We start from the raw sequence: 57,671 nt of genomic DNA, 5'->3' as shown, positions 1-57,671 counted from the left end.
CGGTGGAGTTCGTAGTGGATGAACACGGGTTTCCCCCTTCGGGATTCGGCTTCGGGAGAAGCCTCGTCCCTAAGGAGGGGGGTGGGGGCATCGGGCAAGTGCCTGATCTGCGGGTGAGGGGGCCTTAGGCGCCCCGTCAGGAGCGCGGGGAACTGCGCGGCAAGCCACCGACGGCCCGCAGCCGACGCACCCGCCCAGGGCAGCAGGTCAACTGCGGGCTGCCAGTGGTTGCTCGCGCAGTTCCTCGCGCCCCTGACGGGGCGCAGCCGGTTCCGGCGCCTCGATGCTCACCCTCGGAAGCCAGCGCTCCAGCGAACGCGGCAACCACCAGTTGGCCCCGCCCAGCATGTGCATCAGCGCCGGCACCAGCAGCGTGCGCAGCACGAACGCGTCCAGGGCCACCGCCGCCGCCAGGCCGATGCCGAACATGGCGATCACCCGGTCGCCGCTCAGGACGAACGCCAGGAAGACCGAGATCATGATGACGGCCGCCGAGTTGATGACGCGGCTGGTCTCGGCCAGGCCGACCCGTACCGCGCGGCAGTTGTCGCGGGTCGCCAGCCACTCCTCGTACATGCGGCTGACGAGGAAGACCTGGTAGTCCATGGAGAGGCCGAACAGGACCGAGACCATGACCACCGGAAGGAACGGTTCCACCGGGCCCTGGTGGCCCAGGCCCAGGAATTCGCTGCCCCAGCCCCATTGGAAGATCGCCACGACGATGCCGAACGACGAGGCCACCGCGGCGATGTTCATCAGCGCCGCCTTCACCGGTATGCCGATGCTGCGGAAGGCCAGGAGCAGCAGCAGGCAGCCCAGACCCACCACCGTGCCCACGAACAGCGGGAGTTTGCCGCGGATGACGCCGGCGAAGTCGTCGTAGCTCGCGGTCACGCCGCCCACGCGGACCTTCAGGCCCGTGCCGTCCGCGGCCTTCGGGAGGACCTGGGTGCGGAGCCGGTCGACCAGGTCGCTGGTGGCGCGGGACTGGGGTGCGGTGGTGGGGACGACCGTGATCAGGCCCGTGCTGCCGCTGCCGCTCAGGGCCGCGGGGGTGACGGAGGCGATGCCCTCCGTGCGGCGGAGGGTGTCGGGGAGCTTGTCGAAGGCGAGGCGGTCCGCGGCGCTGTCGAGCGGGGCGACGAGGGTGAGCGGGCCGTTGACGCCGGGGCCGAAGCCGTCGGCGAGCAGGTCGTAGGCCTGGCGCGTGGTGCTGGAGGCCGGGTTGTTGCCCTGGTCGGAGGTGCCCAGGTGGAGGGAGAACGTGGGCAGCGCGAGGGTCAGCATGACCACGGCGGCCACCGCGCCGAGCAGTTTGGGGTGCCGTTCCACGAAGGCGGACCAGCGCGCGGCGAGCCCGGTGGGGGCCTCGGGGCAGCGGCCCTCGGCGGCGAGCAGGCGGCGTTCGCGGCGGCTCAGCGCCCGTGGGCCGATCATGCCGAGCAGGGCAGGGAGGAGGGTGACGGAGGCCGCGACGGTGAGGACGACCGTGAGCGAGGCGGCCACGGCCACGCCGTTGAGGAAGCCGAGCCGCAGGATCAGCATGCCGAGCAGGGCCACGCACACGGTGCCGCCCGCGAAGACCACGGCTCGCCCGGTGGTCGCGACGGCACGCTCCGCGGCGACGGCCACGGGCAGGCCCTGCCGCAGTCCCTTGCGGTGCCGGGTGACGATGAACAGGGCGTAGTCGATGCCCACGCCGAGGCCGATGAGCGTGCCCAGCATGGGCGCGAAGCCGGCGACCGTCATCACGTGGCCGAGCAGGACGGTGCCCATGGCGGCGGTGCCGACGCCGACGAGGGCGGTGGCGATGGGCAACAGGCTCGCCGCGAGCGATCCGAAGGCCAGGAACAGCACGACCGCGGCGACGACAACGCCGACGACCTCGCTCAGGTGGCCGCTCGCGCTCTCGGTGGTGGCGATGTCGCTGCCGCCGAGAGCGGTGCGCAGGTTTCCGGTGCCGGCCTTCCGCACGGTGTCGACGACCTTCTGCACCTGCGCCTTGGTGGCGCCGCCCGACGCGAAGGCGAGGGAGGCGTACGCGGTGTGCCCGTCGCGGCTGGTGTGCGGGGTGCCGACGTCGGCGACGCCGGGCAGGCGCCCGACCTCGTGCAGGACGGATCTCATGCGCCGCTCCACGTCCGTGGCCTTCACGGTGCCGTCGCCGGTGTGCCAGACGATGACGTCGTCACCGCCCGTGTCGGGGAAGGCCTGCTGCATGAGCTCCGTCGCCCGCGCGGACTCGGTGCCGGGCACGCGGTAGTCGTCGGAGTAGCCGGACCCGGCGGCCGTGGCGGCCGCCGCGGTGCCCAGGAGGGCCAGGAGCCACAGCACGACGACGGTGGTGCGGCGGCGCAGGCACCACCGGGCGAGTGAGGTCATGGACGGGCTTCCGGGCTGTTGCGGGAGATCCCCCACACTCTGACAGCCGAAAAAGATCCTTTGTCCCCTTTGTGGCCCACCCCACACGGAGGAGGGGGCGCCTTACGGGGCGCCGTGGTCCGCGCCCCAGCGGTGCGCCACATCCACCACGACATGGTTGCCCGACTGGAACACCCGGAACGGCAGTCGTGCCCGTACCCCCACGCCCACCTGGGTGTCGCCCTCGAAACTGCCGCCGTAGCGGATGTCCTTGAAGGTGCGGTATCCCTCGACGCCGACGCCCGGCAGCGGCTTGCCGACATGTGCCCGGTAGCTCGGCTGCATCGTCTCAGGGTCGTAACTCGGCGCACCGACACGCACTTCGAGGATCGCACCGCCTCCGACCGGGATCAGGTCACCGGAGCCGTCCTGGTGCAACTCGTCCACATAACGGACCTGATAGCGGACCGGGCCGTGCTCCGCGCTGCCCTCGGCGCCGCGGATGTCGAAGACCATGCGGTCGAAGCAGGCGTGCTGCCCGGTTCTGATGTTCACCAGCGGCGAGTAACCGGCCGTCTCGGTGGCGGTCTTGGGAAGACTGCCCCAGTCGCCCGCACAAGCCGCCTCGATGCCGGCCGCCGACGTGGCCGCATCCGCCGTCCCTGTCGTCGCCGCCAGCCCCGCGCCCGTCAACAGGAGCGCCGCCAGCGCTGTGCTCACCCGTCGCATTGCCACTCCCCAGCCCTCGTCCGGGCACGCGGACCGGCCCGTTCCAGGCGATCATGCCGGACCGTTCCGGCATGTGGGGTGCGTACCGGCAAAAATCAGCCGGCCCGGGGCATACGGCAATGGCCGCTCCTCCGGGGGGAGAAGCGGCCATTATCGGCAGGCGATTGCCGGACGTCAGCCCTCGACGCCCAGCTTCTCCAGGATCAGTTCGCGGACACGCGCCGCGTCCGCCTGGCCCCGGGTGGCCTTCATGACCGCGCCGACGAGCGCACCCGCCGCCGCGACCTTGCCGGCCCGGATCTTGTCCGCGATGGCCGCGTTGGCCGCGATCGCCTCGTCGACGGCCGCACCCAGGGCGCTGTCGTCGGAGACGAGCTTCAGACCGCGCTGCTCGACGACCGCGTCCGGCTCGCCCTCGCCGGCCAGCACGCCCTCGATGACCTGACGGGCCAGCTTGTCGTTGAGCGAGCCGTCGGCGACCAGCGCCGCGATCCGCGCGACCTGGGCCGGGCTGATCGGGAGCTCCGCGAGGGCGGTGCCCTCCTCGTTGGCCCGGCGGGCCAGCTCGCCCATCCACCACTTGCGGGCGGCGGCCGAGTCGGCGCCGGCCGCGATGGTGGCCTCGATCAGGTCCACCGCACCGGCGTTGAGGATCGACTGCATGTCGTGCTCGGAGATCCCCCACTCCTCGCGCAGCCGGTTGCGGCGCACGCGCGGCAGCTCGGGGAGGGTGCCCCGCAGTTCCTCGACCCACTCGCGGGCGGGGGCCACCGGCACCAGGTCCGGCTCGGGGAAGTAGCGGTAGTCCTCGGCCTCTTCCTTGATGCGGCCGGCGGTGGTGGAGCCGTCCTCCTCGTGGAAGTGCCGGGTCTCCTGGACGATCTTCCCGCCCGCGTTCAGCACGCCGGCGTGGCGGCTGATCTCGTAGCGGACGGCACGCTCCACGGAGCGCAGCGAGTTGACGTTCTTGGTCTCGCTGCGGGTGCCGAACTTCTCGGTGCCGTTGGGGCGCAGCGACAGGTTGACGTCGCAGCGCATCTGGCCCATCTCCATGCGGGCCTCGGAGACGCCGAGCGCCTTGATGAGCTCGCGCAGCTCGGCCACGTACGCCTTGGCGACCTCGGGGGCCCGCTCGCCCGCGCCCTCGATCGGCTTGGTGACGATCTCGATGAGCGGGATGCCGGCGCGGTTGTAGTCCAGCAGCGAGTGCCGGGCGCCGTGGATGCGGCCGGTGGCACCGCCCACGTGCGTGGACTTGCCGGTGTCCTCCTCCATGTGGGCGCGCTCGATCTCCACACGGAAGATCTCGCCGTCCTCCAGCTGCACGTCGAGGTAGCCGTTGAAGGCGATGGGCTCGTCGTACTGGGAGGTCTGGAAGTTCTTCGGCATGTCCGGATAGAAGTAGTTCTTCCGGGCGAAGCGGCACCACTCGGCGATCTCGCAGTGCAGCGCGAGGCCGATGCGGATCGCGGACTCGACGCCGGTCGCGTTGACGACCGGCAGCGCGCCGGGGAGGCCGAGGCAGGTGGGGCAGGTCTGCGAGTTGGCGTCGGCGCCCAGCTCGGTGGAGCACCCGCAGAACATCTTGGTCTTGGTGCCCAGCTCGACGTGGACCTCCAGGCCCATGACGGGGTCGTAGGACGCCAGCGCGTCCTCGTACGGCACCAGTTCAGTGACGGTCACGAAAACTAACCTCTCAAGTCCCTGCTCAGCCGGCGAGGACGTCGTCGCTGTTCATGCGGCGCAGCTCGCGCACGAGCAGGGCGACGCCGGTGACGATGGCGGCGGCGGAGACGACCGCGTCGACGAGCTGGAGCGTGTCCTGCTCGGTCCGCGCCTTCTTCGCCTGCTTGGCCACGCTCACCGCACCGAACAGGGTGGTGCCGATGGACAGGTACGTACCGGCCTTGGACTTCTTGAAGCCCTTGGCCTTCTTCAACGCGCTCGACTTCTCTGCACTCACAGCGACGGAGCCTCCTCCAGCAGCGGGTGGCCCCAACGCTCGGTGAACGCGGCCTCGACCGCGGCGCCGACCTTGTAGAGCCGGTCGTCCTTCATGGCGGGAGCGATGATCTGCAGACCCACCGGCAGCCCGTCCTCCGGGGCGAGGCCGCACGGCAGCGACATGGCCGCGTTGCCCGCCAGGTTGGTCGGGATGGTGCACAGGTCCGCGAGGTACATCGCCATCGGGTCGTCGGCACGCTCGCCGATCGCGAAGGCGGTGGTCGGGGTGGTCGGCGAGACGAGCACGTCGACCTGCTCGAAGGCCTTCTCGAAGTCGCGCGTGATGAGCGTGCGGACCTTCTGCGCGGAGCCGTAGTAGGCGTCGTAGTAGCCCGAGCTCAGCGCGTAGGTGCCGAGCATGACGCGGCGCTTCACCTCGGGGCCGAAGCCGGCCTCGCGGGTGAGGGCGGTGACGTCCTCGGCGGAACGGGTGCCGTCGTCGCCGGTCCGCAGGCCGTAGCGCAGGCCGTCGAAGCGGGCCAGGTTCGAGGAGCACTCGGACGGCGCGATCAGGTAGTACGCGGCGAGCGCCAGGTCGAAGGACGGGCAATCGACCTCGACGATCTCGGCGCCCAGCTCCCTGAGCAGCTCGACCGACTCGTCGAACCGCTGCAGCACACCGGCCTGGTAGCCCTCGCCGCGGAACTGCTTGACGACGCCGACGCGCATGCCGGCGACGCTGCCGTTCCGCGCCGCCTCGACGACCGGCGGGACCGGGGCGTCGATGGAGGTGGAGTCCAGCGGGTCGTGGCCGGCGATCACCTCGTGCAGCAGGGCCGCGTCCAGGACCGTGCGGGCGCAGGGGCCGCCCTGGTCGAGGGAGGACGAGAAGGCCACCATGCCGTAGCGGGAGACCGCGCCGTAGGTCGGCTTGACGCCGACGGTGCCGGTGACGGCGGCGGGCTGGCGGATGGAGCCGCCGGTGTCCGTGCCGATCGCCAGCGGGGCCTCGTAGGAGGCGAGCGCGGCGGACGAGCCGCCGCCGGAACCGCCGGGGATCTTGGTCAGGTCCCAGGGGTTGCCGGTCGGGCCGTAGGCGCTGTTCTCGGTGGAGGACCCCATGGCGAACTCGTCCATGTTGGTCTTGCCGAGGATGACGACGTCCGCGTCCTTCAGCCGCTTGGTCAGCGTCGCGTCGTACGGCGGGATCCAGCCCTCGAGGATCTTGGAGCCGACGGTGGTCGGGATCCCCTCGGTGGTGAAGATGTCCTTCAGCGCGAGCGGGACGCCGGCCAGCGGGCCGAGCTTCTCGCCGCGGGCGCGCTTCTCGTCGACGGCACGGGCCTGGGCGAGTGCGCCCTCGCGGTCCACGTGCAGGAAGGCGTGCACCTTCTCGTCGACGGCGTCGATCCGGGCCAGGTGGGCCTCGGTGACCTGGACGGCCGTGAGCTCGCCGGAGACGATCTTCTCCGCGATCCCGGCGGCGGTGAGCTTGATGATGTCCACGTTCTTAGTCCTCCCCCAGGATCTGCGGCACCTTGAAACGCTGCTGCTCCTGGGCGGGGGCGCCGGACAGCGCCGCCTGCGGGGTCAGCGACGGACGGACCACGTCCGGGCGCATGACGTTGGTCAGCGGCAGCGGGTGGGAGGTCGGCGGGACGTCCTGTTCGGCGACCTCGGAGACGCGGGCGACCGCGCCGATGATGTCGTCGAGCTGGGTGGCGAAGTGGTCGAGCTCTTCGTCCTGCAGCTCCAGACGTGCCAGCCGGGCGAGGTGGGCGACCTCCTCGCGCGTGATGCCAGGCATGCAGCGATCCTCAGGGTGAGTGTGTAGGTTTCGGGGCCAATCCTATGGCCTCCGGGCGACGGCCCGCCTGACCATTGTTTCCGGGCCCGTTTCCGGGTCCGCGAACCCGCCCTGCACCGCGCCCTCAGGTGACCGCGTCCTCCTCGGCCTGCGAGGTCGCCCCGGCATGCAGGGGTGCGGCCTCCCGGCGCCAGCCGCCCTCCTGGCGGAGCCGGAGCCAGGCCGTCGTCTCGTCCGGCGGCATCGCGGCGGCGACCAGCCAGCCCTGGACCGCGTCGCAGCCCAGATCCCGCAGCCGCTCCCAGGTCTCGTCGTCCTCCACGCCCTCCGCGACCACCAGCAGGCCCAGGGAGTGGGCCAGGTCCAGCGTGCAGCGGACGATCTCGGCGTCCTCGTTGTCGATGGCGAGGCGGGCCACGAAGGAACGGTCGATCTTCAGCTCGCTCACCGGCAGGCGGCGCAGATGGACGAGCGAGGAGTAGCCGGTGCCGAAGTCGTCCAGGGACATCTTGACGCCGTGGCCGGTGAGGCCGGCGAGGGTGTCGGCGGCGCGCTGCGGGTCCTCCAGCAGGACGTGCTCGGTTATCTCCAGCTGCAGCGCCCCGGGGGGCACCCCGTGGCGGGCGAGGCGGGCCGCCACCGAGCCGGCGAAGCCCGGCGTGTGGACGTCGCGCGGCGAGACGTTGACGGCGACCGGCACCTCCAGGCCCATCGCCCGCCATTTCGCGACCTGGCCGAGCGCGGTCTCCAGCACGTACTCGGTGAGCCGCGGCATCAGCCCGGACGACTCGGCTATCGCGATGAACTCGTCCGGGGAGACCCGGCCCCGCTCCGGGTGCACCCAGCGCACCAGGGCCTCCAGGCCCTCGACATGGCCGTCGAAGCCGACCTTCGGCTGGTAGTGCAGCTCGACCTCGCCGGCGTCCAGCGCACGCCGCAGGTCGCCCAACAGCCCCAGCCGGTCCGGGGTGTTGCCGTCGCGGCGGGCCTCGTAGACCTCGACGCCGCTGCGGTCGCGCTTCGCCTGGTACATCGCCACGTCGGCCCGGCGCAGCAGGCCTTCGGCGTCGAGTGCGTGGTCGGGGTAGACGGCGACGCCGGCGCTCGCCTCCAGGACGAGGGTGAGCCCGTCGAGGTCGAGCGGTGAGCCGAGGGTGCCGACCAGCGAACGGGCCACCCGCTGGGCGCTGGTGAGGGAGTCGGCGGTGGGCAGCAGCACCGCGAACTCGTCGCCGCCGAGCCGGGCGGCCTCCGCTTCGCGCGGCAGGGCCAGCCGCAGCCGGTCCGCTATCTGCAGCAGCAGCCGGTCGCCCGCGAGATGGCCGAGGGTGTCGTTGACGGACCGGAACCGGTCCAGGTCGATCAGGACCAACGCGGCCCGGGTGCCCGCCTGTTCGGCCTCGTCCAGGGCCGTCCAGGTGCGCTCCAGCAGCCACTGGCGGTTCGGCAGCCCGGTGAGCGGGTCGCGCAGCTGCTCCTCGGCGCGGGCGCGGGCTATCCACAGCGTGGAGTCCAGGGCGATGAGCGGCACCGCGAACAGCGGGAGCAGCACCGGCGCGTGGTCGGCGACGACGGCGATGAGCGGGGCGATGCCGAGCAGCGCGCCGCCGACGAGGGCCTGCCGCACCAGGGCGGCCCGGGCGATGCTGGTGAGCGCCACCCGCGGGGCCATGGAGTACCACAGCAGGGAGCGGGTGACGGCGAGGTAGACGAAGGCCGCGAGGGCGATCCGGGGGGCGGCGGACAGCTGCCAGCTGTCCGGCGGCCAGGGGGACTCGACGCCGGCCCTGACGCCGCATCCGGCGAGCGCCAGCCCGGCCGCGGCGATGCCGAGGATGTCGACCGCGCCGTGGAGTAAGGCCTGCCGCCAGCGGTGGCGGCGGGCGGCCGCGACGAGGGTGACGACCGCGATGCTCACCAGCGCGGACGGGAGCCAGCCGTAGAGCAGCAGCACGGCCAGCGTGAGGGCGGCACCGGAGCCGGTGCCGCCCCACCAGCGGTCCCGGCCGAGGGCGACGAGATGGGCGACGATGAGCGCGGTGAGGGTGGCCAGCGACCAGCCGGTCGTGCCGCCGGGGAACAGGGCCCGGCCCGTGGCGGCCGCACGGGCCGTTCCGGCCGCGAACGCGAGTGCGGCCGCGGCCGTGCAGACCGTCGGCAGCGCGGGTGGGCGGAGCCTGCGCAGCCGGGATGCCGGTTCGGCGCTGTCGGTGGGTTTCATGCCCGTCCCTCTCACAGCCGGCGGTGCCCGCGCCACGGCAGGCGCACATCTCAACAGTAGGCCGCAGAAGGCTACGGCGGGCAGCGATCGGCAGCGGTTGCCCGAATGCGATCCGGCCTTCTGCAGCCGTCCAGCAGGCGCTGTAGGGGTAATGCCCACTGCCTATGCGGGCATTACTCCGCCGGGGTGGCCTCCTGGGGCACGGCAGCCGCGCGCGCCGCCTCGGGTCCTTCCTCGAGCAGGACGGCGAAACCGTCCTCCTCCAGCACGGGAACCTTCAGCTGCATCGCCTTGTCGTACTTCGAGCCCGGGTTGTCCCCGACGACCACGAAGTCCGTCTTCTTCGACACCGAACCCGTCACCTTCGCCCCCCTGCTCTGGAGTGCTTCCTTGGCCGCGTCCCGGGTGTGCGTGGAGAGCGTACCGGTGACGACGACGGTCAGTCCGGCGAGCGGGCGGGGGCCCTCGTCGGCTCCGGCCTCCTCCTCCATGCGGACCCCGGCGGCCTTCCACTTCTCCACGATCTCGCGGTGCCAGTCCTCGGCGAACCACTCGCGCACCGAGGCGGCGATGGTGCCGCCGACGCCCTCGACCGCCGCCAGCTCCTCCTCGCCCGCCTCCGCGATCCGGTCCAGCGACCTGAACTCCCGGGCCAGCGCGACCGCGGCGACCGGGCCCACGTGCCGGATGGACAGGCCGGTGAGCACGCGGGACAGGGGGCTCTGCTTGGCCTTCTCCAGCTCGCTCATCAGCCGCTTGGTGTTCTCCTTGGGCTCGGCGGGCAGCGTGCGCTTGTCCTCGCCGCGGCCCACGGTCTTCTCCTGGCCGTAGAAGTAGGAGGCGAGGATGCGGTCGTCCTCCTTCGCACCCTTACGGGTGTCGCGGCGCCACATCTTGACGTCGCGGAGGTCCTCGACCTCGATGTCGAACAGGTCGGCCTCGCTGGAGAGCACCCGGGGGCCCTCGTCGGGGCTCGTGAGCGCGCGGACCGTCTCCTCGCCCAGCGCCTCGATGTCCAGCGCCTTGCGGCCGGCGAGGTAGAAGATGCGCTCGCGCAACTGGGCGGGGCAGGAGCGGGCGTTGGGGCAGCGGAGGTCGATGTCGCCCTCCTTCATGGGGCGCAGGCCCGCCCCGCACTCCGGGCACTCGGCGGGCATCACGAACTCCCGCTCCGTGCCGTCCCGCAGGTCCACCACGGGGCCCAGGATCTCGGGGATCACATCGCCCGCCTTGCGCAGCACGACGGTGTCGCCGATGAGGACGCCCTTGGCTTTGACGACCTCCTGGTTGTGCAGGGTGGCGAACTCGACCTCGGAGCCGGCCACCGTGACGGGCTCGACGACCGCGTACGGCGTGACCCGGCCCGTGCGGCCGACGCCCACACGGATGTCCACCAGCTTGGTGTTGACCTCCTCCGGGGGGTACTTCCAGGCGATGGCCCAACGCGGGGCGCGCGAGGTGGAGCCGAGGCGCCCCTGCAGGGGGATCTCGTCGAGCTTGACGACGACGCCGTCGATCTCGTGCTCCATGGAGTGCCGGACGTCCGGGTTGCCGTAGTGCGCGATGAACTTCCGCACGCCGTCCAGCGAGTCGATGACCTTGGCGTGCGCGGCGGTCGGCAGGCCCCACTCGCGCAGCAGCTCGTAGGCGTGCGACTGGCAGTCGATGTCGAAGCCCCGGCGGGCGCCGACGCCGTGCACCACCATGTGCAGCGGGCGGGTGGCCGTGATGCGCGGGTCCTTCTGGCGCAGCGAACCGGCCGCCGCGTTGCGCGGGTTGGCGAAGGGGGGCTTGCCGGCCTCCACCAGGCGGGCGTTGAGCTCCTCGAACTTCTCCATCGGGAAGTAGACCTCGCCGCGCACCTCGACGAGCGCCGGGATGCGGTCGCCCTTCAGGCGGTCGGGGATCTCGGAGATCGTGCGGACGTTGGGCGTGATGTCCTCGCCGGTGCGGCCGTCGCCGCGGGTGGCGGCGCGGGTGAGGCGGCCGTGCTCGTAGGTGAGGTTGACGGCGAGGCCGTCGACCTTGAGCTCGCACAGGAAGTGATACTTGGTGCCCTCGCCGATCTCCTTGGCGAGGCGCTCGGCCCAGGCGGTGAGTTCCTCGTCGTCGAAGGCGTTGTCGAGGGAGAGCATGCGCTCACGGTGCTCGACGGCCGTGAACTCCGTTTCGTACGCGCCCGCGACCTTCTGGGTCGGGGAGTCCGGGGTGCGCAGCTCCGGGTGCTCCTCCTCCAGGGCCTCCAGCGAGCGCAGCAGCTTGTCGAAGGCGGCGTCGCTGATGACCGGGGCGTCCTTCACGTAATACCGGAAGCGGTGCTCCTCGATCTGCTCGGCCAGCCGAGCGTGCTTCTCCCGCGCCTCCGCGGGCACCGTGGCCTGCGCCGCGAGCCCGTCGAGCTCCTCGCCCCGCTGTTCGACAGCCACCGTTCCGTCCTCCCGTTGCTCCATGCGTGCCGTCACTCCGGGTTGTCCGCGAGCGATCGGGCCGCCCGGACGCAGTGCTCCAGGGCCCGGCGGGCATATGCGGGCGAAGCGCCCGCCAGCCCGCACGACGGGGTGACCACCACGGACTCCGCGAGGGTCCCCGGTGCCAGCCCCAGCCTGCGCCACAGCGTCCTGACACCCATGACGCTACCGGCAGGGTCCGACAATGGACCGTCCGTGCCGGGCACCACGCCCGCGAAGAGCGTCGTCCCCGCCTCGACCGCCTCACCGATCGCATCGTCCTCACGCTCGGTGAGGAGGGAGAAATCGAACGAGACTCCTGCGACCCCCGCGCGGCGCAGCAGCGCGAAGGGCACGCCGGGGGCGCACGAATGCACGACGACGGGGCCGTCCGCGACCGCGACGACATCCCGCAGCGCCCCCTCGACCACGGCGCGGTCGACGGCCCGGTAGGTGCGGTAGCCGCTGGCGGTACGGATCTGCCCGCGCAGCACCGCGGTGAGCGAGGGCTCGTCGAGCTGGAGCGCCACCCGGGCGCCGGGCACCCGGCGGCGGACCTCGGCGAGGTGGTTGCGCAGGCCCTCGGCCAGCGAGGCGGCCAGGTCACGGCAGGCGCCCGCGTCGTTCAGCGCGGCCTCGCCGCCGCGCAGTTCCAGCGCGGCGGCGAGGGTCCACGGGCCGACGGCCGAGACCTTGAGCGTGCCCTCGTACCCCTGGGTGAACTCCTCCAGGGCGTCGAGGTCCTCGCCCAGCCAGGAGCGGGCCCGGCGGGTGTCCCGGCCGGGCCGGTCGCCGATCCGCCAGCCGCTGGGCTCGACGTGGGCGAAGACCTCCACCAGCATCCCGGCGGTCCGGCCGATCATGTCGGCCCCGGGCCCGCGGCCGGGGAGTTCGGGCAGGTACGGCAGGGTCTCCAGGGACCCGGTGACGGTCTTGGCGGCCTCGCGGGCATCGCCGCCGGGCATCGACCCGACCCCGGTGGCGGTTCCCGGGGCGACGGAAAAACTGTTGCTCTCGCTCACCCCGGAAGCGTACTTACCCGCCCGGCGGCTCAGCCTCCCGTGTACCCGGGCCGCACCGAAAGGTCGTTGATCTCGGCGTCGCGCGGCAGGTCGAGCGCGAGCAGCACGGTCGCGGCGACCGAGTTCGGGTCGATCCAGCGCTGCGCGTCGTACTCCTGGCCCTCCTGCTGCCGCACCTTCTGCTGCATGGGCGTGGCCGTGCGGCCCGGGTAGACGCTGGTGACCCGCACGCCGTTGGTGTGCTCCTCCTCGCGCAGCGCGTCGGCGAGCGCCTTGAGGCCGTGCTTGCTGGCCGCGTACGCGCCCCACTCGGCGTTGGCCCGGAGTCCGGCGCCGGAGTTGATGAACACCACGTGCCCCTTGGAGACCCGCAGTTGGGGCAGGAGCAGCCGGGTCAGCTCGGCCGGGGTGACGAGGTTGACGGCGAGGGTGTTGTTCCAGGTCTTCGTGGTGAGCTCGCCGACGCCGCCGAGGTCGGCGACCCCGGCGATGTGCAGCAGCGAGTCGATGCGGTCCGGCAGGTTCTGGTGGCCGAGGGCCCAGGAGAGCCGGTCGGGGTTGCCCAGATCGGCGACGAGCGTGTGCGCCCCGGGGAAGCGGGCGGCCAGCTCCTTGGCCCGTCCCGCGTCCCGCGCGAACAGCCACAGCTCGTCCCCGCGCTCCAACAGCCGCGTCGCGACGGCCTCGCCGATGCCGGAGCCCGCTCCGGTGATCACATGTGTAGCCATGGGTGACAGCTTGCCCTACCGGCTCGCTGCGGCGCTCTCCAGATAGGCGAGGGCGCTCGCCCCGTCCTCGGCGAAGAACACCAGCTCGGCGAGGGGAAGCGGCAGGAACCCCTCGGCCTCCATCCGCCGGAACTGCTGCTGCAGCCCGTCGTAGAACCCGGCCGTGTTCAGCAGCACGACGGGCTTGGTGTGCAGCCCGTGCTTCTTGAGCTCCAGGATCTCGGTGGCCTCGTCGAGCGTGCCGGTGCCGCCGACCATGACGACGACGGCGTCACCGCGGGCGAGCAGCCCCGCCTTGCGCTCGGCGAGGTCCTTGGCGACGATCATCTCGTCCGCGTTCCGGCGGGCCTTGGCGGCCAGGAACTCCACGGAGACGCCGACGAGCCGGCCCCCGTTCTCCTGCACGCCGTCCGCCATCACCTTCATCAGCCCGGATTCCGAGCCGCCCCACACCATGGTGTGGCCGCCCTTGCCGAGGAGTTCGGCGAACTCGCGGGCGGGAGCGGTGTAACGGTCGTCGAGGTCGGCGGCGGAGCAGAAGACGGTGATGTTCATGGGAGTCACGGTACGCGCGAGGCTGATGAAGCGGTGACGGGGTTCCCCGATACGCTCACACCACTCACCGCCTGATCAAGGAGCAATACGCATGCCCACCCGCACAGTTGACATCACGACCCACGACGGCACGGCCGACGCCTTCCTCGCCTTCCCCGACGACGGCGAGCGGCACCCCGGCGTCCTGCTGTACATGGACGCCCTCGGCCTGCGCCCGGTCATCCACGCACTGGCCGAGCAGCTGGCCGCCGAGGGCTATTACGTCCTGGCCCCGAACGCCTTCTACCGCCGGGGCCGTGCGCCGCTGTTCGAGGTGCCCGACCTGAGCAGCCCCGAGCTCCGCGGGGCGTTCTTCGAGCACCTCGGCCCGATGATGCAGGAGCTCACCCCCGAGCGGGTGCAGAGCGACGCCAACGCCTACCTGGACTTCCTCACCGCCCAGCCCGAGGTCCGCCCCGGCCCGGTCGGCGTCGTCGGCTACTGCATGGGCGCGGTCCTGGCGGTGCGCACGGCGGCGAGCCGCCCCGACGACGTGGCCGCCGTGGCCGGTTTCCACCCCGGCCGCCTGGCCACCGAGAAGCCCGACAGCGCGCACCTGCTCGCCCCGCTGCTGCGTGCCGAACTCCTCTTCGGCCTGGCCGAGGGGGACGAGCCGATGCCCGAGTTCGACAAGGCGGTCGACGCGGCCGGGGTCCGCTGCACCTCCGAGGTCTACCCGGGCACCGTCCACGGCTTCACGATGTCCGACACGGCGGCCTTCAGCCCGTCCGGGCTCCAGCTGCACTGGGACCGGCTGCTGCCGTTCTTCGCGCGGACGCTCCGCGCGGAGTGAGCCCTCGTCGGGGCCTTCACCCGGGGCGAGTTCGGTGCCCCGGCACCGGCCGGGGCACCGCGTCCTACTGAGCCGCCCGCAGGGCAGCCCGCTCCGTCGCCGCAATGGTCGCCGACCCCACCACGCGTGTGCCGTCGTACAGCACGATCGCCTGCCCCGGGGCCACGCCCCGGACCGGCTCGGTGAAGGTGACCCGCAGCTCCGAGTCGCCCACCGGCTCCGCCGTCACCGGCGTCTCGCCGCCGTGGGCGCGCAGCTGGGCCGTGTACGTGCCCGGCTCCGTGGGGGCGACGCCGCACCAGCGCGGCTTGATGGCCGTCAGGGCGATCACGTCCAGCGCCTCCGCCGGGCCCACCGTCACCGTGTTGTTCACCGGCGAGATGTCCAGGACGTAGCGCGGCTTGCCGTCCGGGGCCGGGTGGCCGATGCGGAGGCCCTTGCGCTGGCCGATGGTGAAGCCGTAGGCGCCCTCGTGGGTGCCGACCTTGGTGCCGGACTCGTCGACGATGTCGCCCTCGGCCCTGCCGAGGCGCTTCGCCAGGAAGCCCTGGGTGTCGCCGTCCGCGATGAAGCAGATGTCGTGGCTGTCGGGCTTCTTCGCCACCGCCAGGCCACGGCGCTCCGCCTCCGCGCGGATCTCCTCCTTGGTGGTGATCGTGTCGCCCAGCGGGAACATCGCGTGGGCGAGCTGCCGCTCGTCCAGCACGCCGAGGACGTACGACTGGTCCTTCGCCATGTCGCTCGCGCGGTGCAGCTCGCGCGTGCCGTCCTCGTTCACCACGACCGTCGCGTAGTGGCCGGTGCACACCGCGTCGAAGCCGAGCGCGAGGGCCTTGTCCAGCAGGGCCGCGAACTTGATCTTCTCGTTGCAGCGCAGGCAGGGGTTCGGGGTCCGCCCCGCCTGGTACTCCGCGACGAAGTCCTCGACGACGTCCTCGCGGAAGCGCTCGGCGAGGTCCCAGCAGTAGAAGGGGATGCCGATGACGTCCGCGGCGCGGCGGGCGTCGCGGGAGTCCTCGATGGTGCAGCAGCCGCGGGCGCCGGTGCGGAAGGACTGCGGGTTCGCCGACAGGGCGAGGTGCACGCCGGTCACATCGTGTCCGGCCTCGGCGGCGCGCGCCGCGGCGACGGCGGAGTCCACACCGCCGGACATGGCGGCCAGTACGCGGAGGCGGCGCCCCTTGCGGGGGGCCTGGGAGTCGGGGGCACCGGGGAAGTCAGTCATAGCCTCTCCAGAGTACGGTCCTGCGGCTGCGGGTGGTTCCGGGCTGGTCGCGCCCACGTGGCGGAGCCACACATCGGACACGGCCCCGCGCCCCTGACGGGGCCCTAGCTCAGCCCCGCGCTCCGGGCCCGTTCCACCACGGGCCCGATGGCCTCGATCACCGCCGCCACGTCCTCCCGCGTCGACGTGTGGCCCAGCGAGAACCGCAGCGTCCCCCGCGCCAGTTCCGGATCCGTCCCCGTCGCCAGCACGACATGGCTCGGCTGCGCCACCCCGGCCGTGCAGGCCGAGCCCGTCGAGCACTCGATGCCCTGCGCGTCCAGCAGCAGGAGCAGGGAGTCCCCCTCACAGCCCGGGAAGGAGAAGTGGGCGTTGGCCGGGAGCCGGCCCGCCGGGTCCGGGTCGCCGCCCAGGACCGCGTCCGGGACGGACGCCCGCACGCCCGCGATCAGCTCGTCCCGCAGGGCACCCACCTCGCGCGCGAACTCCTCGCGCCGCTCGGCGGCCAGCGCGCCCGCGACGGCGAACGCGGCGACGGCCGGCACGTCGAGCGTCCCGGAGCGCACGTGCCGCTCCTGGCCGCCGCCGTGCAGCAGCGGCACGGGCGCGTACCGGCGTCCCAGCAGCAGTGCGCCGATCCCGTACGGGCCGCCGATCTTGTGCCCGCTGACCGTCATCGCGGCGAGCCCCGAGTCGGCGAACCGCACGTCGAGCTGGCCGAAGGCCTGCACCGCGTCGGCGTGCACCGGAATGCCGAACTCGCCTGCGACCTCGGCCAGTTCGCGCACCGGCAGCACGGTGCCGATCTCGTTGTTGGCCCACATCACGGTGACCAGGGCCACATCGTCCGGGTTGCGGGCGATCGCCTCGCGCAGCGCGTCCGGGTGCACGCGCCCGTAGGAGTCGACCGGCAGGTACTCGACGGTCGCGCCCTCGTGCGCGGCGAGCCAGTCGACGGCGTCGAGCACGGCGTGGTGCTCCACCGGGCTGGCCAGGACGCGCGTACGGGCCGGGTCGGCGGCGCGGCGGGCCCAGTACAGGCCCTTCACGGCGAGGTTGTCCGCTTCGGTGCCGCCCGCGGTGAACACCACTTCGCTGGGGCGCGCGCCGAGCGACGCGGCGAGCGACTCGCGCGCCTCCTCGACGGTGCGGCGCGCCCGCCGCCCGGCGGCGTGCAGCGAGGAGGCGTTGCCCGTGAGGGCGAGCTGGGCGGTCATCGCCTGCACCGCCTCCGGGAGCATCGGGGTGGTGGCGGCGTGGTCGAGGTAGGCCATGGTGGGCACGATTCTACGAGGCGGCCCGCCGGGCGGTACCGGGCGTCCCGGCCGTGCGCGGGCGGGGTTTGCGTTGGAGTTCGCTCCAACTCTTATCGTCATGTCCATGAGCAACGGGAACAGCCTGAACAACCGGCAGGACACGACCCTCGGCGAGCGCTACGAGCGCGGCCTGGCCATGCTGGACACGGTCGACGGCGAGGCCGGCCACCGCGTCGTCGAATCCCTCGCCGACATCTCCCCGGAACTGGGCAACCAGGTCATCTCCTGGGCCTTCGGCGAGATCTACGCCCGCCCCGAACTGGCCCCGCGCGAGCGCCAGCTGGTCACGCTCGGCATGCTGACCGCCCTCGGCGGCTGCGAGGCCCAGCTGGAGGTGCACGTCAACGGCGCGCTCAACGTGGGCCTGACGCCGACGGAGGTCGTCGAGGCGCTGCTGCACTCCGCGGTCTACTGCGGCATCCCGAAGGCCCTCAACGCGACGTTCGTGGCCAAGAAGGTCTTCGCCGAGCGCGGGCTGCTGCCGGTGAGCAATCAGGGCGCGCCCGGCGGCTCTTCGCGCCCCGGCAGGGGCGCCCGGTCAGGGGCGCACTAGGACACGCTCCGACCTACATGATCGTTAACCTGTTCGCATGAACACAACAACCGACCCCCGCCCCCTCCTCGCCCGCGCCACCGCCCAGTTGGCGGAGCTCGTCGCCACCGTGCCCGCCGAGCGGCTCGGGGACCCCACGCCGTGCGAGGAGTTCGACATACGCGGACTCCTCGCGCACCTCGTCGGCGGTCTGGAGGCCGGTGCGCTGCTCGGCGAGACCGGTGAGCCCCGGCGGCTCGCGCCGGTCACGGACGTGCCGGACGACGGCTGGGCGGCGGCCTACGAGGCGGGGCGGGCGCGGCTGGCGGCCGCCTGGGCGGACGACGCGAAGCTCGACATGGCCGTCGCCGTGCCGTGGGGCGAGATGCCGGGCCGGGCGTACCTCGCCTCGGGGTGCGTGCTGGAGACCGTCGCCCACACCTGGGACCTCTCGCAGGCCCTCGGCCACCCGCTGCCGCTGGACCAGGAGCTCGGGGAGTACGCGCTGGAGTGGGCCCGGCAGAAGCTGACGGCCGACCGGCGCGGCGAGGGCGTGCCGTTCGGCCCGGTGCGGCCGGCCCCCGAAGACGCGGACGCGTACGGGCGGCTGGCGGCCTGGCTGGGCCGGACGGTCTGAGACTCAGAGCTCCTCGGCGGCCGCGCTCCTGCGGTGCCAGGCGCGCGGCGCCCTCCAGTGGTAGTGCATGGCCAGCAGCCGCAGGACGAAGGCCGTGACGACCGGCACGGCGGTGGTGGGGCCGTCGAGCACGTGGTAGCGGATCATCAGGGCGGCGATGGCCGCCCCGACCATGGCGGGCACGGCGTACAGGTCGCGGTCCCAGCGCAGCAGCGACGGCACCTCGTGGGCGAGTATGTCGCGCAGCACACCACCGCCCACGGCCGTGGCCAGGCCGAGGGTGGCGGCGAAGGTGAGGCCGAGCCCGCGGTCGTAGGCCTTGACCGTGCCGGACACGCAGAACAGCCCCAGTCCGGCCGCGTCGAAGACGCCCACCGCCCTGGTGATCCGCTCCACCTCCGGGTGCAGGAAGAAGACGATCAGCGTGGCGACCAGCGGCATGAGGAAGTAGCCCAGGTCGGTGAAGGCGGCGGGCGGCACGGCCCCGATGATCAGATCCCGGAACAGCCCGCCGCCCAGCGCCGTGACCTCCGCCAGCACGGCCATGCCGAAGACGTCGAAGTTCTTGCGGACGGCGAGCAGCGCGCCGGAGATCGCGAAGACGAAGATCCCGGCGAGGTCGAGCGAGTGCTGGACGGAGGGACTGAACAGATCGGTGAGCACGCGACATTCTTACTCGTCGCGTACACGATTACCGCAGCGCAGGCTTTCCGGGGCTCGACAGCCAGGTGGCGAAGAGATCACCGAGGTCCTTGCCGGAGATCTTCTCGGCGAGGGCGACGAACTGGGCGGTGTTCGCGTTTCCGTACCGGTGCTGAGCGGTCCAGGTGGGCAGCAGCTTGAAGAACGCCTTGTCGCCGATCCGCTCGCGGAGCATCTGCAGGGTCATCGCCCCGCGCTCGTAGACCGAGTCCGAGAACATGGTGTCGCGCTGCGGGTCCGCCACATCGATCTTCCAGAAGGCGTCGTCCGGCTTGTAGCCGTTGTACGCCTTGAGGAAGGAGTCATGGGCGCTGCGGGTGCCCTTGTGCTCGTCCCACAGCCACTGGGCGTAGGTGGCGAAGCCCTCGTTGAGCCAGATGTCCTTCCAGCGCTCGACGGAGACCGAGTCGCCGAACCACTGGTGGGCGAGCTCGTGGACGATCGTGGTCTCGCTGCGCACCGCCGAGTAGACCGGCTTCGACTGCACCTCCAGGGAGAAGTGGGCGTCCGGCATGTCGTCGACGATCGCGCCGGTCTCCTCGAAGGGGTACGGGCCGAAGATCGTGGACCAGTAGTCGGTGGCCGCGGCCGTGATGCCCCAGAAGTCCGTCTTGCCCGTCTGCAGGCCCTTGTTGACGGCGACGTACTCGGGGATGCCGCCGGGGGTCTTCCCCGTCCGCACGTCGAAGTTGCCGATCGTGGCGGTGGCCAGGTACGTCGCCATGGGGCGGCTCTCTCGCCAGTGGGTGACGGTGGTGGCACCGCTGTCGCGGGTGGAGATCAACCTGCCGTTGGAGACGGCGGTCAGGCCCTTGGGGGCCCGGACCGTGATGTCGAAGGTCGCCTTCTCCGACGGGTGGTCGCTGGACGGGAACCAGGTGGAGGCCGCGTTGGGCTCGCAGGCCACGAAGACGCCGTCCTTGGTCTTCATCCAGCCGTACTTGGACCCGAAGATGATCGGGCCGCCGAGCGCCTGCGGGACGCCGCCGTAGGTGACGGTCACCGTGAAGGCTCGGCCCTTGGCGAGGGCGTGCCGCGGGGTGATGACGAGCTCGTCGCCGTCGTGCCGGAAGGCGGCCGGGCGGCCGTCCACCTCGACCTTGGAGACGTCCAGCTGCTGGAGGTCGAGATCGAAGGAGGACAGGCTCTGGGTGGCCCGCGCGGAGACGGTGGTGCGGCCGTCGATTCTTCCGGTGTCCGGGGCGTACGAGACGTCGAGGTTGTAGTGCCGGACGGTGAAGCCGCCGTTGCCCTCGTGGGGAAAGTAGGAGTCGCCGATGCCGGCCGCCCCGGGCGAGGGGTGCTGGGCCGGAGCCGCGGATATCAGACAGGCGGAGGCCGCGGCGGTGGCAAGGGCGAGCAGTCTGGTGGGGGTGCGGGTCATGTTCCGTCCTTTCAGCGGTAGTTCAGCGTGCCGCGACGACCCTTCCCGCACAAGGGCCCCACCATGCACTTGTGCAACGCGCTCGTCCTACTCGGGAAAGTGACAGGCCACTTGATGGCCGGTACGCAACTCCAGGAGCGGAGGCTCCTGTTCCGAGCACACCTCGGCGGACTTCCAGCACCGCGTCCGGAACCGGCACCCCGACGGCGGCGAAATGGGCGACGGCACATCCCCGTTGAGCAGAATCCTCTTCCGCTGCGTCCGCCGCCGCGGATCCGGCACCGGCACCGCCGACAACAACGCCTTGGTGTACGGATGCGCAGGCGCCGTGTACAGCGACGTCCGGTCCGTCAGCTCCACCAGCTTGCCCAGGTACATCACCGCGATCCGGTCGGAGACGTGCCGGATGACCGACAGGTCGTGCGCGATGATGACGTACGTCAGGCCCAGTTCGTCCTGGAGGTCGTCCAGCAGGTTGACCACCTGCGCCTGGATCGACACGTCCAGCGCCGACACCGGCTCGTCGGCGACCACCAGCTTCGGCTTGAGCGCGAGCGCCCGCGCGATGCCGATGCGCTGCCGCTGGCCGCCGGAGAATTCGTGCGGGTAGCGGTTGTAGTGCTCGGGGCTGAGGCCGACGAGCTCCAGCAGCCCCTGGACCTCCTTCTTCACGCCGCCCTCGGGGGCGATCCCCTGGAGCCTGAAAGGGGCGCCGACGATCGTGCCGACGGTGTGCCGGGGGTTCAGCGAGGAGTACGGGTCCTGGAAGATCATCTGCACGTCGCGCCGCATCGGGCGCATCCCCGAGACACCGAGGTGGGTGATGTCCCGGCCCTCGAACTCGATCCGCCCCGCGGTGGGTTCGAGCAGCCGGGTGATCAGCCGGCCCATGGTCGACTTGCCGCAGCCGGACTCGCCGACCACGCCCAGGGTCTCCCCCGTGCGCACGTCGAAGGTGAGGCCGTCCACCGCCTGCACCGCGCCCACCTGGCGCCGCAGCACCCCCTTGGTGATGGGGAAGTGCTTGACCAGCCCCTCCACCGTGAGCAGGGCTTCCGGAGGTCCGGGGTTCGTCATCGCTCGGTCCTTCACAGCTTGGGCGCAATCTCTTCGGTCCAGATGCGCGTCCGCTCCTCGTGCGCGAGGTGGCAGGCGGAGTGGTGCCCGTCGTCGCCCGGTACCGGCGTGAGTTCCGGGCGCTCCGTCCGTGTGAGGCCCCCCTCGGGCACGTCCGCGTACGGGCAGCGCGGGTTGAAGGCGCAGCCCTCGGGCACGTTGATGAGGCTGGGCGGGCTGCCCTTGACGGGGATCAGCCGGTCGGTCTGCTCGCGGTCGATGCGCGGCATGGAGCCCAGCAGGCCCCAGGTGTAGGGGTGCCGGGGGCGGGTGAAGAGCGCCTCGGCCGGTCCGCGTTCGACGCAGCGGCCCGCGTACATCACCAGGATGTCGTCGGCGAGTTCGGCGACGACGCCCAGGTCGTGGGTGATGATGATGACGGCCGAGCCGAACTCCTTCTGCAGGTCGCGGATCAGGTCGAGGATCTGCGCCTGCACGGTCACGTCCAGGGCCGTGGTCGGCTCGTCGGCGATGAGCAGTTCGGGGTTGTTGACCAGCGCCATGGCGATCATGGCGCGCTGGCGCATGCCGCCCGAGAACTGGTGCGGGTAGTCGTCCACGCGGCGGTCGGGCTGCGGGATGCCGACCCTGTCCAGGAGTTCGACGGCCCGTTTGCGGGCGGTCCTCCGGTCCACGGCGTGGTGGACGCGGTAGGCCTCGACGATCTGTGCGCCGACCGTGAAGTAGGGGTGCATGGCCGACAGCGGGTCCTGGAAGATCATGGCCATCTTGCTGCCCCGCAGCCGGCGCACCCGGTCGGGGTCGGCTCCGATCAACTCCTCGCCGTCCAGGTGCACTTCGCCGGAGATCCGGGCCCGCGCCGTGCGGTGCAGGCCCATGACGCCGAGCGAGGTGACGGACTTGCCGGAGCCGGACTCGCCGACGATGCCGAGCGTGCTGCCGCGGCGCACGTCGAAGCTGATGCCGTCCACGGACTTCACCAGGCCGTCGTCCGTGTCGAAGTGGATCTTCAGGTCGCGCACGGAGAGGAAGACCTCCCCGGTCTGTTCGCTCACGAGTACCTCACCCTGGGGTCGATGGCCGCGTAGACCAGGTCCACCAGCAGATTGCAGACGACGATGAAGAAGGCGGCGACCAGGGTGACGCCCATGACGACGGGCAGGTCGTTGTCGCGGATGCCGGAGACGGCGTACTCGCCGAGTCCCTTGAAGGAGAAGACCTGTTCGGTGATGACCGCACCACCGATGAGCAGGCCGAAGTCCATGCCGAAGATGGTGACGATCGGGGTCAGCGCGGCACGCAGGCCGTGCTTGGCGACGACGACGTTCTCCTTGAGGCCCTTGGCGCGGGCGGTGCGGATGTAGTCCTCGCCCATCGTCTCCAGCATTCCGGCCCGGGTCAGCCGGGCGTAGAGCGCGGAGTAGAGGAAGGCGAGGCTGCACCAGGGCAGCAGCAGGTTCCAGGCCCACTCGGCGGGGTTGTCGGTGAAGCTGACGTAGTTCACGCCCGAACTCCACAGCGGCCACTGGACGGTGAAGATCGCCAGGCCCAGCATTCCGGTGAAGAAGATCGGCAGGGAGACGCCCGCCAGGGCGACGCCCATGGACAGCCGGTCGAAGAACGACCCGCGCCGGAGCGCGGACAGCACGCCCACCGCCACGCCGGACACCAGCCAGATCACGGCGGCACCGACGGCCAGCGAGAGGGTGACGGGGATGCGGGAGGTCAGCTGCGGCCAGACCTCGATGTGGTTCTTGAAGGAGTAGCCGAAACAGGGCGCCGAGCAGTGGGCCGCGTCCGGGCCGAAGCTGTAGTCGGCGCCGGCGAAGAGGGCCTTGACGAAGTGCCAGTACTGCTCGTAGATCGGCTGGTCGAGGCCGAGGTTGTGCTTGACCGCGGCGATGGAGGAGGGGTTGGCGTCCTTCCCCACGTACTGCGCGGCGAGCTGGTCCACCGTCTGCCCGGCGATCCGGGGGACGAGGAAGAAGATCGCGAAGGTGACTGCGCTGACCACCAGCAGCAACAGCACCGCGGCGAACACGCGTCGGATGATGTACGCGGCCACAGCTGTGCGGCGCCGGGCCCGCCGGACGGGCCCCGTGGGATCCGTCCGGCGGCCGCCGGGGTGCCTTCACCTGCCTTTCGGGTGCGGGTGGCGGAACGATTCCGCTGCTTACTCGGAGGCGTTTACTTGGAGACGCTCATCAACGCGTAGTCGTACATGCCGAGATACGCCTGGGTGACCGTGACGTTGGCGGCACCGGTGGGGCGGAAGAGCAGGTTCTTGCGGTAGACCAGAGGCACCGCCGAGGCGTTGTCGGCGATCAGCTTGTCGATATCGCCCCAGGCCTTGTTCCGCGCAGCGGCATCGGTGTTCTTGATGGCACTGTTGAGCATCTCGTTGATCTTCGGGTCGTCGAGCTCCTGGACGTTGTTGCCGCCGGAGGGCTTGATGGCCGCTCCGTTGGTGATCTGGTCCAGGAAGCCGAAGCCGGTGGGCCAGTCGGCGCCCCACGCCGTCATGATCATGCCGAGGTTGTGGCTGTGCACGTAGTCCGGCACCCCGGCGAAGTTGGTGAAGTACTTGCCGCTGGGGAAGGACTTGATCTCGGCCGTGATGCCGATCTTCTTCAGCGAGGCCTGTACGGCGGTGGCCATGGCCATCTCGGTGTTCCGGTCCGAGCGCGCCGTCAGGGTGGTGGTGAAGCCGTTGGGCTGACCGCACTGGGCCAGCTCCTCCTTGGCCTTGGCGATGTCACCCTTGCCGTTCGGCGTGGGGTACTCGTCGAACTTGGTGTAGCCGTTGACCGTCGGCGGCAGCAGCGTGGTGGCCACGTCGCCCTTGGGGGGACCGCCGGCCGCCTCCTGCGCGGAGGCCCGGTCGACGCCCCACTGGACCGCCTTGCGGCAGTGGATGTTGTCGAAGGGCTTCACGTGCAGATTCAGGCCGATGTACGAGGTCGCGCCGGCGATCGCGGAATCCGTCTGCTTCTTGTACTTGGGGTCCTGCAGCACCTTCGGCTGGGTCTGCGGGTCGACACCGTTGCCCTGCGCGTCGACCTGAAGACTGTTGTTGATCAGGTTGTTGTCGATGGTGACCTGGTTGACCTTGAACTTGATCTCGACCTTGTCCGGCAGCGCCTTGCGGATCGGGTCGGTCTTCGGGTCCCACTCCGGGTTGCGCACCAGCGTCGCACCCTTGCCGTCCTCGTACGAGGAGAACTTGTACGGACCCGAGGAAATGATGTGCTTGACGTAGTCGGCGCCCTTGTCGGCCTTCTGCGGCACGGGAGCCGTCCCGGGGAGACCCGCGAGGTAGTCGAAGTCCGCGAAGCCGTCCTTGAGATGGAAGACGATCGTCCGGTCGTCCGGGGTCTCGATGGACTTGATGCCGTCGGGGCTCTTGTCCTTGTACGGGCCCTGGTACTTGTCGCCGTCGGCCAGGTGCGCCTTGAAGTAGGTCGGCCCGTTGGACAGCGCCTCGGGCGCGAAGTTGCTGCGCTCGACGGCGTACTTGACGTCCTTGGACGTGACGGGGGTGCCGTCCTCGTACTTCACGCCCTGGCGCAGCGTGTACGTCCACGTCTTGGCGTCGGCGCTCGGCTTGCCCAGCGACTCGGCGAGGTCCGGGACGATCTGCAGCCCGGCCTTGCCGACCGCGGGCTTGAAGGTGGTGAGCGAACGGGCGTACAGCCGGGCGAAGTTCTGCACCCAGCCGTAGTAGGTGTTGCCGGGGTCCAGGGAGTCGGGGACGTCGGAGTGGGCGAACGTCAGCGTCCCGCCCTTCTTGTCGGACGGGTTGACGATGGAGGCGAGGGCCGCGTCGGCCGCGGAGCTGCCGCCGCCCTTCCCGCCGCCGCTGTCCTTGGACCCGCCGCCGCAGGCCGTCGCCCCGAGGGCCAGGACCACGGCGGCGGCCATCGCGGCCGTCGCTTTGCTTCTCTTCACCTGAGGAACGCCTCCTCGAACGATGACGGAACGGCGGACCGGCAGGCGGCCGCTCAAGAGGTCTGTCGCGCTGATCACTTGCTGCGGGGGTCGAGCGCGTCGCGCAGCCCGTCGCCCAGCAGGTTGAAGGCCAGGACCGTGACGAAGATGGCCAGGCCCGGCACGATCATGTATTGGGGATCGGCCTGGTAGAGGCCCGTCGCACTGGTGAGCATGCCGCCCCACGAGGCCTGCGGCGGGGCGATGCCGACGCCGAGGAAGCTCAGCGCGGCCTCGAAGAGGATGTTGGTCGGGATCAGCAGCGTCGAGTAGACGAGGATCGGTGCGACCAGATTGGGCAGCAGCTCCCGGAAGAGGATGAACGGACCGCGCGCGCCGAGGCTTCTGGCCGCCTCGACGAACTCCCGCTCCCGCAGGCTGAGCGTCTGCGCCCGCACGATGCGGCCCATGTAGGGCCAGTTGAAGAAGCCGATCACGAAGATCAGCACACCGATGCGCAGCGGCAGCCCCGAGAACCCGAAGGCGCCGTCCTGCAGGGAGGCCGAGATGGAGATGGCGAACAGCAGCAGGGGGAAGGCCAGGAACGTGTCCATCATCCTGCTGATCACGCTGTCCACCCAGCCGCCGTAGAACCCGGCGACGACGCCGAGCACGGTGCCGAGGACCACCGAGAGCACCGTGGCACCCGTGGCGACCAGCAGCGAGACCCAGGACCCCTCGATGATCCGGGCCAGGATGTCTCGCCCGTACTGCGGGTCCACGCCCAGCGGGTGCTCCCAGCTCATACCGCCCCAGGAGCCCTTGGGGGCGAGCAGGGACGGGTCGACGAGGTCCTGGTGGAAGGCATTGGGGTCCAGGCCGAAGACGGATTCGATCGGTTTGGCGAGCGCCGCCAGCAGGACGAGCAGGATCACCACGATCCCGCCGGCCACGGCGACCCTGTCCCGTCTGAAGCGGAGCCAGGCGATCTGGTAGAGCGAACGCCCTTCGATCTGGCTCCTCTTCGCCCCGGCGAGGACGGCCTCGGGCTGCGCGCCGGCAGCGGACCCGGTGGTCTCGATGGGTGCTGTCATCGTTGCGGGGACCCCCCTCGCCACCGAAGTGGCCGGTTCACATCACTGGTGCGGTTGGTGCGCAGAAGTGGAGCGATGGTGCGGGGTGGTGCGGGATGGTGCGGAAACATCACGCGGAGCAGGTCGTACACAGGACCGAACGCCCTTTGAAGCGGGAGTCTTCAATGTGGTCGCGATCACTGCCAGACCCGGCCGCCAAAGGATGCGCAACCGTGATGTGCGTAGGGAGCTTCCGTTATACGGACAGACCGGTCCCGTCAGCGGAACGGAATCGGCGGTGCCGCGCGCCGAGTTGACGGGTCAGTACGCCCCGGCCTGCCAGCCGTGCTGCGGCGGGTAGCCGTAACCGGACACCGGGGAGGGCGCAACGGGGGCCGGGGTGCCGCCGCCGTAGGCGTCACGGTCGTAGAAGGGCCGGGCGTTGGCGCGCATCCACATCGCGACGGGGTCGTACTCGTCCGCGAGGGAGACGGTCGACACCGGCAGCCCGTCCGGCACCGCGCCGACCGACTGCTGCATCATCAGGCGCACCGACTCCACGGCGGCCCGGGACGTGTCGTACAGGTCGAGGCCGATCGCCAGGTACGCGGCGCCCAGCGCGGGCTGCACCCAGGCGCGGCGCAGCGCCCGGACGGCCGGGGTGTTGCGGGCGTTCTGCGCCAGCAGCGCGTAGAACTGCGGGATGTCGGCGGCGGGTTCGCTCAGCCGCAGCGGGCCGGCCGGCAGCCGGTCCAGGCCGCCGGTGATGCGCCGCAGGTCGAGCCAGGGGATGCCGACACCGCCGCCGGGCGCATGGGGGTTGAGCCACAGGCCCCAGCGGTCGGGGTAGAGCGCGGCGGCGACGGACCGGCCGGAGACGACCTCGTGGGCCCGGTTCCAGCCGCTGGCGGCGAGCTCCTGCGCGGACGTCACGCACGGCGCGTAGCCCAGGCCGTCGACCTCCATGTTCCCGTACTGGGCGTCGGGGGAACCGGCCTGACCGTGCCACAGCAGCATCCACACGCGGCCCTCGGCCACGGCCCTCAGCAGCGCCTCATAGGTGTCGTACCGTCCGGGCGCCACCTGGCGCAGCACCTGCTCCACGCCGCTCTCCGCGCCCGCGCTCACCTGGTCCGCCTCTTCTCTCGGCACGGGGAGCGCGGCCGCGCTCCCCGTGTTGGTCGTCCAACCAGCTTACGAGCCCGCGGCGGCGGGCACGGGTGCTGTCACAGGTCACGGTCGTAGAACGGACGCACCTGAGCGCGCATCCAGTCACCGACCGGGTCCTGGGCGACGTCGAGGAAGACCAGCTGGACGGGCCAGGGCACGGGGGCCGCGCCCAGCGCGCGGCCGACGGCGGCCATGGCGGCCTCGCGGCTGCCCGGGTCGGGGAGGTCCAGCTCTATCCCCACGAAGAGGGCCGGATCCGCGCCCTCGATGCTGGCCAGGGCGCGCCGGGCGGTCCGGACCAGGCCGGTCGCGGCCAACTCCAGCCCGGCGGCGGCGAGGAAGGCGGTCGGCTCCTCCTGCCAGTCCGGCTGGAAGAGCCGGACGCGGCCGCCGGTGGCGTCGCCGTCCAGCACCGTGCGCCCGGCCCGGCACAGCCCGGCCACGGCGGGCGCCGGCAGCGGCACCGTGACGGTGCCCTCCGGGTTGACGACGATCCCGACCCGGGGCGGCAGGCCGCGGGCGAACTCGACCGCGGGCGCGACGGCGAAGTCGGTGCGGTCGCCGACGACGCGGCGGAACTCCTGCTCGGAGCTGAACACCGGGACGTAGGCGGCACCGTCGATGTCCATCGCGGGGATGTCGAGATCCGGGCTGGCGGCGCCGCCGCCGTTGGGCAGCGGGATCCACACGCTGCTGCGCCCGAGCGCCTCGACGATCCGGGGCCCGGCCCCGGCCACCCCGACCGAGGCGGCGAGCACCGCCTCGAGCTCGTTGGCGGGCCAGTCGTAGGGCTGCTGCGAAGGGATGCTCATGTCGTCCAACCACCGTGTCGTCAAAGGCGCGCAGGGGAACTTTAACGGTTCCCCTGCAACGGGGCGGGGCCGGTCCGTTGTCGGCCGCGGGCCGTGCGTGGCTGGTCGCGCCCACGCGGCGCAGCCGCACATGTCAACAGCCCCGCGCCCCTTCGGGGCGCGCCGGCTCAGCCGAAGGTGATGATGCGCACCGTGTCCGCCGCCTCGCGGTCCAGGACCGCCACCGAGTCGACCCCCCGCGGGAGGCGCCCGGCCGCCGCCCCCGCCACGAGGCGCCCCATGGCGCGCCGGTGCCGTGCGAACACCCGCCGCGGCACGCGTCGCCCCCGCCTCATCTGGCCCTCCAGCGCCACCGCCGGCTCGACGACCAGCAGCAACAGGTGCAGCGCACCCCCGCGCCGCCGCACGCCCCGCGCCAGCCAGCGCCGTACCAGGCCCACCCGCCCGCTGTCGTGCACCACCACACTGCCGCCGGCCCGCAGGGCACGCCGCAGGGCGGCGAAGTGCAGCAACCGGGCCACGGGCCGGTACAGCCCGTAGGGCACCCGGCCGGGCAGCCGCCGCTCCAGCCGGAGGCGGGAGTCCTGGGAGTCCACGCACCGCACCGGAACGCCCGCGGCGTCCAGCGGGGCCACCGCCCGCCGGATCAGCGTCGTCTTCCCGCTGCCGGGCAGCCCGGAGACGACCAGCAGATCGCCGGCCGGGTACCGCAGGTCGACCACCTCCGTCATGGCACCTCCCTCCTGCCGATACCCGCAGAACGTAAAAGAAAGGTAATCCAATTCACGGGGCCGCACCTGGTCCATCGCACGCCCGTACGTGCAATGATGTGCGCGCCGAAGCACGACCGGCACGACCAAACTGCATACCGGCCGCTCGAATCCGTGCGGGAGAGTCCCGGGCACCGACCCGGGCGCCGAAGGAGCAAGTTCCTCCCTTGAATCTCTCAGGCCCCGATACCGCACGGGCGAGGCAGATCTGAAAAGCGGGCCGCCCGTTCGGCGGTCCCACCCAAGGTGCAAGCCGGGGAGCTCCCGGTGAACCTCTCAGGTTCCGATGACAGATGGGGAGGACGTCCTCACTGCCATGCCTGGGAGCCCCACATGACCGTTGCCCCTCGCCGAACGGCCCTCGACGCGACGCACCGCGCGCTCGGCGCCACCATGACCGACTTCGCGGGCTGGGACATGCCCCTGCGCTACGGCAGCGAGCGCGACGAGCACCTCGCCGTGCGCACCCGCGCCGGGCTGTTCGACCTCTCCCACATGGGCGAGATCACCCTGACCGGCCCGCAGGCCGGCGCGGCCCTGGACTTCGCCCTGGTCGGCAACCTCTCCGCGCTGGCGGTCGGCCGGGCCCGGTACACCATGATCTGCAACGCGGAGGGCGGCATCCTCGACGACCTGATCGTCTACCGCCTGGGCGAGCAGGAGTTCATGGTCGTCGCCAACGCCTCGAACGCGCAGACCGTGCTGGACGCGCTCACCGAGCGCGCCGCCGGCTTCGACACCGAGGTCCGCGACGACCGCGACGACTACGCCCTGATCGCCGTCCAGGGCCCCGCCTCCCCCGGGATCCTGAAGTCCGTCACCGACGCCGACCTGGACGGCCTGAAGTACTACGCGGGCCTGCCGGGCACGGTCGCGGGCGTGCCCGCGCTCATCGCCCGTACCGGCTACACCGGCGAGGACGGCTTCGAGCTGTTCGTCGCGCCCGCCGACGCGGAGAAGCTGTGGCAGGCCCTGACCGAGGCGGGCGCCGCGGCCGGCCTCGTGCCGTGCGGCCTCTCGTGCCGCGACACGCTCCGCCTGGAGGCCGGCATGCCGCTGTACGGGCACGAGCTGACCACCGCCACCACACCGTTCGACGCCGGACTCGGCCGAGTGGTCAAGTTCGACAAGCAGGGCGACTTCGTCGGCCGCGAGGCGCTGCAGGCCGCCGCCGCGCGCGCCGAGACCGCCCCGCCGCGCAAGCTGGTCGGCCTGGTGGCCGCCGGCCGCCGCGTGCCCCGCGCCGGGTACCAGGTCGTGGCGGGCGGCGAGGTCGTCGGCGAGGTCACCTCGGGCGCCCCCTCCCCCACCCTCGGCAAGCCGATCGCCATCGCCTACGTGGACGCGGCGCACGCGACGCCCGGCACGGAGGGCGTGGCCGTGGACATCCGTGGCAGCCATGAGGCGTACGAGGTCGTGGCGCTGCCGTTCTACAAGCGCGAGCGCTGATCGACTTCTCTTCCGTTCTCTCTTCCGTCTCACCTGTCAAGACCCGTTGCACAAGCATTGACCCGCGTACAGGAGAATCGACCCATGAGCAACCCCCAGCACCTGCGCTACTCCAAGGAGCACGAGTGGCTTTCGGCCACCGACGAGAACGGTGTGGCCACGGTCGGGATCACCGAGTTCGCCGCCAACGCGCTCGGCGATGTCGTCTTCGCCCAGCTCCCGGCGGTCGGTGACACGGTCACCGCCGGCGAGACCTGCGGTGAGCTGGAGTCCACCAAGTCGGTCAGCGACCTGTACGCCCCGGTGACGGGCGAGGTCATCGAGACCAATCAGGACGTCGTGGACGACCCGGCGCTGGTGAACTCCGCCCCCTTCGAGGGCGGCTGGCTGTTCAAGGTGAAGATCACGGACGAGCCGGCGGACCTGCTGACCGCCGACGAGTACACCGACTTCGCCGGCTGACCCAAGTCCTCCTCTCTCGTCCAGGAAGAACTCATGTCCCTGCTGAACAGCCCCCTCCATGAGCTCGACCCCGATGTCGCCGCCGCCGTCGACGCCGAACTCCACCGCCAGCAGTCCACCCTCGAGATGATCGCCTCGGAGAACTTCGCTCCGGTCGCGGTCATGGAGGCCCAGGGCTCGGTCCTCACCAACAAGTACGCCGAGGGCTACCCCGGCCGCCGCTACTACGGCGGCTGCGAGCACGTCGATGTCGTCGAGCAGATCGCCATCGACCGGATCAAGGCGCTCTTCGGCGCCGAGCACGCGAACGTGCAGCCGCACTCCGGCGCGCAGGCCAACGCCGCCGCGATGTTCGCCCTGCTCTCCCCCGGCGACACGATCCTGGGTCTGAACCTCGCCCACGGCGGGCACCTGACCCACGGCATGAAGATCAACTTCTCCGGCAAGCTCTACAACGTGGTCGCCTACCACGTCGACGAGCAGACCAACCGGGTGGACATGGAGGAGGTCGAGCGCCTCGCCAAGGAGCACCGTCCGAAGCTGATCGTGGCCGGCTGGTCCGCGTACCCGCGCCAGCTGGACTTCGCGGCGTTCCGCCGGATCGCCGACGAGGTCGGCGCGTACCTGATGGTCGACATGGCCCACTTCGCGGGCCTCGTCGCCGCCGGTCTGCACCCGAACCCGGTGCCGCACGCGCACGTCGTCACCACGACCACGCACAAGACGCTGGGCGGTCCGCGCGGTGGTGTGATCCTCTCGACGGCCGAGCTGGCCAAGAAGATCAACTCGGCGGTGTTCCCGGGTCAGCAGGGCGGCCCGCTGGAGCATGTGATCGCGGCCAAGGCGGTCTCCTTCAAGGTCGCGGCGAGCGAGGAGTTCAAGGACCGCCAGCGCCGTACGCTGGAGGGCGCGAAGATCCTGGCCGAGCGCCTCGTCCAGGACGACGTGACGGCGGAGGGCGTCTCCGTCCTGTCCGGCGGCACGGACGTGCACCTGGTCCTGGTGGACCTGCGCCACTCCGAGCTGGACGGCCAGCAGGCCGAGGACCGTCTCCACGAGGTCGGCATCACGGTCAACCGCAACGCCATCCCGAACGACCCGCGCCCCCCGATGGTCACCTCGGGCCTGCGGATCGGCACCCCGGCGCTGGCCACCCGCGGCTTCCAGGCCGAGGACTTCCGCGAGGTCGCGGACGTCATCGCCGAGGCGCTGAAGCCGGGCTACGACGCGGAGGCCCTGCGCGCCCGTGTCACCGCCCTCGCGGCGAAGCACCCGCTGTACCCCGGGCTGAAGTAGTCCGTCGGCTCCTGCTTTACCCGCCGGTAAGGGGCACCAGGGCACACTGAAAGGTGAGCCCCGGTGCCCCGCACCGCGTGACCCCCCGTACAACCGAGTACCACCCCGTACCACCGACCAGAGGAGCAGCCACCGTGGCCATCTCCGTTTTCGATCTCTTCTCGATCGGCATAGGCCCGTCCAGCTCCCACACGGTCGGCCCGATGCGTGCGGCGCGGATGTTCGTACGCCGCCTGAAGAACGAGGGCCTGCTGGCCCACACCACCTCCGTGCGGGCCGAGCTCTTCGGCTCCCTCGGCGCCACCGGCCACGGCCACGGCACCCCCAAGGCCGTCCTGCTGGGCCTGGAGGGCCACTCCCCGCGCACCGTCGACGTGGAGATCGCCGACGACGAGGTGGAGCGCATCCGCACCACCAAGCGCCTCAGGCTCCTGGGCACCGAGATCGGCTCGGCCCACGAGATCGACTTCGACGACACCACCCAGCTGATCCTGCACCGCCGCCGCGCCCTGCCGTACCACGCCAACGGCATGACGCTCTTCGCCTACGACGAGGCCGGGGCGCCGCTGCTGGAGAAGACCTACTACTCGGTCGGCGGCGGCTTCGTCGTCGACGAGGACGCGGTGGGCCAGGACCGCATCGTCCTGGACGACACCGTCCTGAAGTACCCCTTCCGCACCGGCGACGAGCTGCTGCGGCTCTCCCGCGAGACGGGTCTGTCGATCTCCGCCCTGATGCTGGAGAACGAGAAGGCCTGGCGCACCGAGGACGAGATCCGCGAGGGCCTGCTGGAGATCTGGCGCGTGATGCAGGCCTGCGTCGCGCGCGGCATGTCCCGCGAGGGCATCCTGCCGGGCGGCCTGAAGGTCCGCCGCCGGGCGGCCAGTTCGGCGCGGCAGCTGCGCGCCGAGGGCGACCCGCAGGCCCGCGCGATGGAGTGGATCACCGTCTACGCCATGGCGGTCAACGAGGAGAACGCCGCGGGCGGCCGCGTCGTCACCGCTCCCACCAACGGCGCCGCCGGCATCATCCCGGCCGTTCTGCACTACTACATGAACTTCGTGCCGGGTGCGGACGAGGACGGCATCGTCCGGTTCCTCCTGGCCGCGGGCGCGATCGGCATGCTCTTCAAGGAGAACGCCTCGATCTCCGGCGCCGAGGTCGGCTGCCAGGGCGAGGTCGGCTCCGCCTGCTCGATGGCCTCCGGCGGCCTCGCCGAGGTCCTCGGCGGCAGCCCCGAACAGGTCGAGAACGCGGCCGAGATCGGCATGGAGCACAACCTCGGCCTCACCTGCGACCCCGTGGGCGGCCTGGTGCAGATCCCCTGCATCGAGCGCAACGGCATGGCCGCGGCGAAGGCCGTCACGGCGGCCCGCATGGCCCTGCGCGGCGACGGCCGCCACCACGTCTCCCTCGACAAGGTCATCAAGACCATGAAGGAGACGGGCGCGGACATGAAGGTCAAGTACAAGGAGACCGCCCGCGGCGGCCTCGCGGTGAACGTCATCGAGTGCTGACCGCCGCCGCACCCTGACGGCGTTGTCAGTGGCACCCCGTACGCTCGTCGTATGGGTTACGCAGACCTGCGCGAGCTGCAGAGCGCGCTCAGCACCGCTTCCGACATCGCCTTCTCCCTCGACGCCGCCGCCCCCGCCCCGCACGAGGCCGAGCAGTTGCTCGAGGCCCTGCGCAGGGCGACGGCCGCGGCGGCGGCGCTGGGCGCGGGGGCGGGGGCCACGGGCTGCGCCGAGCACCCGAAGGGGGCGGTGGATCCGCTGTACGGGGACAAGGACGATCCGCTGCCGCCCGGCTGGGGCCGCTGTCTGCTGTGCAACGACCGGCGGCGCCGGGCGAATGCCGCGCAGCGGCGCTCCTGGCGTTAGGGCCTGTCCCAGGGGGCGGTCACCAGGGCCATATAGCGGTCCCAGTCCCAGTACGGCCCCGGGTCGGTGTGCGTGGAGCCCGGCACTTCGACGTGGCCGATGATGTGGTCCCGGTCCTTCGGGATCCCGTAGCGGTCGCAGACGGCGGCGGTCAGCCGGGCCGAGGCGCTGTAGAGGGCGTCGGTGAAGTACTCGGGACGGTCGATCCAGCCCTCGTGCTCGATGCCGATGCTGCGGGTGTTGTAGTCCCAGTTGCCCGCGTGCCAGGCGATGTCCTTCTCGCGGACGAACTGGCCGACGTAGCCGTCGGCGGAGGCCACCATGTAGTGCGCCGAGACCCGGGAGCCGGGGTCCTGGAAGATTCTCCGTGCGTCCTGGAAGGTCTCCTGGGTCACATGGATCACGACGAGCTCCACCGGATGGGCACCGGGGCGGTGGGAGACCGTGAAGTCGGCCCCGGCGGCCGGAATCCAGTGGGTCGGCGGATAGGACAGAAGCGAAGTCACCGGACCTCCTTGCATAAAAATAAGCTACTGCGGGCGATCATTCACCAAATGCAAGGTAAGTGTCGGAACTCACCTTGGAATGAGCGGGACTCGTTTTGGTATTGACTACCCGCGTCTGCCATAGTCGAAGCCACGACCCCCATTGACCCGGGCCAGGTCGTCATCGCGCCGCGGAATACACCCCACCCCTTTCCGCGGCCACAACGAAGAGGCCCCCGGCCCGTCGTACGACGACGGATGGGGGCCTCTTCGTCGTCGCGTCAGCGGTCGGCCACCCGCATCTCGAACCAGGTCGTCTTGCCGCACGCGAGCAGGTCCACGCCCCAGCGGTCCGACAGCTTGTCCACCAGGAACAGCCCGCGCCCGCTGGTGTCCAGCTCGCGCACCGGGATCAGGCACGGCAGCCCGCGCGAGGGGTCGCGCACCTCGATGCGCATCCAGCCGCGCCGGCGCCGCATCCGCAGCCCGAAGTAGCGGGCGCCGGTGTGCCGGACGGCGTTGCCGACGAGCTCCGAGACGAGCAGCACGGCGTGTTCGGTGATCTGGGCGTTGAGCCCCCAGTGCCGCAGGCACACGGTCTGGGTCAGCCGGCGGGCGGCCACGGCGGATGGGGGCTGGGAGGGCAGCCGGATCTCACCCGTCATCGGATTGCCGAACAGCTCCAGCGCCTTGAGCGCCAGCTCGTCCTCGACGTTCGGCGTCCACCGCACCGGGGTCGCAACGGCCCGCTGCCGCGGCTGCTCCATTCCCTCCAGGCCCGCCATGTCCCCCATCATGGCCGCCGTTTCGTCACAAGGGATGAGGAACGGCCGGATCCGATTCCCCGGAGGCGAGCCCTCCGGGGAGCCTCCGCGACATATGCCACTGGCTCCGGCGCGCCGGGAAGAGGGCAACTGACCTGCGGCGGACCCCGATCCACCACGGCGCGCCGACGGCTTGGCGCAAGGCTCCCGGGAGCATGCGGAGTCGTGCCGGAATTCCCCCACAAGAGGCAACGCCCGGAGCGCGGGACTCCGGGCGTATCTCCTCAACAGGCCATGGTTCAGACGAACTTGGCCTTGCCAGGCCCTTCCTCGACGAAGCTGCGCATACCGATCGCGCGGTCCTCGGTGGCGAAGAGCCCGGCGAACCAGGTGCGTTCGATGGTGAGCCCGTTGTCGATGTCGGTCTCCAGGCCCGCGTCCACCGCCTCCTTGGCGGCGCGCAGGGCGATGGCCGGGCCGGCCGCGAGCCGGGCCGCCCAGGCGTGCGCCTGCTCGTAGACCTCGCCGGCCGGCACCACGCGGTCGACGAGACCGAGCGTGAGCGCCTCGTCCGCCTTCACCTGACGTCCCGTGAAGATGAGGTCCTTGGCACGGGACGGGCCGATGAGCCGGGACAGCCGCTGGGTGCCGCCCGCGCCGGGGATGAGGCCCAGCAGGATCTCGGGCTGGCCGAGCTTGGCGTTCTCCCCGGCGATCCGGTAGTCGGCGCAGAGCGCGAGTTCGCAGCCGCCGCCGAGCGCATAGCCGGTGACGGCGGCGACGACGGGCTTGGGGATCCGGGCGACGGCGGTGAAGGCGTCCTGGAGGCCGCGGGACCGGGCCACCATCGCGGCGTGGTCCATCTTCTGCATCTCCTTGATGTCCGCGCCGGCCGCGAACACCTTCTCCCCGCCCCACACCACGACGGCGCGCACGTCGTCCCGGTGGGTCACCTCCTCGGCCAGCTCGCGGAGCCGGTCCTGCATGGCGACGTCCAGTGCGTTCATCGGCGGGCGGTCCAGGCGGAGCGTGCCGACACCCTCGGCGACCTCAAGATGCACAGTCATGGCAGCAGGTTAGCCCCCGTTAACGAAGGGCGGCCCGGTGCACTTGGTCACAGTGCACCGGGCCGCCCGAACAGCCGTCGGAAGAGGCGTCAGTTGCCGGAGTCGCCGCCGCTCGGGGCCGTCCACTGGGACCACGGCATGTTCCAGCCGTTGAGCCCGTTGTCCGGCTGGATCGTCTTGTCCTCGGAGTTCTTCACGATCACCACGTCGCCGATGAGCGAGTTGTTGAAGAACCAGGAGGCCGGCGTGGAGGGGTCCGCGCCGCCGCGCTCGTCGTACAGGCCGACGCAGCCGTGGCTGGCGTTCTCCGAGCCGAACGTTCCTTCACCGGACCAGTAGTTGCCGTGGATGAAGGTGCCCGAGTTGGACAGGCGCATGGCGTGCGGCACGTCGGAGATGTCGTACTCGCCGCCGAAGCCGACCGTGCGGCCGTCCATGCGGGTGACTTCGTCCTTCTCGCTGATGACCATCTGGCCGTTGTACGTCGAGTGGCCCGGTCCGCCGGCCGAGATCGGGATGGTCTTGAGGGTCTTGCCGTCCCGCACCACGGTCATCTGGTGGCTGCTCGCGTCGACCGTGCTGACCTGGCTGCGGCCGACGGTGAACTTCACCGTCTTCTTCTGGGTGCCGTAGACGCCCTCGCGGCCCTGCACGCCGTCGAGGTCCATGCTGACCGTCACCTTGGTGCCGGCCGCCCAGTAGTTCTCCGGACGGAAGTCGAGGCGGTCGTTGCCGAACCAGTGCGGCTTGATGTCGACGGCCGGCTCGGCGGTCACCTTGATGGCCTGCTGGACGGCCTTGGGGTCGGTGATGCCGCGGCTGAAATTGATGGATACGGGCATGCCCACGCCGACGGTGGTGCCGTCCTCCGGCGTGAAATAGCCGACGAAGGTGTTCTGGGGCGTGAGGGTGGTGAAGACGGCGTGCTTGGCCGACTCGCGGCCCTTGTCGTCCTTCGCCACCGCGTCGACCGTGTACTTCGTGGAGGCGGCGAGGTGCCCGGAGGGCTGCCACTCCGAACCGCCCCCGGATATCTTGCCGTCGACCGTGTTGCCCTTGGCGTCGGCGACCTTGACGGACGTCAGACTGCCCTTCTCCGCAGTGATCTTGAGCGCGCCGCTCGTGGCGACGTCGCTCGCACCGTCCTTGGGCGCGATGTCCACCACGGCGACGGAGGCACCGTCGGCCTTGCCGCTCGCCTTCCCCCCGTCACCGTCCCCGCCGCAGGCGCTGACCAGCGTCAGCACCGTTCCGATCAACAGTGCGGACAGGCCTGCCCGACGGCCTCGGCGCACCGGTATCGGCTGCACGTTCACAACGGTTGTCTCCCTTCGCATGGCGCACGGCCACGCGGCGCCCCCTGTGCGCGGCTCACGCGCATGTCGATAGATAACCACACGCCTTTGGCGACGCTGACCTAGCGAATGTCACCGTTCGGTCCCAAATGAGAGGGGTGATACGAACCGTGCGCCTGGGGTGAGGGAGGTGACTGAAGTGAAGCGGTTGTTTCCGGACACGGTCACCAGGCGCGCAGCATATGCCGAGATACCCGGCGGGTCGAACTCGGGGGCGTGCGAACGGGCGTGGCACCCGGTGAGGCGGGGTCAGCCCCCGAGCGCCGACCCCGCGCGCCACTCCTCCCAGGACATGTTCCAGCCGCCCAGCCCGTTGTCCGGGGCCACGGTCCGCTCCCCGGAGTGGACGACCTCGACGACGTCGCCGACGAGCGAGGCGTCGTAGAACCAGCCCGCCGGGCTCGACGTGCTGCCGCCCTGGGTGTCGCGCAGCCCGATACAGCCGTGACTGGTGTTCACGGTGCCGAACGCCCCCGGCCGGGCCCAGTAGTTGCCGTGCAGGAACGTCCCGGAGGCGGTCAGGCGCATGGCATGCGGTACGTCCGAGATGTCGTACTCGCCCCCGAAGCCCACTGTGCCGCCGTTCATCCGGGTCACGTCGAACTTCTCGCTGATAACCATCCGTCCGTTGTAGGTGGCATTGCCCGGGCCGCCGGCCGTGATGGGCAGCGTCGCCATCGTCCGGCCGTCGCGGACGACTTCCATGGTGTGCCGCGCGGCGTCGACCGTACTGATCTGGCTGCGGCCGACGGTGAAGGTGACGGTCTTGTCCTGCGAGCCGTAGACGCCCTCGCCGCCGCGCACATCGCGCAGTCGCAGGGCGAGGCTGACGACGGTGCCGGGCTTCCAGTACGTACGCGGCCGGAAGTCGAGGCGGGTGGGGCCGAACCAGTGCGCGGCGATCTCGGCGGGCGGGTCGGAGGTGACGCGGATGGCGCGTTCGACGGCGGCCCGGTCGGTGATGGGCCGGTTGAAGCCAAGCGAAACGATCATGCCGGTGCCCACGGTGCTGTTCGGCTCCGGCGTGAAGTACCCGATGAAGCGGTGCTCGGGCACGTACGTCGTGAACGTGGTGTGCCGGGCGGCGCGGTGGCCGGAGACGTCGCGCGCCACCACGTCCACGGCGTAGCGGGCGGCCAGCCCGAGCCTGCCCTGCGCGGTGGGCCGCCAGGTGTGGCCGTCCGGGGTGATCCGGCCCGCCAGGGGGCGCTGCCCGCCGTCCTGGGTCTCGGTGACGTCCACCCGTTCCAGGGTGCCGTGCGGGACCCGCACCTCGAACCGGGCGTCCGCCGGGACGTCCTCCGCGCGGTCGCCGGGGACGACACGGATCAGCCCGGCGGCGGGGCGTGCGTCGTCGGTGAACGCGGTCCGCGGGGCGGCCGGGGTCACCGGGGAGACCGAGGTGCACCCGCCGAGCACGACCAGGCAGGCAAGGGCCGCCGCCGGCACGGCCAGTGCCCGTACCGCGCGCGAGAGTCCAAGTGTCACACCGGGCCCAACGACGCTTCCCCTCCCGAGAAACGTCACTGCACTCGCTTGCTGCGGCCGATCACACGTGTGAGCGCATACGTGGATCCGGGAAGAAACCGGGGAAGACCGGGAAAGAGCGCAACCACCGGGCCCCCGGACGGGACGCCGGGTGCCCCGGGTGCGCCGTCCCAGAGCCGCCGGAGGCGAACACGTGTCGAGCGCATCCGAGAAGAGCGCGTCCGAGCAAGAGGCGCGGCAGGACGCCCAGTTCGCCCGTGTCAACGGCCGCCCCCGCCCGGCCGGCCCGGGCGCTCCCGTGTGGCCGGGCAGCCCGGAACCGCTCGGGGCGCACTTCACGGTGGACGCGCACGGCGTGGCGGGGACGAACTTCGCGCTGTGGGCCGGAGGGGCGGAAGCCGTCGAACTGTGCCTGTTCGGCGAGGACGGGACCGACGACCCGGCAGGGGGTGAAACCCGTCATCCATTGACGGAGTTGACGCACGAGATATGGCACGGCTTCGTGCCCGGCGTCCTTCCCGGACGCTGCTACGGCTACCGCGTGCACGGCCGCTGGGACCCCTGGACCGGCGCCCGCTGGAACCCCGCGAAACTCCTCCTGGACCCCTACGCCCGCGCCGTCGACGGCGACTTCGGCGGCCCGCCCGGGCACCCGCGCACCGCGCTCCCGGCCGAGGTCTACGGACACGTGCGCGACTGGCCGCAGCAGCACGTCGCCGACACCGTACGCGACGAACGGGACTCCGCACCCCACGTCCCCAAGGGCGTGGTGGTCGCGGACCGCGACGACCCGGACGACCGCCGCCCCGACACCCCGTGGGCCGACACCGTCCTCTACGAACTGCACGTGCGCGGCTTCACCATGCGCCACCCCGGCGTGCCCGAGCGGCTGCGCGGCACCTACGCGGGCCTGGCGCACCCGGCGGCCCTGGAGCACCTGGTGCGGCTGGGCGTGACGGCCGTGGAGCTGCTGCCCGTCCACCAGTTCGCGCACGAGGACCACCTGCTGCGGCGCGGACTGGGCAACTACTGGGGCTACAACTCCATCGGCTACTTCGCCCCGCACGCCGCCTACGCGGCCTCCGGCACGCGCGGCCAGCAGGTCGCCGAGTTCCGGGCGATGGTGCGGGCCCTGCACACGGCGGGCATCGAGGTCATCCTCGACGTGGTCTACAACCACACCGCCGAGAGCGGCGAGCTCGGACCCACCTTCTCGCTGCGCGGCATCGACAACCGCCGCTACTACCGCCTCCAGGGCGACGCACGCCGCTACGCCGACTACACCGGCTGCGGCAACACCCTGCACGTCGCACAGCCCCATGTGCTGCGCCTGATATCCGACTCGCTGCGCTACTGGGTCACCGAGATGGGCGTCGACGGCTTCCGCTTCGACCTCGCCGCGACGCTGGCCCGGGACATGCGCGGCACGGACGAGCCCGACATGCTCTCGCCCTTCCTCACGGTCGTCGCCCAGGACCCGGTGCTGCGCCGCGTCAAGCTCATCGCCGAGCCGTGGGACGTGGGCCCCGGCGGGTACCGGGTGGGCGCCTTCCCGCCGCCGTGGGCCGAGTGGAACGACCGCTACCGGGACGCCGTGCGCGACTTCTGGCGCGGCGCCCTGCCCGATGTGCGCGACCTGGGCTACCGGCTCACGGGCTCCAGCGACCTCTACGCCTGGGGCGGCCGCCGCCCCCACGCCTCCGTCAACTTCGTGACGGCGCACGACGGTTTCACGCTGCGCGACCTCGTCAGCTACGACCGCAAGCACAACGAGGCCAACGGCGAGGGCAACCGGGACGGCACGGACGTCAACCGCTCGTGGAACTGCGGCACCGAGGGCGAGACCGACGACCCGGACGTGCTCGCCCTGCGCCGCCGCCAGATCCGCAACCTGCTCACCACCCTCCTGCTGTCCACGGGCGTGCCGATGCTGGTGGCGGGTGACGAGATGGGCCGGACCCAGGGCGGCAACAACAATGCCTACTGTCAGGACAACGAGACCGGCTGGGTCGACTGGTCCGCGCTGGAGGACCCCGGCTGGCGGGCCGTCGCCCGCCTCTGCTCCCGGCTGCTGGCCCTGCGCCGCGCCCATCCGGTGCTGCGCAGCCGCGTGTTCTTCTCCGGCCGTCCGCAGAGCGCGCAGGGCCTGCGGGACCTGGCCTGGTTCACGCCGGGCGGCACGGAGATGACCGAGGCCGACTGGTACGGCCCGACGGCCACGCTCGGCATGTACCTCTCGGGCCGCGACATCCCGCAGCGCGGTCCGACGGGCGCACCGGTCACGGACGACAGCTTCCTGGTGATCCTGCACGCGGGCCCGCGCCCGGTCCGCTTCCTGCTGCCGGGCCCGCCGTGGGCGGAGGCGTACGAACTGGTGGCGGACACCTCGCGGGAGGACCAGCAGGCCGCTCCGGAGAGCCGGCGCAGAGCAGGCGCGCGGACGGTGGTGCCCGCGCGTTCGGTGCTGCTCCTGCGCGCCGTGCCCACGGGCCGGGGGGTGCGTGCGTAGCGGGCACCGGGAGCGTACGGGCACGCGTCCCGCGCACGGACCGGCGCTCGCCACCGCCCGCGGGCCCGGGGCGGGAATCCCGGTGGGCGGTGTCAGTGGTGAACCGTAGTCTCGCACCTGATGACCGGAACCCGTGAAGCGACCCGCCCGGCCGAACACCGGTCGGCCGTACGGTCGTTGCTGCGCCTGTGGCCCTATGTGCGGCCCGTGCACCGGCGGCTGGCGGCGGCCGCGCTGGTGACCGTGGCGGCCTCCTGCCTGAGCCTGGTGATCCCGCTCGCCCTGAAGTGGACCGTGGACGGGCCGATAGCGCGCCGCGAGCCGTCCGGGGTGTGGCTCGGCGGGCTGATGCTGCTGCTGGTCGGTTCCGCGGAGGCGGGGCTGTTCGGGCTGCGGCGGGTGCTGGTGGCGCGGCCGCTGGCGCGGGTCGAGGCGGACATGCGAGCGGCGCTGTATGCGCATCTGCAGCGTCTGCCGGTCTCCTTCCACGACCGCTGGCCCTCCGGGCAGTTGCTCTCGCGCGGCACGACCGATCTGATGCTCGTGCGCATCTTCCTGGCGTTCCCGCTGACCTTCCTGTTGGTCAACGGGGCCACGATCGTGGTGGGTTTCACCATTCTGCTGATGCAGGAGTGGCGGCTCGGGCTCGTCCTGCTGGCCCCGGTCGTCCCGCTCGTCGCGCTGTGCTGGTTCTTCGAGGAGCGCTACGCGCGGGCGGCGCGCACCGCGCAGGACCGGATCGGGGATCTGACGACCGTCATCGAGGAGAGCGTCCTCGGCATCCGCATCGTCAAGGGCTTCGGCCGCCACCCGGCGCTGCAGCGGGCCTTCGGCACGCTCGCGGAGGGGCTGCGTGGCATCGAGCTGCACAAGGCCGCCCTGCTGGGCGCGCTCTGGGCGCTCATCATGATCCTGCCCGAACTGGCCGTCGGCACGGCCCTGGTGCTCGGCACGCTGCAGGTCGCCGACGGGCAGCTCTCCACGGGCACCCTGGTGGCGTTCCTGTCGACGGCGCTGGCGCTGCGCTGGCCGGTCGAGTCGATCGGCTTCCTGCTCGCCCTGACCAACGAGACGGCGACGGCCGCGGACCGCTATTTCGAGGTGATGGACACCGCACCGCCCGCCGCCCGGGAGCCGCGGATCCGGCGGCCGCGCTGCGCGCCGTGCCGCGGCGACGGCGGACTGCGGCTGGAGGGCGTCGAGTTCCGCTACCCCGACGCGCCGCCCGGCACCCCGCCCGTGCTGCGCGGGGTCGACCTGCACATCCGCCGCGGCGAGACCATGGCCCTCGTCGGCACCACCGGCAGCGGCAAGACCACCCTGGTCTCCCTCATCCCGCGGCTCCACGAGGCGACCGCGGGCCGCATCACCCTCGACGGCACCGACGTCACCGCGGTGCCGCGCAGCCGGCTGCGCCAGTGGGTGGCCGTCGCCTTCGAGGAGCCGACGCTGTTCTCCGCCAGCGCCGGGGAGAACGTCCTCATGGGCGCCGACGACGCCGGGGAGGAGGATCTCGACCGCGCCCTCGCCGTCGCCCAGGCCGGGTTCGTCCACGACCTGCCCGAGGGGCACCGCACTCAGGTCGGCGAGCAGGGCCTCAGCCTGTCCGGCGGCCAGCGCCAGCGGCTCGCGCTCGCCCGCGCGGTCGTCGGCAGTCCCCGCTTCCTCGTCCTCGACGACCCGCTCTCCGCGCTCGACGTGCACACCGAGGCCCTGGTCGAGAACGCGCTGCGCGAGGTCCTCGCGGACACGACGGCCCTCGTCGTCGCCCACCGCCCGTCCACCGTCCTGCTGGCGGACCGCGTGGCACTGCTGTCGCAGGGGCGCATCACGGCGGTCGGCACGCACTACGAACTCCTCCACGGCAACCGGGAGTACGCCTCGCTGATGTCCGGACCGAAGGGCACCCCATGACGAACTCCCCTGCCGGTGAGGTTCCGAGGGACGCGTCCAGAGCACTGCTGCGCTCCCTGCTGGCACCCGCCCGCGCCCGGGTGCGCACCGCGGCCCTCCTGCTGCTGCTCCAGCAGGCCGCGGTCCAGGCGGGCCCGCTGCTCGTCGCGTATGCCATCGACCACGCCGTGCCGGCCGTCATCCGGCACGACCACGGGCCGCTCATGGCCGTCGCGGCCGGGTACGGGCTCTGTGCCGTGGCCTCCGGCCTGCTGCAGCTCGTCTTCGTGCGGCTGAGCGCCCGGATCGGCCAGGACGCCCTGCTGGAGCTGCGCGGCCGGCTCTACCGCCACGCGCAGTCCCTCAGCGTCGACTTCCACGAGCGCTACACCTCCGGCCGGCTGATCGCCCGCGCCACCACCGACGTCGAGTCGATCCGCGAGCTGCTCAACGACGGCCTGCAGGAACTGATGGGCGTCGCGCTGTCGGTGCTGTACGTCTCGGCGATGCTGCTGTACCTGGACCCGGGCATCGGCGCCGCCGCGCTGCTCTCCTTCGCCCCGCTGTCCGTGCTCGTGCGCTCCTACCGGCGCCGCTCCGCGGTCGTCTACCGCATGCGTTCCTCCGCGATGGCGGCGGTCATCGTGAAGTTCACCGAGACCATGAACGGCATCCGCCCGGTCCAGGCGTTCCGCCGCGAGGCCGCCAACGAGGCGCACTTCGCGGTGCTCAACGAACGGCACCTGGAGGGCAACGCCCGGTTGCTGCTGGAGATGGCGCGCTACGTGGTCTCGTCCCGGCTGGTGGCCAATGCGGTGCTGGCCACGATCGTGGTGTGGGGTGCGTGCCGGGTGGCCGCCGGCGAACTGGGGCTGGGGGTGCTGGCGGCGGCCGTGCTGTACCTGCGACGGCTGTACGACCCCATCGACCGGCTGGGGTCGTTCCTCAACTCCTGGCAGTCCGCGGCCGCTTCGCTGGAGAAGATCGCCGAGCTGCTGGCCCGGCGCCCCTCCGTGCCCGAGCCGGCGGAGCCCGTACCGCTGCCCGCGCGGGCGGCCGGCAGCCCCGGCCGCGAGGTGGTCTTCGAGGGGGTGCGCTTCGCGTACCGCGCCGGGGTGGAGGTGCTGCCGCGCCTCGATCTGACGCTGCGCGCCGGGGAGACGGTCGCGGTCGTCGGGTCGACGGGGGCCGGGAAGTCCACCCTCGCCAAGCTGCTGGCCCGCTTCTACGACCCCACCGAGGGCCGCGTACTGCTCGACGGTGTGCCGCTGAGCGCGCTGTCCGGACGCGAACTGCGGCGCGGGGTGGTGATGGTGACGCAGGAGTCCTTCCTGTTCTCCGGGACGGTCGCCGACAACATCGCCATCGGCCGCCCCGGCGCGACGCGCCAGGAGATCGAGCGGGCCGCGCGGGCCATCGGTGCGCACGACTTCATCACCGCCCTGCCCGACGGCTACGACACGGACGTCCGCAAACGCGGCGGCCGCATCTCGGCGGGCCAGCGCCAACTGGTGGGCTTCGCCCGTGCGTTGCTCGCCGACCCGGCGGTGCTGATCCTCGACGAGGCGACGTCCTCCCTGGACATCCCCGGCGAACGGGCGGTGCAGCGGGCGATGGCCACGGTCCTGCACGGCCGCACGGCGGTGGTGATCGCGCACCGGCTGTCGACGGTGGAGATCGCGGACCGGGTGCTGGTGATGGACGGGGGACGGATCGTCGAGGACGGCACCCCGTCCGAACTCGTCGCGGGGGCAGGGCGGTTCGCGGACCTGCACAAGGCGTGGCGGGAGAGCCTGGTGTAGGGCGCCCCGAAGGGGCGCTGGGGGCACCTCCCAGCGGTAGCTGGGGGAGGAACTGCGCGCTCAGCCACGGCGCGCCTGCGGACGAGGGGCTCGGGGCTGCGCCCCGGACCCCCTGGGTGATGCGTCGGCTGCGGGCCGGTGGGGGCTTGTCGCGCAGTTCCCCGCGCCCCCTCGGGGCGCTTGCCGCTATGCGGACAACCTTCCTTGGCCAACGGACATTTTCCGGCCAACTTCTTGACCCGCCCATGACACCCACTTGGTTGCGGTGGGACTCTCACCTCAACTGGCACGGGCCACCCCCACATCCCCCCCAGACCCGTCGCCGATCGAACCTCTCTCCATGCCCATCGGCTGAAGGAGATCAGAGTGAGATCCACCCCCCATCGGCGCGCCGTCGCGACCGGCGCCCTGGTAGCCGTGACGGCGATGATCGCCGTCGGAGTACAGACCGGTTCCGCCACCGCCCGCCCGGAGCCCGGCGGCCAGAAGGCCGCAAAGGCCGACCCCGGTGCCCGGCCCGCCCTGCTGTCGCCCTCCCAGCGCGCCGAGTTGATACGCAACGCCACCGCGACCCGGGCCCGGACCGCCCGCACCCTCGGCCTCGGTTCCGGGGAGCAGCTCGTCGTCAAGGACGTCGCCCGGGACGCCGACGGCACGCTGCACACCCGGTACGAGCGCACATACGACGGCCTGCCGGTCCTCGGCGGCGACCTGGTCGTGGACGCGACCGCCGGCGGCAAGGTCACCACCGTCGCCAAGGCGAACAAGGCCCGCCTGGCCGTGCCGACGACCACGCCCTCCTTCGCCGCCTCCGCCGCCGAGAAGGACGCCGTCAAGTCCGCGGCCGCACAGGGCTCCACGGCCACCCGGGCCGACCGTGCCCCCCGCAAGGTGATCTGGGCGGGCCACGGCACGCCGGTCCTCGCCTACGAGACCGTCGTCGGCGGCCTCCAGGAGGACGGCACCCCCAACCAGCTGCACGTCATCACGGATGCCCGGACCGGCAAGAAGCTCTTCGAGTTCCAGGGCGTCAAGACCGGCACCGGCAACACGGAGTACAGCGGCAAGGTCACCCTGGGCACCTCGCAGTCGGGCGGCCAGTACCAGCTCAACGACGCGTCGCGCGGCGGCCACAAGACGTACAACCTCAACCACGGGTCGAGCGGCACCGGCACGCTGTTCACCAACTCCAGCGACGTCTGGGGCGACGGCACGGTCAACGACCCCGCCACGGCCGGTGCCGACGCGCACTACGGCGCCCAACTGACCTGGGACTACTACAAGACCGTGCACAACCGCAGCGGCATCCGCGGCGACGGCGTGGGCGCGTACAGCCGGGTGCACTACGGCAACAGCTACGTCAACGCCTTCTGGGACGACGGCTGCTTCTGCATGACCTACGGCGACGGCTCCGGCGACGCGCACCCGCTCACCGCCATCGACGTGGCCGCGCACGAGATGACGCACGGCGTCACCTCCGCCACCGCCAACCTCACCTACAGCGGAGAGTCCGGCGGCCTCAACGAGGCCACCTCCGACATGATGGCCATCGCCGTCAAGTGGTGGGCCAACAACCCCGCCGATCCGGGCGACTACATGATCGGCAAGAAGATCGACATCAACGGCAACGGCACCCCGCTGCGCTACATGGACCAGCCGAGCAAGGACGGCAGTTCCAAGGACAGCTGGTACGCCGGTGTCGGCGACGTCGACGTCCACTACTCGTCCGGTCCGGCCAACCACTGGTTCTACCTGGCCTCCGAGGGCAGCGGCCCGAAGGACATCAACGGCACCCACTACGACAGCCCGACCTCCGACGGCCTGCCGGTCACCCCGGTCGGCCGGGACAACGCGGCCAACGTCTGGTACAAGGCGCTCACCGAGCGCATGACGTCCACCACCGACTACGCGGGCGCACGCGACGCCACGCTGTGGGCGGCCGGCCAGCTCTTCGGCGTCGGCAGCGACACGTACAACAACGTGGGCAACGCATGGGCCGCCATCAACGTCGGCAGCCGGCTCTCCAGCGGTGTGTCGGTCACCAGCCCCGGCGACCAGACCAGCATCGTGAACACGCCGGTCTCGCTGCAGATCAAGGCGACCAGCCCGACGACCGGTTCGCTGAGCTACGCGGCGACCGGACTGCCGGCCGGCCTGTCCATCAACGCGTCGACCGGCCTGATCACGGGGACGCCGACCGCCACCGGAAGCAGCGCCGTGACCGTGACGGTGAAGGACGCGGCCGGCAAGACCGGCACGGTCTCCTTCACCTGGACGGTGAACGCGGCGGACGGCGGCGGCACGGTCTTCGAGAACACCACACCGGTCGCCATCCCGGACGCGGGCCCGGCGGTCACCTCGCCGGTCACCGTGACGCGCACCGGCAACGGCCCGAAGGCGCTCAAGGCGACCGTGAACATCACGCACACCTACCGGGGCGACCTGCAGATCGACCTCGTCGCACCGAACGGCAAGACGTGGCGGCTGAAGAGCGCGGACATGTGGGACTCGGCGGCGAACGTGAAAGAGACGTACACCGTCGACGCTTCCGCGGTGGCTGCGAAGGGCACCTGGAAGCTGCGGGTGCAGGACATGTACGCCGGTGACACCGGCACGGTGAACAGCTGGCGCTTGACATTCGGCTGACCGCCGGTGGCCGCCGGGGGCTCCGCCCCCGGACCCCCGTTCCCCGCCCACCCACCCGATCACCGGCAACGCCGTGGCGTTTCCGGGTAACGGGCGGGTGGGCGGGCTCGCTACCGCATCAGTACCCCGCCGTCCCCCGAGGCCTCCGGCGGTACCGCCACCAAGCCCATCTCCGCCCCGCCGGCGAGCAGCCGGTGCGCCGGCAGGATGCGTACCGTGTAGCCGAACGGGCCGGTGCGGTCGAAGGTCAGCGGGCCTTCGTAGAGGCGGCGCCCGTCCAGGCCCGCCGCACCCGTCGGCTTCAGCGGGAACGTGGCCGGCGCGGTCAGCCGGTCCGCCGGGTCCACCCGGCCCGCAACGGCCTGCACCTCCACGTCGGACGGCTCCAGTTCGCCCAGCCGGACGCTCACCCGCAGGGACACCGTCGACCCCAGCTCGGCCGTGCCGTTGAGCGGGCTGTCCGTCACCGCCTCGACGTGGTCGACGGCCACCCCGGACCACCCGGCACGGACCCGCGCCTTCCAGGCGGACAGGTCGGCCGCGGCAGCCGGGTTCAGCGCCCGCTGCGCCTCGGCGGCCGGGCCGTACAGCTCCTCCACGTACTCGCGCACCATGCGCCCGGCCAGCACCTTCGGCCCGAGGGTCGCCAGGGTCCGGCGGACCATCTCGATCCAGCGCACCGGCAGCCCGCCCGGACCCCGGTCGTAGAAGCACGGCGTCACCTGCTGCGACAGCAGCTCGTACAGCGCCGCCGCCTCAAGGTCGTCGCGGCGGTCCTCGTCCGTGCCGGTGCCGTCGGCGGTCGGGATGGCCCAGCCGAAGTCCGGGTCGTACCACTCGTCCCACCAGCCGTCCAGGACGGACAGGTTGAGGCAGCCGTTGAGCGCGGCCTTCATCCCGGAGGTGCCGCAGGCCTCCAGCGGGCGCAGCGGGTTGTTGAGCCACACGTCGCAGCCCGGGTACAGCTTCTGCGCCATGGCCATGCCGTAGTCCGGGAGGAAGACGATGCGGTGGCGCACCCGCGGGTCGTCGGCGAACCGGACGAGCTCCTGGACCAGGCGCTTGCCGCTGTCGTCGGCCGGGTGGGCCTTGCCCGCGACGACGATCTGCACCGGGTGCTCGGGGTGCAGCAGCAGTTCCATGAGCCGGTCGCGGTCGCGGAGCATGAGGGTGAGCCGCTTGTACGAGGGCACGCGCCGGGCGAAGCCGATGGTGAGGACGCCGGGGTCCAGCACGCCGTCGATCCAGCCGAGTTCGGCCGCGCCGGCCCCGCGCTCGCGCCAGGCGGCGCGCAGCCGCTCGCGCACCTCCTCCACCAGCTGCTCGCGCAGGGTGCGCCGCAGCTGCCAGATGTCGTCGTCGGAGATCTCGGCGACGGAGTCCCAGCGCTCGGCGCCGCCGATGCTCAGCGCCTCCTCGGCGCGGCCGATGCCGACGCGGCGGGCGCCCAGCCGGAAGACCTCGGGGGCGACCCAGGTGGGCGCGTGGACGCCGTTGGTGACGGAGGTGATCGGCACCTCGTCGGCGTCGAAACCCGGCCACAGTCCGGCGAACATCTCGCGGCTCACCCTGCCGTGCAGGACGGAGACGCCGTTGGCACGCTGCGCCAGGCGCAGGCCCATGACGGCCATGTTGAAGAGGTTGGGCTCGCCGCCGGGGTAGGTCTCCAGGCCGAGGGCGAGGATGCGTCCGGCGTCGATTCCGGGCAGTTCGCCGTCGTCGCCGAAGTGCCGGCCGACGAGTTCGCGGTCGAAGCGGTCGATGCCGGCGGGCACGGGGGTGTGGGTGGTGAAGACGGCGCCGGCCCGCACGCTTTCGAGCGCGGCGTCGAACTCGACGCCCCGGCAGGTGAGTTCGCGGATGCGCTCCAGGCCGAGGAAACCGGCGTGGCCCTCGTTGGTGTGGAAGACCTCGGGGTCCGGGTGTCCGGTGAGCCGGCAGTACGCCCGGACCGCCCGTACGCCGCCGATGCCCAGCAGCATCTCCTGCAGCAGCCGGTGTTCGCTGCCGCCGCCGTAGAGCCGGTCGGTGACATCGCGTTCGCCGGGGGCGTTCTCCTCGACGTCGGAGTCGAGCAGCAGCAGCGGCACCCGGCCCACCTGCGCCTGCCAGATGTGGGCGAGCAGGCTGCGGCCTCCGGGCAGCGCGAGGGTGACTCTGCTGGGGCTGCCGTCGGGTTCGCGGAGCACGGTCAGCGGGAGCTCGTTGGGGTCGAGCAGGGGGTAGTGCTCCTGCTGCCAGCCCTCGCGGGAGAGGGACTGCCGGAAATAGCCGTGCCGGTAGAGCAGTCCGACGCCGATGAGGGGAACTCCCAGGTCGCTGGCGGCCTTCAGATGGTCTCCGGCCAGGATGCCGAGGCCGCCGCTGTACTGCGGGAGGGCGGCGGTGATGCCGAACTCGGGCGAGAAGTAGGCGACCGCGGCGGGGAGTCCCGCCGGCTGTTCCTGGTACCAGCGGCGGCCGGTGACATAGTCCTGCAGGTCGTCGGCGGCGGCCGCCAGGCGCCGCCGGAAGCGGCGGTCCCCGGAGAGCGCCGCGAGGCGGTCGGCGGAGAGGGCGCCGAGCAGGCGCAACGGATCGCCGCCCGCCGCGCGCCAGCCCTCGGGGTCGGCGGACTGGAAGAGTTCGCGCGTCTCGGCATGCCAGGACCAGCGCAGATTGCGCGCCAGTTCGCTGAGCGGTCGTAGGGGCTCCGGAAGGACGGGGCGCACGCTGAATCGACGAATGGCCTTCACTCCCCCGACGGTAGCGCCGCACCGCCCCGCGGCAGGGCCCAAGCCGCCAAGTACCCTCGTCCGCCTGACCGCACCCGAGTCCGTGCGGGGGGTTTGCGTCCCGTAAGAAAGTACTAGGCAAAAATACGCCGCGCGTACATCACCAGGGTCCAAGGCCAACGGGCGCTACGGCCTTCGAAGGTGAAGTCGGGGAGCGTTCCCTCATTTGGCTGCCGGAAGCCTCCTTTCGTCACATTGCACACGGTCGGCCCAGCGAGCAGACTCCGTACGGGTGACGGGGGTCCGTCCGCCCTCCCCACACGGTGCCACGCGAACTACGCACGAGTAGTTCATACGGACCCGGCATGCAGGGCGGGGGCCGGTGGGAAAGCTCATCCGTATCCACGGGCGGCCGTCCGTCGCCTTTACTCCAGCTACGTCAGCGCGTTGTCTCCGCCCACCCGAGTGAACGCGGACAGGAGCCCTCATGCCCGCACTCCGCCGACGGCCGGCGAAACGGCTAGAAAGAACAGCGTCCGGATCCGCCCATCCCCCGTCCCCCGACGTCGAATTCCCAGGTGATCCCATGATCGGCCGCATTCCCGTCCTCGACCTCGCACCGCTCGTCGACTGCGGCCGACGACCGGTCAAGGCCGTGGTGGGGGAGACGTTCGAGGTGACCGCCACGGTGTTCCGCGAGGGGCACGACGCGGTGGGGGCGAATGTGGTGCTGCGGGACGCGCAGGGCCGCAGCGGGCCGTGGACGCCGATGCGGGAGCTGGCTCCGGGCACCGACCGGTGGGGCGCGGAGGTCACCCCCGACGCCGAGGGCCGCTGGACGTACGCGGTGGAGGCCTGGGGCGATCCGGTGACGACGTGGCGGCACCACGCGCAGATCAAGGTCCCGGCCGGGATCGACACGGACCTGGTGCTGGAGGAGGGCGCCCGGCTGCACGAACGGGCCGCCGCCGGCGTGCCGAAGAAGAACGGCCGGGAAGCCGTGCTGAGCGCGGTGGACGCCCTGCGCGACCGCGGCCGGCGCCCCGCCGACCGGCTCGCCGCGGCCCTCGCGCCCGAGGTCACGGCCGCGCTGGCCGCGTGGCCGCTGCGCGAACTGGTCACCGTCAGCAGGCCCGTTCCGGTGCTGGTGGAGCGCGAGCGGGCGCTGTTCGGCGCGTGGTACGAGATGTTCCCGCGCTCCGAGGGCGCGGTGGTGGCGGAGGGCGCCCGGCCCCGCAGCGGTACGTTCCGGACCGCCGCCGAGCGGCTGCCGGCGATCGCCGCGATGGGCTTCGACGTCGTCTACCTCCCCCCGGTCCACCCCATCGGCACCTCCTTCCGCAAGGGCCCCAACAACGCGCTCACGGCGGGCCCTTGGGACGTCGGCAGCCCATGGGCCATCGGCTCCGCGGAGGGCGGACACGATGCACTGCACCCGGACCTGGGCACCTTCGAGGACTTCGCGCATTTCGTGTCCCGGGCGCGCGAGCTGCGCATGGAGGTGGCGCTCGACTTCGCGCTGCAGTGCTCCCCCGACCACCCCTGGGTGGACAAGCACCCGGAATGGTTCCACCACCGTGCCGACGGCTCCATCGCCTATGCCGAGAATCCGCCGAAGAAATACCAGGACATCTACCCCCTGGCCTTCGACGCGGACCCGGAGGGGCTGACCGCGGAGACGCTGCGCGTCCTGCGCTTCTGGATGGAGCGCGGGATCAGGGTCTTCCGCGTCGACAATCCCCACACCAAGCCCGTCGCCTTCTGGGAGCGGGTGATCGCGGAAATCGGGCGCACGGATCCCGATGTCGTCTTCCTCGCCGAGGCGTTCACCCGGCCCGCGATGATGCGCACGCTGGGTGCCGTCGGCTTCCAGCAGTCGTACACCTACTTCACCTGGCGCAACACCAAGCACGAGATCACGGAGTACCTGACCGAACTCGCCGGTGAATCGGCCGCCTTCATGCGTCCGAACCTGTTCGTGAACACCCCCGACATCCTGCACGCCTACCTGCAGGACGGCGGCCGGCCCGCCTTCGCCGCACGCGCGGTGCTGGCGGCGACGCTGAGCCCGTCCTGGGGCGTCTACGCGGGATTCGAGCTGTGCGAGAACACGCCGGTCCGCGAGGGCAGCGAGGAATACCTCGACTCCGAGAAGTACCAACTGCGGCCGCGGGACTGGGAGAAGGCCGAACGCGAGGGGCGCAGCCTCGCCCCGCTGCTCACCGCCCTCAACCGGCTGAGGCGCCGTCAACCCGCCCTGCACGGGCTGCGCAACCTGCGCTTCCACAGCGCGGACAACGATGCCGTGATCGCCTACTCCAAGCGCTCCGGCAGTTCCTGTGTCCTGGCGGTCGTCAACCTGGACCCCCACCACACCCAGGAGGCGACGGTCTCGTTGAACATGCCGGAACTCGGCCTCGAATGGGGCGAGTCCGTGCCGGTGCGCGACGAGCTCACCGGAGAGACCTATCACTGGGGCAGGGACAACTATGTGCGCCTCGAGCCGGGCCGTCCGATGGCGCCTGCGCACGTGTTCTCGCTGCGACCGTCCTCACCGATCGGAGGGTCACCCACACCATGATCGTCAATGAGCCCGTCCAGGACACGTTCGAGGACACTCCCGCGAAGGACCGGGATCCCGACTGGTTCAAGCGCGCCGTCTTCTACGAAGTGCTCGTACGCTCGTTCCAGGACAGCGACGGTGACGGCATCGGCGACCTCAAGGGACTCACCGCCAAACTGGACTACCTGCAGTGGCTGGGCGTCGACTGCCTCTGGCTGCCGCCGTTCTTCCAGTCGCCGCTGCGGGACGGCGGCTACGACGTCTCCGACTACACCTCGGTGCTCCCGGAGTTCGGCGACCTCGCCGACTTCGTGGAGTTCGTGGACGCGGCGCACCAGCGCGGGATGCGCGTCATCATCGACTTTGTCATGAACCATACGAGCGATCAGCACGACTGGTTCCAGCAGTCGCGCACCGATCCCGACGGCCCCTACGGCGACTACTACATGTGGGCCGACGACGACAAGCAGTACCCCGACGCGCGCATCATCTTCGTCGACACCGAGACGTCGAACTGGACCTTCGACCCGGTGCGCAAGCAGTACTACTGGCACCGCTTCTTCTCCCATCAGCCGGACCTCAACTACGAGAATCCGGCCGTGCAGGAGGAGATCCTCGCCGCCCTGCGGTTCTGGCTGGACCTCGGCATCGACGGCTTCCGGCTGGACGCCGTGCCGTATCTGTTCGCCCAGGAGGGCACCAACTGCGAGAACCTCCCGCAGTCGCACCGGTTCCTCAAGCGGGTGCGCGCCGAGATCGACGCGCACTACCCGGACACGGTGCTGCTGGCGGAGGCCAACCAGTGGCCCGAGGACGTCGTCGACTACTTCGGCAACTTCGAGCACGGCGGCGACGAGTGCCATATGGCGTTCCACTTCCCCGTGATGCCGCGCATCTTCATGGCGGTGCGGCGGGAGTCGCGCTACCCCGTCTCGGAAATCCTGGCCAAGACCCCGGCGATCCCGTCCGGCTGCCAGTGGGGGATCTTCCTGCGCAACCACGACGAGCTCACGCTCGAGATGGTCACGGACGAAGAGCGCGACTACATGTGGGCGGAGTACGCGAAGGATCCGCGGATGCGGGCCAACATCGGCATCCGGCGCCGGCTGGCCCCGCTGCTCGACAACGACCGCAACCAGATCGAGCTGTTCACCGCACTGCTGCTGTCCCTGCCGGGCTCGCCGATCCTGTACTACGGCGACGAGATCGGCATGGGCGACAACATCTGGCTCGGCGACCGGGACGCGGTGCGCACGCCGATGCAGTGGACGCCGGACCGCAACGCGGGCTTCTCGTCGTGCGACCCGGGCCGGCTCTACCTGCCGACGATCATGGACCCGGTCTACGGCTACCAGGTGACGAACGTGGAGGCGGCCATGTCCTCCCCCTCGTCGCTCCTCCACTGGACGCGCCGGATGATCGAGATCCGCAAGCAGAACCCGGCGTTCGGCCTCGGCTCCTACACGGAACTGCAGTCGAGCAACCCGGCGGTGCTGGCGTTCCTGCGCGAGCACGGTGACGACCTGGTCCTGTGCGTGAACAATTTCTCCCGCTTCGCACAGCCGACCGAGCTGGATCTGCGGGCGTTCAACACCCGGCACCCCGTCGAGCTGATCGGCGGCGTCCGCTTCCCCGCCATCGGCGAACTGCCCTACCTGCTCACCCTCGCAGGCCACGGCTTCTACTGGTTCCGTCTGCGCCGCAACACCCCGGCGCCGGCCGCGGGCCACTGAACCACCCCTGTGCGCGGCCCGCCCGCGCACAGGCGTTTTCCCGCCCCGACCCTGGGAACCCCTACTACTACGCACGGGCCGGGCCGAAGAGATCGCATCCGCACACACGGGCCGTTGTCACTGACCGTACGGACGATCCTCGCCCGACACGTCCCGCACCGCGCACTGGCCAAAGCCGCAATCCGGGACACTTTGCCCAATCTGTCGTGTGCCCGGGGAAAGGACGCGACGCCATGTCGGACGCACCGCAGGCCAGGCCCCTGGCGGGGGGCCCTCGGGGAGCCGCAGCATCTGCCGGGACCCCCGCGGGACCCGGCGCGCCCCCCGCAGAGCCCGCACGGGCCGCCGCGGGGGATTCGCCCGAGGCGGACACCGTCCCGACGCCGTTGCCCGACGGGCCCGGGCCGCGCACCGCCCCCGCAGGCGGCGAGCAGCCGGCGCCCCCCGGCGGCCGTGCCGGACGGCCCCGACCGCCCGGTACCGCATACCCCGACGCACCCGTGCCGGGCACCCCCGCAACGGCCCCCCAGGCCGATGCCGCCCCCGTGGGCGGCGAACCGGCGGCGCCCCCCGGTGCGGGGCGCACCGACCCCAACCCGCCGGATACGCACCGGTATTCGCAGCCGGCCCCCACCGCCCCCGAGCTGCTCCGCTCCCTGGTCCCGCTGTTGCGGGAATGGCTGCCGCGGCAGCGGTGGTTCGCCGGGAAGGGGCGGCCCATCAGCGGGTTCAGCCTGGTGTCCGCCACCGAGCTGTTGCCCCGGGCGCGGGGCGGGAGTGCGCCCGGGCTGCTGCATCTGCTCGTACGGGCCCAGCAGCCCGCGGCCCCCGGTCAGGGGCGCGGTACCCAGGACTGCTACCAACTGCTGCTCGGCGTCCAGGACGTGCTGCCCCCGCAGCTGGCCCCGGCGCTCATCGGGCGGCCGGCCGACGGGCCGCTGCACGGCTGCACCCTCTACGAGGGCCTCGCCGATCCCCGGCTCGCCGCGCTGCTGCTGGAGCGGCTCCGGATGCCCGGCCGGCTCGGTCCGCTCCGTTTCAGCCGCGAAGCGGACGCGTCCATCCCGTCCGGTCTCACGCCCCGCCTCCTGGGCGCCGAGCAGTCCAACTCCTCGGCCGTATACGGCGAAACGTATATCCTCAAGCTCTTCCGCCGCGTGGGCCCCGGCACCAACCCCGACCTCGAACTGCCGCGTGCACTCGCGAACGCCGGCTGCTCGCGCGTCCCCGCGCCCGCCGCCTGGTTCGAGGCCGAGCCGCCCGGCCCGCCCGGTGCGGAACCGATGACCCTGGGCGTGCTCCAGCCCTACCTCGCCGGCTCCGCCGACGGCTGGCAACTGGCCCTGGGCGCCCTGGCCGTGCGCGCCGACTTCGCCGCCTCCGCGCGCGCCCTCGGCCACGCCACGGCCGAGGTGCACCTGGCCCTCGCCGAGGCCCTGCCCACCGTCGTGCTGCGCCGTCCGCAGCTCGAACGCCTCGCCGCCGGCATGACCCGGCGCCTGGAGTCCGCCGCCGACGCCGTGCCCGCACTGCGCCCGTACCGGACCGCACTGCGCTCCGCCTACGAGGAACTCGCCGGACTCGGCCGGGCCGGACGCACCTGGCGCGCCCAGCGCATCCACGGCGACCTGCACCTCGGGCAGGCGCTGCGCACCGCGGCGGACGGCCGCTGGTCGCTCATCGACTTCGAGGGCGAGCCCGCCCGCCCGCTCGCCGAGCGGCGCCGGCCGCAGCCCGTCGCCCGCGATGTCGCCGGCATGCTGCGCTCCTTCGACTACGCGGCGGCCGTCGGCCACGCGACCGGCACCGAGTGGGCGCAGCGCGCCCGCGACGCCTTCTGCGAGGGCTACGCCGCCGTCCACCACGACCCCCGCGAGGACCCCCGGCTGCTGCGGGCCCACGAGACCGACAAGGCCGTCTACGAGGTGCTGTACGAGGCCCGGCACCGCCCGGACTGGCTGTCCGTCCCGATGTCCGCGATCCACCGCCTCGCCGGGGAGCCGTCCGGCCTCGGCGCCCCGGGCCCGCGCCCCGTATGACAGCCCGACCGACGCAATTCCCCTGGGAGGACCACCCCGTGACCGCACGACCCCCGTCCGGCCCCGTCCCCTGCGACTCCGCCGGGGTCCCCGTCCCGGCGACGTTCCTGCCGGCCCGGTCCGGCGCCGTACCGAGGCCCTCGCGGGCGGCGGCGGAACCGGACCCGGCGGCACCGGCGCCAACGCCGTCCCCGGCGGCACCCCCTCCCCCGCGCCAGGCGCCCCCGCCCCCCGCGCCCCGCCGCCTGGTCG

General features: G+C 71.7%; 45 protein-coding genes and 2 riboswitches (1 of these 47 running past the window's edge). Of the genes, 15 read left to right on the top strand and 30 right to left on the bottom strand.

Annotation, left to right across the window (positions count from 1 at the left end; translation table 11 throughout):
- The 12 genes from HG542_RS35375 to HG542_RS23790 form a co-directional block, all read right to left on the bottom strand.
- On the bottom strand, positions 1-26 hold the 5' end (the start) of the coding sequence (locus HG542_RS35375) for a hypothetical protein (RefSeq protein WP_255316106.1). The gene continues 106 nt to the left of window position 1, outside the view; only the first 26 of its 132 coding nucleotides appear in the window; its start codon is at positions 24-26; its stop codon lies beyond the left edge, outside the window.
- A 181-nt stretch (positions 27-207) separates the two neighbouring features.
- A complete protein-coding gene (locus HG542_RS23840; protein WP_171084732.1) occupies positions 208-2,382 on the bottom strand; it encodes an MMPL family transporter in 2,175 nt (724 codons plus the stop codon).
- Positions 2,383-2,484: 102 nt separating this feature from the next.
- Positions 2,485-3,090, bottom strand: a complete 606-nt coding sequence (locus HG542_RS23835; protein ID WP_171084731.1) for an AMIN-like domain-containing (lipo)protein — start codon at positions 3,088-3,090, stop codon at positions 2,485-2,487.
- A gap of 174 nt (positions 3,091-3,264) precedes the next feature.
- The gene (gene gatB, locus HG542_RS23830; RefSeq protein ID WP_171084730.1) at positions 3,265-4,773 is read right to left on the bottom strand and encodes an Asp-tRNA(Asn)/Glu-tRNA(Gln) amidotransferase subunit GatB; all 1,509 of its coding nucleotides are present in this window, start codon (positions 4,771-4,773) and stop codon (positions 3,265-3,267) included.
- Positions 4,774-4,798: 25 nt separating this feature from the next.
- Positions 4,799-5,053: a hypothetical protein gene (locus tag HG542_RS23825; protein WP_171084729.1), complete on the bottom strand. Its 255-nt coding sequence runs from the start codon at positions 5,051-5,053 to the stop codon at positions 4,799-4,801.
- Positions 5,050-6,540 (bottom strand): Asp-tRNA(Asn)/Glu-tRNA(Gln) amidotransferase subunit GatA, encoded by a 1,491-nt coding sequence (gene gatA, locus HG542_RS23820; RefSeq protein ID WP_171084727.1) that lies wholly within the window; start codon positions 6,538-6,540, stop codon positions 5,050-5,052. Before gatA ends, HG542_RS23825 begins: the two co-directional genes overlap by 4 nt.
- Before the next feature lie 4 nt (positions 6,541-6,544).
- Positions 6,545-6,841: an Asp-tRNA(Asn)/Glu-tRNA(Gln) amidotransferase subunit GatC gene (gatC, locus tag HG542_RS23815; protein ID WP_171084725.1), complete on the bottom strand. Its 297-nt coding sequence runs from the start codon at positions 6,839-6,841 to the stop codon at positions 6,545-6,547.
- Positions 6,842-6,965: 124 nt separating this feature from the next.
- Positions 6,966-9,062 carry a putative bifunctional diguanylate cyclase/phosphodiesterase gene (locus HG542_RS23810; protein WP_171084723.1) on the bottom strand — a complete coding sequence of 699 codons (2,097 nt, stop codon included), beginning with the start codon at positions 9,060-9,062 and terminating at the stop codon, positions 6,966-6,968.
- Positions 9,063-9,235: 173 nt separating this feature from the next.
- A complete protein-coding gene (gene ligA, locus HG542_RS23805; RefSeq protein ID WP_373313085.1) occupies positions 9,236-11,488 on the bottom strand; it encodes an NAD-dependent DNA ligase LigA in 2,253 nt (750 codons plus the stop codon).
- A 32-nt stretch (positions 11,489-11,520) separates the two neighbouring features.
- Complete coding sequence (locus HG542_RS23800; protein WP_171084718.1) at positions 11,521-12,531, bottom strand: methionine synthase; 1,011 nt, start codon at positions 12,529-12,531, stop codon at positions 11,521-11,523.
- Between the two features lie 29 nt (positions 12,532-12,560).
- On the bottom strand, positions 12,561-13,259 hold the full coding sequence (locus HG542_RS23795; protein ID WP_171084716.1) for an SDR family oxidoreductase: 699 nt from the start codon (positions 13,257-13,259) through the stop codon (positions 12,561-12,563).
- A 15-nt stretch (positions 13,260-13,274) separates the two neighbouring features.
- On the bottom strand, positions 13,275-13,814 hold the full coding sequence (locus tag HG542_RS23790; protein ID WP_171084715.1) for an LOG family protein: 540 nt from the start codon (positions 13,812-13,814) through the stop codon (positions 13,275-13,277).
- A 91-nt stretch (positions 13,815-13,905) separates the two neighbouring features.
- Between HG542_RS23790 and HG542_RS23785 the strand changes: the two genes are divergently transcribed.
- Positions 13,906-14,646 (top strand): dienelactone hydrolase family protein, encoded by a 741-nt coding sequence (locus HG542_RS23785; protein ID WP_171084714.1) that lies wholly within the window; start codon positions 13,906-13,908, stop codon positions 14,644-14,646.
- A 64-nt stretch (positions 14,647-14,710) separates the two neighbouring features.
- On the opposite strand, the gene mnmA is transcribed toward HG542_RS23785, so the two are convergent.
- Both mnmA and HG542_RS23775 read right to left on the bottom strand, forming a co-directional pair.
- Entirely contained in the window at positions 14,711-15,871 is a 1,161-nt protein-coding gene (gene mnmA / locus HG542_RS23780; RefSeq protein ID WP_171084713.1) for a tRNA 2-thiouridine(34) synthase MnmA, read from the bottom strand.
- A gap of 104 nt (positions 15,872-15,975) precedes the next feature.
- A complete protein-coding gene (locus tag HG542_RS23775) occupies positions 15,976-17,145 on the bottom strand; it encodes a cysteine desulfurase family protein (protein WP_171084712.1) in 1,170 nt (389 codons plus the stop codon).
- 106 nt (positions 17,146-17,251) lie between these two features.
- Here HG542_RS23775 and HG542_RS23770 point away from each other — a divergent pair, with 106 nt between their 5' ends.
- Positions 17,252-17,740, top strand: coding sequence for a carboxymuconolactone decarboxylase family protein (locus HG542_RS23770; protein ID WP_171084711.1), 489 nt, complete (start codon positions 17,252-17,254; stop codon positions 17,738-17,740).
- Positions 17,741-17,777: 37 nt separating this feature from the next.
- Positions 17,778-18,356, top strand: coding sequence for a TIGR03086 family metal-binding protein (locus tag HG542_RS23765; protein WP_171084710.1), 579 nt, complete (start codon positions 17,778-17,780; stop codon positions 18,354-18,356).
- Positions 18,357-18,359: 3 nt separating this feature from the next.
- On the opposite strand, the gene HG542_RS23760 is transcribed toward HG542_RS23765, so the two are convergent.
- From HG542_RS23760 to HG542_RS23715, 10 genes are all read right to left on the bottom strand, one after another.
- Positions 18,360-19,019 (bottom strand): trimeric intracellular cation channel family protein, encoded by a 660-nt coding sequence (locus HG542_RS23760; RefSeq protein WP_171084709.1) that lies wholly within the window; start codon positions 19,017-19,019, stop codon positions 18,360-18,362.
- Between the two features lie 28 nt (positions 19,020-19,047).
- Positions 19,048-20,442 carry a M1 family metallopeptidase gene (locus tag HG542_RS23755; RefSeq protein WP_171084707.1) on the bottom strand — a complete coding sequence of 465 codons (1,395 nt, stop codon included), beginning with the start codon at positions 20,440-20,442 and terminating at the stop codon, positions 19,048-19,050.
- Between the two features lie 87 nt (positions 20,443-20,529).
- A complete protein-coding gene (locus HG542_RS23750) occupies positions 20,530-21,519 on the bottom strand; it encodes an ABC transporter ATP-binding protein (protein WP_171084705.1) in 990 nt (329 codons plus the stop codon).
- An 11-nt stretch (positions 21,520-21,530) separates the two neighbouring features.
- Positions 21,531-22,574 (bottom strand): ABC transporter ATP-binding protein, encoded by a 1,044-nt coding sequence (locus HG542_RS23745; protein WP_171084703.1) that lies wholly within the window; start codon positions 22,572-22,574, stop codon positions 21,531-21,533.
- A complete protein-coding gene (locus tag HG542_RS23740) occupies positions 22,571-23,584 on the bottom strand; it encodes an ABC transporter permease (protein WP_171084701.1) in 1,014 nt (337 codons plus the stop codon). The genes HG542_RS23745 and HG542_RS23740 overlap by 4 nt, the downstream gene beginning before the upstream one ends.
- Positions 23,585-23,706: 122 nt before the next feature.
- Positions 23,707-25,467 carry an ABC transporter substrate-binding protein gene (locus tag HG542_RS23735; protein ID WP_444546192.1) on the bottom strand — a complete coding sequence of 587 codons (1,761 nt, stop codon included), beginning with the start codon at positions 25,465-25,467 and terminating at the stop codon, positions 23,707-23,709.
- 74 nt (positions 25,468-25,541) lie between these two features.
- Positions 25,542-26,540: an ABC transporter permease gene (locus HG542_RS23730; RefSeq protein ID WP_171084699.1), complete on the bottom strand. Its 999-nt coding sequence runs from the start codon at positions 26,538-26,540 to the stop codon at positions 25,542-25,544.
- A 300-nt stretch (positions 26,541-26,840) separates the two neighbouring features.
- On the bottom strand, positions 26,841-27,647 hold the full coding sequence (locus tag HG542_RS23725; protein ID WP_227725349.1) for an enhanced serine sensitivity protein SseB C-terminal domain-containing protein: 807 nt from the start codon (positions 27,645-27,647) through the stop codon (positions 26,841-26,843).
- Between the two features lie 98 nt (positions 27,648-27,745).
- Entirely contained in the window at positions 27,746-28,501 is a 756-nt protein-coding gene (locus tag HG542_RS23720) for an enhanced serine sensitivity protein SseB (protein ID WP_171084697.1), read from the bottom strand.
- Positions 28,502-28,668: 167 nt separating this feature from the next.
- Positions 28,669-29,232, bottom strand: a complete 564-nt coding sequence (locus HG542_RS23715; RefSeq protein ID WP_229922511.1) for an AAA family ATPase — start codon at positions 29,230-29,232, stop codon at positions 28,669-28,671.
- 146 nt (positions 29,233-29,378) lie between these two features.
- Positions 29,379-29,473, top strand: a riboswitch (glycine riboswitch).
- Positions 29,474-29,574, top strand: a riboswitch (glycine riboswitch).
- Between the two features lie 30 nt (positions 29,575-29,604).
- Here HG542_RS23715 and gcvT point away from each other — a divergent pair.
- The 5 genes from gcvT to HG542_RS23690 all read left to right on the top strand — a co-directional run bounded on the left by gcvT (position 29,605) and on the right by HG542_RS23690 (position 34,361).
- Complete coding sequence (gene gcvT / locus HG542_RS23710) at positions 29,605-30,720, top strand: glycine cleavage system aminomethyltransferase GcvT (protein WP_171084693.1); 1,116 nt, start codon at positions 29,605-29,607, stop codon at positions 30,718-30,720.
- Positions 30,721-30,804: 84 nt separating this feature from the next.
- Positions 30,805-31,182, top strand: coding sequence for a glycine cleavage system protein GcvH (gcvH, locus tag HG542_RS23705; RefSeq protein ID WP_171084692.1), 378 nt, complete (start codon positions 30,805-30,807; stop codon positions 31,180-31,182).
- A gap of 33 nt (positions 31,183-31,215) precedes the next feature.
- Positions 31,216-32,478: a serine hydroxymethyltransferase gene (gene glyA, locus HG542_RS23700; protein ID WP_171084691.1), complete on the top strand. Its 1,263-nt coding sequence runs from the start codon at positions 31,216-31,218 to the stop codon at positions 32,476-32,478.
- Positions 32,479-32,612: 134 nt separating this feature from the next.
- Positions 32,613-33,995, top strand: a complete 1,383-nt coding sequence (locus HG542_RS23695; protein WP_171084690.1) for an L-serine ammonia-lyase — start codon at positions 32,613-32,615, stop codon at positions 33,993-33,995.
- Positions 33,996-34,046: 51 nt separating this feature from the next.
- On the top strand, positions 34,047-34,361 hold the full coding sequence (locus HG542_RS23690; protein WP_171084689.1) for a hypothetical protein: 315 nt from the start codon (positions 34,047-34,049) through the stop codon (positions 34,359-34,361).
- On the opposite strand, the gene HG542_RS23685 is transcribed toward HG542_RS23690, so the two are convergent.
- From HG542_RS23685 to HG542_RS23665, 5 genes are all read right to left on the bottom strand, one after another.
- The gene (locus HG542_RS23685) at positions 34,358-34,867 is read right to left on the bottom strand and encodes an N-acetylmuramoyl-L-alanine amidase (RefSeq protein WP_227725352.1); all 510 of its coding nucleotides are present in this window, start codon (positions 34,865-34,867) and stop codon (positions 34,358-34,360) included. The genes HG542_RS23690 and HG542_RS23685 overlap by 4 nt on opposite strands.
- Before the next feature lie 260 nt (positions 34,868-35,127).
- Positions 35,128-35,643: an ATP-binding protein gene (locus HG542_RS23680; RefSeq protein WP_227725353.1), complete on the bottom strand. Its 516-nt coding sequence runs from the start codon at positions 35,641-35,643 to the stop codon at positions 35,128-35,130.
- A gap of 266 nt (positions 35,644-35,909) precedes the next feature.
- Positions 35,910-36,677 carry an enoyl-CoA hydratase/isomerase family protein gene (locus HG542_RS23675; RefSeq protein WP_171084684.1) on the bottom strand — a complete coding sequence of 256 codons (768 nt, stop codon included), beginning with the start codon at positions 36,675-36,677 and terminating at the stop codon, positions 35,910-35,912.
- Between the two features lie 89 nt (positions 36,678-36,766).
- Positions 36,767-38,014, bottom strand: coding sequence for a L,D-transpeptidase (locus HG542_RS23670; protein ID WP_171084683.1), 1,248 nt, complete (start codon positions 38,012-38,014; stop codon positions 36,767-36,769).
- A 267-nt stretch (positions 38,015-38,281) separates the two neighbouring features.
- Positions 38,282-39,520, bottom strand: a complete 1,239-nt coding sequence (locus HG542_RS23665) for a L,D-transpeptidase (protein WP_373313087.1) — start codon at positions 39,518-39,520, stop codon at positions 38,282-38,284.
- A gap of 193 nt (positions 39,521-39,713) precedes the next feature.
- Between HG542_RS23665 and glgX the strand changes: the two genes are divergently transcribed.
- The 4 genes from glgX (at position 39,714) to HG542_RS23645 (ending at position 48,370) form a co-directional block, all read left to right on the top strand.
- Positions 39,714-42,029 (top strand): glycogen debranching protein GlgX, encoded by a 2,316-nt coding sequence (glgX, locus tag HG542_RS23660; RefSeq protein ID WP_171084682.1) that lies wholly within the window; start codon positions 39,714-39,716, stop codon positions 42,027-42,029.
- A 120-nt stretch (positions 42,030-42,149) separates the two neighbouring features.
- A complete protein-coding gene (locus HG542_RS23655; protein ID WP_171084681.1) occupies positions 42,150-43,943 on the top strand; it encodes an ABC transporter ATP-binding protein in 1,794 nt (597 codons plus the stop codon).
- Positions 43,940-45,724: an ABC transporter ATP-binding protein gene (locus tag HG542_RS23650; protein ID WP_171084680.1), complete on the top strand. Its 1,785-nt coding sequence runs from the start codon at positions 43,940-43,942 to the stop codon at positions 45,722-45,724. The genes HG542_RS23655 and HG542_RS23650 overlap by 4 nt, the downstream gene beginning before the upstream one ends.
- Before the next feature lie 366 nt (positions 45,725-46,090).
- Complete coding sequence (locus tag HG542_RS23645) at positions 46,091-48,370, top strand: M4 family metallopeptidase (protein ID WP_229922512.1); 2,280 nt, start codon at positions 46,091-46,093, stop codon at positions 48,368-48,370.
- Between the two features lie 110 nt (positions 48,371-48,480).
- Here the strand turns inward: HG542_RS23645 and glgP are convergent, their stop codons facing one another.
- Positions 48,481-51,105, bottom strand: a complete 2,625-nt coding sequence (gene glgP, locus HG542_RS23640) for an alpha-glucan family phosphorylase (protein ID WP_171084679.1) — start codon at positions 51,103-51,105, stop codon at positions 48,481-48,483.
- Between the two features lie 565 nt (positions 51,106-51,670).
- Here glgP and HG542_RS23635 point away from each other — a divergent pair.
- From HG542_RS23635 to HG542_RS23625, 3 genes are all read left to right on the top strand, one after another.
- Positions 51,671-53,665: an alpha-1,4-glucan--maltose-1-phosphate maltosyltransferase gene (locus tag HG542_RS23635; RefSeq protein WP_171084678.1), complete on the top strand. Its 1,995-nt coding sequence runs from the start codon at positions 51,671-51,673 to the stop codon at positions 53,663-53,665.
- A complete protein-coding gene (gene treS, locus HG542_RS23630) occupies positions 53,662-55,380 on the top strand; it encodes a maltose alpha-D-glucosyltransferase (RefSeq protein ID WP_171084676.1) in 1,719 nt (572 codons plus the stop codon). The genes HG542_RS23635 and treS overlap by 4 nt, the downstream gene beginning before the upstream one ends.
- A gap of 500 nt (positions 55,381-55,880) precedes the next feature.
- Positions 55,881-57,419, top strand: coding sequence for a maltokinase N-terminal cap-like domain-containing protein (locus HG542_RS23625; RefSeq protein ID WP_438816704.1), 1,539 nt, complete (start codon positions 55,881-55,883; stop codon positions 57,417-57,419).
- The last annotated feature ends 252 nt before the right edge of the window (positions 57,420-57,671 follow it).

The sequence above is a fragment of the Streptomyces morookaense genome (genome assembly GCF_013030945.1).
GTDB classification, from domain to species: Bacteria; Actinomycetota; Actinomycetes; order Streptomycetales; family Streptomycetaceae; genus Streptomyces; species Streptomyces morookaensis.
The sequence above is the reverse complement of the archived record's forward strand: the minus strand, read 5'-3'. Positions and strand labels throughout refer to the sequence as shown.

What these genes read in the sequence shown, in the direction of transcription:
- HG542_RS23840 (WP_171084732.1), bottom strand. Translation starts at nt 2,382, where the DNA reads ATGACCTCACTCGCCCGGTGGTGCCTGCGCCGCCGCACCACCGTCGTC.
- HG542_RS23835 (WP_171084731.1), bottom strand. Translation starts at nt 3,090, where the DNA reads ATGCGACGGGTGAGCACAGCGCTGGCGGCGCTCCTGTTGACGGGCGCG.
- gatC (WP_171084725.1), bottom strand. Translation starts at nt 6,841, where the DNA reads ATGCCTGGCATCACGCGCGAGGAGGTCGCCCACCTCGCCCGGCTGGCA.
- HG542_RS23810 (WP_171084723.1), bottom strand. Translation starts at nt 9,062, where the DNA reads ATGAAACCCACCGACAGCGCCGAACCGGCATCCCGGCTGCGCAGGCTC.
- HG542_RS23795 (WP_171084716.1), bottom strand. Translation starts at nt 13,259, where the DNA reads ATGGCTACACATGTGATCACCGGAGCGGGCTCCGGCATCGGCGAGGCC.
- HG542_RS23790 (WP_171084715.1), bottom strand. Translation starts at nt 13,814, where the DNA reads ATGAACATCACCGTCTTCTGCTCCGCCGCCGACCTCGACGACCGTTAC.
- HG542_RS23785 (WP_171084714.1), top strand. Translation starts at nt 13,906, where the DNA reads ATGCCCACCCGCACAGTTGACATCACGACCCACGACGGCACGGCCGAC.
- mnmA (WP_171084713.1), bottom strand. Translation starts at nt 15,871, where the DNA reads ATGACTGACTTCCCCGGTGCCCCCGACTCCCAGGCCCCCCGCAAGGGG.
- HG542_RS23775 (WP_171084712.1), bottom strand. Translation starts at nt 17,145, where the DNA reads ATGGCCTACCTCGACCACGCCGCCACCACCCCGATGCTCCCGGAGGCG.
- HG542_RS23770 (WP_171084711.1), top strand. Translation starts at nt 17,252, where the DNA reads ATGAGCAACGGGAACAGCCTGAACAACCGGCAGGACACGACCCTCGGC.
- HG542_RS23765 (WP_171084710.1), top strand. Translation starts at nt 17,778, where the DNA reads ATGAACACAACAACCGACCCCCGCCCCCTCCTCGCCCGCGCCACCGCC.
- HG542_RS23755 (WP_171084707.1), bottom strand. Translation starts at nt 20,442, where the DNA reads ATGACCCGCACCCCCACCAGACTGCTCGCCCTTGCCACCGCCGCGGCC.
- HG542_RS23750 (WP_171084705.1), bottom strand. Translation starts at nt 21,519, where the DNA reads ATGACGAACCCCGGACCTCCGGAAGCCCTGCTCACGGTGGAGGGGCTG.
- HG542_RS23730 (WP_171084699.1), bottom strand. Translation starts at nt 26,540, where the DNA reads ATGACAGCACCCATCGAGACCACCGGGTCCGCTGCCGGCGCGCAGCCC.
- HG542_RS23720 (WP_171084697.1), bottom strand. Translation starts at nt 28,501, where the DNA reads ATGAGCATCCCTTCGCAGCAGCCCTACGACTGGCCCGCCAACGAGCTC.
- HG542_RS23715 (WP_229922511.1), bottom strand. Translation starts at nt 29,232, where the DNA reads ATGACGGAGGTGGTCGACCTGCGGTACCCGGCCGGCGATCTGCTGGTC.
- gcvT (WP_171084693.1), top strand. Translation starts at nt 29,605, where the DNA reads ATGACCGTTGCCCCTCGCCGAACGGCCCTCGACGCGACGCACCGCGCG.
- gcvH (WP_171084692.1), top strand. Translation starts at nt 30,805, where the DNA reads ATGAGCAACCCCCAGCACCTGCGCTACTCCAAGGAGCACGAGTGGCTT.
- glyA (WP_171084691.1), top strand. Translation starts at nt 31,216, where the DNA reads ATGTCCCTGCTGAACAGCCCCCTCCATGAGCTCGACCCCGATGTCGCC.
- HG542_RS23690 (WP_171084689.1), top strand. Translation starts at nt 34,047, where the DNA reads ATGGGTTACGCAGACCTGCGCGAGCTGCAGAGCGCGCTCAGCACCGCT.
- HG542_RS23680 (WP_227725353.1), bottom strand. Translation starts at nt 35,643, where the DNA reads ATGATGGGGGACATGGCGGGCCTGGAGGGAATGGAGCAGCCGCGGCAG.
- HG542_RS23675 (WP_171084684.1), bottom strand. Translation starts at nt 36,677, where the DNA reads ATGACTGTGCATCTTGAGGTCGCCGAGGGTGTCGGCACGCTCCGCCTG.
- HG542_RS23670 (WP_171084683.1), bottom strand. Translation starts at nt 38,014, where the DNA reads ATGCGAAGGGAGACAACCGTTGTGAACGTGCAGCCGATACCGGTGCGC.
- HG542_RS23655 (WP_171084681.1), top strand. Translation starts at nt 42,150, where the DNA reads ATGACCGGAACCCGTGAAGCGACCCGCCCGGCCGAACACCGGTCGGCC.
- HG542_RS23650 (WP_171084680.1), top strand. Translation starts at nt 43,940, where the DNA reads ATGACGAACTCCCCTGCCGGTGAGGTTCCGAGGGACGCGTCCAGAGCA.
- HG542_RS23635 (WP_171084678.1), top strand. Translation starts at nt 51,671, where the DNA reads ATGATCGGCCGCATTCCCGTCCTCGACCTCGCACCGCTCGTCGACTGC.
- treS (WP_171084676.1), top strand. Translation starts at nt 53,662, where the DNA reads ATGATCGTCAATGAGCCCGTCCAGGACACGTTCGAGGACACTCCCGCG.